The following is a 57,671-nucleotide window of genomic DNA, read 5'->3' on the forward strand; positions in this document are numbered from 1 at the left end:
AGGTAACGCCGGTTATCAGCGAGACCCCGCTGGTAATGCAGTATTCGGTGGTGCGGTAGTTCAGTCGGTTAGAATACCGGCCTGTCACGCCGGGGGTCGCGGGTTCGAGTCCCGTCCGCACCGCCACCCTTATTTAGGGGCGTAGTTCAATTGGTAGAGCACCGGTCTCCAAAACCGGGTGTTGGGGGTTCGAGTCCCTCCGCCCCTGCCAGATAAAAAGTCCTTTGCTAACGCAAAGGATTTTTTTTGCCTTTTATTAGACAGTCACCGTTCACATTGTGGCAGGATGAACGGAAAATCCCCTCACCCTTCTTCTGTTATAAATCCCAATATCTGTTTTTGAAAAAAACTATGGCTGTACCAATACCGGAAATTTCAGTAACTGACGGATATAAGTCTGCTGATCGCTGTTTTGTAACCAAACGGCATATAATGGCCTGACTGCGACAGGTGTATCAGGAATAACCGTCAGATCGGGATAGAGCTGTATCCAGTTATCCGGCAGAAAAGCACAGGCACCGGTAGTATGTAATAGCTGCCTTGTTAAATGTGCAGACGTCGTTGTAAGCACGGGAACATCATCCGCACCGGCCAGATAACTTTCATGCTGATGGAAATCCGCTCCCCATTCCAGTTTGATGTAGTCATATTTTTCCCGCTTTTCACTTTTTCGCGAGCGAAAAAGCGTAAGTGAAATATGACCGATCTGCTGGCTGGTCAACTCATCCATTTTCGGTGCTTCGGTGGTAATTAGCAGATCAAGCTGACGCTCATGCAGCTGTTTCACCAACAAATGACGCTGTGCGACGCGTGCCTCCAGGTGTAGACTTTCACGGTTTTCATACAGCGTTTGCAGCCATGGCGTTAGATAAGCCTCCCAAAGGGATGCGCTGGCCCCAATCGATAGCTCATGATGCTGCTGAGTATGCGCTACCTCCTTTTTTGCCATCATCCACGTGCTCATCAGACTTTCAGCATAGGGAAGCAGGCGCTCGCCGGCGGAAGTGAGCCGGATATTATTTCGATGGCGGGTAAAAAGATTTACGCCCAGCTGGTTTTCCAGCTGTCTGATGCGAAAACTGACTGCAGATTGCGTAAGGTAGAGGGCTTCTGCCGCGCGCCCAAAATGACGCGTTCTGCTCACTTCAAGGAAGGTCTTTAATAATTCCGTATCCACAGCCCACTCCAAAAGATTTGTTTGTCGTAATGATTTAAATGTTTTGTTTTACACTCTGTCAAGCCTAAATAATACTCCGCGCCATAAATCGCACGGCCATAGAAGAGTTAGGAGCGTGTAAAATGGCGGATAGCTTCGCAACAAATAATCGTTTTTTTGATAACAAACACTACCCGCGTGGGTTTTCGCGTCATGGTGACTTTACTATTAAAGAAGCTCAGCTTCTCGAAAGGCACGGCTACGCGTTTAATGAGCTTGATCTGTCCAGACGAGAACCTGTGACAGAAGAAGAGCGTCAGTTTATAGAAGTATGTCGTGGTTTGCGTGAACCACAAACTGAAGCTGAGCGCGTATGGAGTAAGTATATGACGCGTATCAAGCGTCCCAAGCGCTTTCATACTCTTTCAGGTGGGAAACCACAGATGGAAGGCGTTGAAGACTATAGCGATTCAGATGATTAAGCAAAATCTTCTTTAAAAGAGTTTACTGGCATCTGAAGTTAAAATGGGGCTACGGCCCCATTTCTATTCCAGGCTCTTATGCAAATGCGCCATCATGCGATCCATACCGCGGTAGCTTAAAGCTTCCAGCAGATGCGAACGGCTCAGTACTTCTTCCTCTGCTAAATCGGCTATAGTACGGGAAACTTTTAACAAGCGTTGCCATGCCCTGACGGAAAGTCCCAGCTTAACCAATACCGATTCAAGCCATTCTGCATCGGCTTTTTGCAACCCACACCATTGCTGTACTTCTGCATTACCCATTAAAGCATTTACCTTGCCCTGACGCGCCAGCTGGCGTTTACGCGCTTCCAGCACCCGTAATCGAACCTCACTACTGCTTTCCGTGGTTTTTTGCGGCTGGCTTAGCATTCCGGCTGGTAGCAGCGGTATCTCCAGAGAAAGGTCGAAGCGATCGAGAAAGGGCCCTGATAAGCGGCTGAGATAGCGCAGCGTTTGCTGTGGCGTGCTGCGATTATGATTACCCTGATAATGTCCGGTTGGGCTGGGATTCATCGCGGCAACCAGTTGAAAACGTGCAGGCCAGGTCACTTTAGCCCGGGCGCGAGAAATCGTAATCTCTCCGGATTCTAACGGCTCACGCAAAGCGTCCAGTGTTTTTCGATTGAACTCTGGTAACTCATCCAGAAATAATACCCCATTGTGCGCCAACGTAATTTCGCCCGGCTGCGGAATGCTTCCTCCGCCAATCAGCGCATAAAGCGTTGAGCTATGATGAGGGAGCCGAAACGGTCGCTTTCGCCATTGCTTATGCACATCACCGCTTTTTACGATGCTGGCAATGATGGCGCACTCCAGCGCTTCACGCTCGGTGAGAGGAGGCAACAGCCCTGTCAGGCGCATCGCCAGCATAGTTTTTCCTGTTCCCGGCGGGCCAATAAGCAGCAGGTTGTGTCCTCCGGCCGCAGCGATCTCCAGCGCTCGCTTTCCCTGCTGTTGGCCGATTATATCGCTCAGATCTTCGCTTTTCTCTTCGTTAACGCTATCCTCTGCTTGCCCGGCGCAAAGCGTATGCTGCTGTAAAAGAAAAGCACAGATCTCTGCCAGGCTGCCAGCAACCAGTGATTCTCCCTGTTGGACTAAACCCACATCTGCGGCATTTTCAGCGGGTAAAATTAACCTTCTGCCTGCTTCTTTTGCAGCCATAGCCGCAGGGATTGCACCCTGTACGCCTCTGAGCGCGCCGCTAAGCGCCAGCTCACCCAGGAATTCAAACTGAGACAGTTTCACTTCAGGAAGCTGTTCTGAAGCGGCAAGGATGGCAATAGCGATAGGAAGATCGAAACGGCCGCCTTCCTTAGGTAAATCAGCAGGAGCCAGGTTAACCGTGACACGCTTTGCCGGGAAAGCGAAGCCGCTATTAATAATGGCGCTACGTACTCTGTCACGTGCTTCTTTCACCGTTTTTTCGGGTAATCCAACCAGAGAGAGGCCGGGCAAACCGCTACTTATATGAACTTCCACCGTCACCAGCGGCGCTTCCACGCCCAGGGCCGCACGTGTAATAACGTGGGATAAAGACATACTCGCTCCTTGTATCATATCGGCAGGAGTATGCGGAGGGTTCGACAATAACGCGATGCTCTATGAATAAAGTTGCGCGTCTTCTCGAAAAATATCGGCGCGATAATCACAAAAATTGAAAAACCAGCCGGAGCGAGAAAAAGCTACGGCCTGGATAATTCATTACGAAAGGTACGTAATGAATAACTTTCAATAAGTATTACCTTATGAAATTAAAGCTATTTTTTAAAGTGAGCTAAAGCAGCTATAAAATTTAGTGATAAAAAAGGTTGTCGTTCTATGCCTGTCTGTGATACCTCTTTAGGCATTACTTCGAATAAGTGAAATTCTGAACAGCATATGAAAGCCCTTCTACGAGTGATTAGCCTAGTCGTGATTAGCGTGGTGGTGATTATTATCACACCGTGCGGGGCTGCGCTCGGAGGAAGAAAGGCTTAAAAATCAAGCCTGAATCTAAAAGAACCCCCGCACCGAAAGGTCCGGGGGTTTTTTTATAGTCAGGCATCGGGATAGTCAATGAAAGAGGAACAAACAATGTACAGTAGCATAAAATACTGTTGTTCCCCGGATGAGGCAGGGGAATCACGATGACAGGTGCTCAGTGGGTGGTTCAAGCGTTGCGTGCGCAAGGGGTTAAAACCGTATTCGGTTATCCAGGTGGCGCGATTATGCCGGTTTACGATGCGCTGTATGACGGAGGCGTTGAACACCTACTGTGCCGTCATGAACAGGGCGCCGCGATGGCTGCTATCGGATATGCCCGTGCAACCGGTAGCGTGGGCGTCTGTATCGCCACTTCCGGGCCAGGTGCCACTAATCTCATCACCGGCCTTGCCGATGCCATGATGGACTCTGTTCCCGTTGTCGCCATCACCGGCCAGGTTGCAGCCCCGCTGATTGGCACCGATGCCTTCCAGGAAATTGACGTGCTGGGTTTATCGCTGGCCTGTACTAAACACAGCTTTCTGGTGGAGTCGTTAGAGACGCTGCCTGAAGTCATGGCCGAAGCCTTTGCGATAGCGCAATCTGGCCGCCCAGGCCCGGTACTGGTTGATATTCCAAAAAATATTCAGGTAGCCAGCGGTGAATTGACGCCGCATTTGCTGCCCGTAGCCGAGACGGTTGCGCATCCATATCAACAGTTACAGCAGGCGCGTACGTTGATTGCGCAGGCGAAAAAACCCGTTTTGTATATAGGCGGCGGCGTAGGCATCGCGCAGGCCGTACCGACGCTGCGTAAGTTTGTTCAACAGACCGGTATCCCAACCGTAGCGACATTAAAAGGTCTGGGCGCGCCGGATGCCGACGATCCGTGTTACCTCGGTATGTTAGGGATGCATGGCACAAAAGCGGCGAACCTGGCCGTACAGCAGTGCGACTTGCTGATTGCCATCGGCGCCCGTTTTGACGATCGGGTTACCGGCAAGCTTGATACTTTTGCACCGCATGCCAGCGTTATCCATATGGATATCGATCCGGCCGAGCTGAATAAGCTGCGCCGGGCGCACGTTGGCTTACAAGGTGATTTTAATGTGCTGCTGCCTGAGCTGGCGCAATCATGCCAGATCGATGAATGGCGCGCCGAAGTCATCGCGCTGAAGAACGAGCATCGCTGGCGTTACGATCATCCGGGAGAGGCGATCTACGCGCCTCTTTTTTTGCGCCAGCTGTCAGATCGCAAAGCTAAAACCGCCATCGTGACGACGGATGTCGGCCAGCATCAAATGTGGGCGGCGCAGCATATATCATTCAGCGCGCCGGAGAACTTTATCACTTCAAGCGGTTTGGGAACGATGGGATTTGGTCTGCCAGCGGCGGTTGGCGCGCAGGTCGCCCGGCCTGAAGACTGTGTAATTTGCGTATCTGGCGATGGTTCTTTCATGATGAACGTGCAGGAGCTGGGCACCATCAAACGTAAAAAGCTGCCGATAAAAATCGTGCTGATGGATAACCAGCGCTTAGGCATGGTGCGCCAGTGGCAGCAGCTGTTTTTCTCTGAACGCTATAGTGAAACCAACCTGTCCGATAACCCCGATTTTCTGATGCTGGCCAGCGCTTTTGATATTCCTGGCCAGCGTATCACTCGTAAAGATCAGGTCGACGCCGCATTAGATGCGCTGCTGAACAGTGAAGGCCCTTATCTGTTGCATGTGGCTATTGATGAGCTTGAAAACGTCTGGCCTCTGGTGCCGCCTGGCGCCAGCAACGCAAATATGATGGAGAAAACCGTATGAACCAGCACCAGTTGTCTATCGAAGCGCGTTTCCGGCCTGAAGTTCTGGAGCGTATTTTGCGCGTCATTCGTCATCGCGGCTTTCAGGTCTGCGCTATGAATATGGCCAGCGTTGTTAACGCAGAGAATATTAATATCGAAATGACCGTTGCCAGCCAGCGCTCAGTCGATTTACTGTCAACACAGCTGAGCAAACTGATGGATGTCGCTTGCGTCCAGATTCAACAACAGACAACACAACAAATCCGCGCATAGTCGCGAAAGGAAATAAGAATGAGTACGAAGAAAGCAGACTTTATTTGGTTCAACGGCGAGATGGTGAAATGGGAAGAGGCGAAAGTCAGCGTCATGTCTCATGCCCTGCATTACGGCACGTCTGTTTTTGAAGGCGTCCGTTGCTACGACTCGCATAAAGGACCTGTAGTCTTCCGCCATCGTGAACATATGCAGCGCCTGCACGACTCTGCCAAAATTTATCGTTTCCCGCTGAAGCATAGCGTGGAAGAGTTGATGGAAGCCTGCCGTGAAGTTCTGCGCGTGAATAAACTGCAGAGCGCTTATATTCGTCCTTTGGCTTTTGTCGGCGATGTTGGTCTGGGCGTAAATCCCCCGGATGGCTACAGCACCGATGTCATTATTGCCGCCTTCCCGTGGGGTGCTTACCTCGGTGCGGAAGCGCTGGAGCAGGGCATTGATGCGATGGTTTCTTCATGGAATCGCGTAGCGCCAAACACCATTCCTACCGCCGCTAAAGCGGGCGGCAACTATCTTTCTTCACTGCTGGTAGGCAGCGAAGCCCGTCGTCATGGCTATCAGGAAGGTATCGCGCTGGATACCAACGGCTATATCTCCGAAGGCGCCGGCGAAAACCTGTTTGAAGTTAAAGACGGCATTCTGTTTACTCCGCCGTTTACCTCTTCTGCGCTGCCGGGCATTACCCGCGATGCGATTATTAAACTGGCGAAAGATGCTGGCATTGAAGTGCGTGAGCAGGTGCTGTCGCGTGAGTCTCTCTACCTGGCCGATGAAGTCTTTATGTCCGGTACCGCAGCTGAGATTACGCCAGTGCGTAGCGTTGACGGCATTCAGGTGGGCGAAGGTAAGCGCGGTCCGGTGACGAAGCGTATCCAGCAGGCATTCTTTGGCCTGTTCACCGGTGAAACTGAAGATAAATGGGGCTGGCTGGATCCGGTAAACCCATAACACCATGATTTTGCGGGCGCTATTAACGGCCCGCTTATTTATCCAGACTGGAGTAAACAGAGCATGCCTAAGTACCGTTCCGCCACTACCACCCACGGCCGTAATATGGCCGGTGCCCGTGCCCTGTGGCGTGCCACAGGAATGACCGACGCCGATTTTGGCAAACCGATTATCGCCGTTGTTAACTCCTTCACTCAGTTCGTGCCGGGCCACGTTCACCTGCGCGACCTTGGTAAACTGGTCGCCGAGCAGATCGAAGCTGCGGGCGGCGTGGCGAAAGAATTTAATACCATTGCGGTAGATGACGGTATTGCCATGGGTCATGGCGGTATGCTCTATTCCCTGCCGTCGCGCGAGCTGATTGCCGACTCGGTAGAATACATGGTGAATGCTCACTGCGCAGATGCGATGGTGTGCATTTCCAACTGCGATAAAATCACTCCGGGTATGATGATGGCGGCGCTGCGTCTGAACATACCGGTTATTTTTGTCTCTGGCGGGCCGATGGAAGCGGGCAAAACCAAACTGTCCGATAAAATCATCAAGCTGGACCTGGTCGACGCGATGATTCAGGGCGCGAACCCTAACGTCAGCGATGCCGAGAGCGATCAGATCGAACGCTCCGCCTGTCCTACCTGCGGCTCCTGTTCCGGGATGTTTACCGCTAATTCTATGAACTGCCTGACCGAAGCGCTGGGGCTGTCTCAGCCGGGTAATGGCTCGCTGCTGGCTACGCATGCCGATCGTAAAGAATTATTCGTTAACGCCGGTAAACGCATCGTTAGCCTGGCGAAACGCTACTACGAACAGGATGATGAAACCGCGCTGCCGCGTAATATCGCCAATAAAGCCGCTTTTGAAAACGCGATGACGCTGGATATTGCGATGGGCGGCTCTACCAATACCGTTCTGCATCTGCTGGCGGCGGCGCAGGAGGGCGAGGTCGATTTCAATATTTCCGATATCGATCGTCTGTCGCGCAAGGTGCCGCACTTATGCAAAGTGGCGCCCAGCACACCGAAATATCATATGGAAGATGTTCACCGTGCAGGCGGCGTTATCGGCATCCTGGGCGAGCTGGATCGTGCCGGGCTGCTGGATACCAACGTGTATAACGTGCTGGGCACGACGCTGCGCGATGCGCTGGATAATTACGACATCATGCTGACGCAGGATGAGGCGGTGAAGAAGATGTTCCGCGCCGGACCGGCGGGTATCCGCACCACCCAGGCATTTTCTCAGGATTGCCGTTGGGACACGCTGGATGATGACCGCCAGGAAGGCTGTATCCGTTCACGCGAATATGCTTACAGTCAGGACGGCGGACTGGCGGTGCTGTACGGCAATATGGCGGAAGATGGCTGTATCGTTAAAACCGCAGGCGTAGACAAAGAGAGCCTGGCGTTCCGTGGCCCGGCGAAAGTCTATGAAAGCCAGGAAGAGGCGGTCGAGGCGATTCTTGGCGGCAAAGTCGTGGCCGGAGACGTGGTGGTTATTCGCTACGAAGGGCCGAAAGGCGGGCCGGGTATGCAGGAAATGCTCTATCCGACCACCTACCTGAAATCGATGGGGCTGGGTAAAAGCTGCGCCCTGATCACCGACGGACGCTTTTCCGGCGGCACGTCTGGCCTCTCTATCGGTCACGTCTCGCCGGAAGCGGGAAGCGGCGGCACCATCGCGCTGGTGCGGGATGGCGATATGATTGAAATCGATATTCCGAACCGTGGCATCAAGCTTAACGTACCGGACAATGAGCTGCATGCGCGTCGTGAACAGGAAGAAGCGCGCGGGGAAGCCGCCTGGACGCCGCATTCGCGTCAGCGTCAGGTCTCCTTTGCGCTGCGCGCCTATGCCTCGCTGGCAACCAGTGCGGATAAAGGCGCGGTGCGTGATAAATCGAAGCTGGGAGGCTAAGGATGGCGGAGTCTCAACCCTTGCCAGACGCGCCCTGCGGCGCCGAATATCTGCGCGCTGTACTGCGTTCGCCCGTTTACGAAGTAGCGCAGGTTACGCCGCTGCAAAAGATGGAAAAGCTGTCTGTCCGTCTGGGCAATACGGTGTTGGTTAAGCGCGAGGATCGTCAGCCGGTACACAGCTTTAAACTGCGCGGCGCCTACGCGATGATTGCCGGGCTGGATGAGGAACAAAAGGCGCGGGGCGTGGTCACCGCTTCAGCGGGAAATCACGCTCAGGGCGTAGCGCTTTCCGCCAGCAGGCTGGGGATTAAATCGTTGATTGTGATGCCCGTCACCACGGCGGATATTAAAGTCGAGGCGGTACGTGCGTTTGGCGGTGAGGCTTACCTGTTCGGTGCAAACTTTGATGAGGCGAAAGCGAAGGCGATCGAGCTGTCTGAGCTGCAAGGCTATACCTTTGTGCCGCCATTCGATCATCCTGCGGTCATTGCCGGTCAGGGAACGCTGGCGATGGAGCTGTTGCAGCAGGATGCGCATCTCGATCGCATTTTTGTTCCGGTGGGCGGCGGTGGGCTGGCGGCGGGCGTTGCGGTGTTGATTAAGCAGCTGATGCCGCAGATTAAAGTGATAGCGGTGGAAGCCGCAGAGTCAGCCTGTTTGCAGGCCGCGCTGAAGGCGGGCGAGCCGGTCGATTTACCGCGCGTCGGGCTGTTTGCCGAAGGCGTGGCGGTAAGGCGCATCGGCAGCGAGACCTTCCGTCTGTGTCAGGCGTATCTGGATGATATTGTTACCGTTGACAGCGATGCTATCTGCGCGGCGATGAAAGATCTGTTTGAGGACGTGCGCGCCGTAGCTGAACCCTCCGGCGCCTTAGCGCTGGCCGGCATGAAAAAGTATATCCAGCAGCATAACCTACAGGGTGAGCGGCTGGCGCATATTCTTTCCGGCGCTAACGTCAACTTCCACGGGCTACGCTACGTCTCAGAGCGTTGTGAGCTTGGCGAGCAGCGCGAAGCGCTGCTCGCCGTCACGATCCCGGAACAGCAGGGCAGTTTCCTGAAATTCTGTCAAACGCTGGGTGGACGAGCGGTGACGGAATTTAACTATCGCTACGCCGATCTCAATAACGCCTGCATTTTTGTTGGCGTTCGTCTGGCGCGCGGTCGGGAAGAACGACAGGAAATCATTGATGAGTTAACGACGGGCGGCTATCAGGTGGTTGATCTGTCCGATGATGAAATGGCCAAGCTGCATGTTCGTTACATGGTTGGCGGCCGCCCATCCAAGCCGCTGCGCGAACGCCTGTTCAGCTTTGAATTCCCGGAGGCGCCCGGTGCGCTGTTGAAATTCCTGCAAACGCTGGGCACGTACTGGAATATTTCACTGTTTCACTATCGTAGCCACGGCACCGACTATGGTCGGGTGCTGGCGGCGTTCGAACTGGGTGAGAATGAGCCGCGTTTTGAGGAGCATCTCACCGCGCTGGGCTACGATTTTCATGATGAAAGCCAGAATCCAGCGTTTCGTTTTTTCCTGGCAGGCTAGTTATAACAGCTGCCAGAACGCTTTAATCAGCGGCTCGCCGAGCCGCTTTTTCTGAACGCAGACGCCCAGTTCAAGGGGCATAACAGAGTCGCTATCTTCCAGTACCAGCACCCGGTTTCGTACCGGTTCCGGGCTATTTTCCAGCACCACGTCAGGCAGCAGGGCAATACCACAGCCCAGCGCCACCATCGAAACAATCGCTTCATGACCGGAAACGGTCGCGTAAATAAGCGGATTGGCAATGCGCAGACGGCGAAACCACAGATCGATACGCCGCCGTGCCGGGCCCTGCTCCGGCAGGATAAAGGGGATCCGGGTCCAGTCCGGTTCGGGCTGTGTCGCCTGATTGCGTACCGGACAAGGCAGGGCTGGCGCAATCAATACCAGGGGAATATGGCCCAGCGGCGTGAAACCAATACTGGCAGGCAGCGTTTCAGGGCGGCCGGCAATCGCCAGATCGGCTTCCCCGGTTTGGACTTTCTCCACGGCGTCGGCGGCGTCGCCGGTGGAAAGTTTAATTTCTACCTGTGGATGTTCAGCGCGAAAGCGGTCAAGTATCGGGGGCAGATGACTATAGGCAGCGGTAACGGAGCAGAACAGTCGCAGTTCGCCGCTCAGCGAAGGGCCATGCTGGTCTATGGCATGACGCATCTGCTGGTATTGCAACAGGGTTTGCTGCGCGAACTGACGCAATTGCTCGCCTGCGTCGGTCAGCGTAACGGTACGGTTATCGCGGAGAAACAGATTCTGGCCCAAATCTTCTTCCAGCCGCTGTATTTGGCGGGAGAGCGTAGAGGGCGAAACATGCATGGCGCGGGCGGTACGGCCAAAATGACGGCTTTCCGCCAGATGTAAAAAAAGCTTCAGGTCTCGTAAATCCATGCGATTCAGGCCTCATTTCTACGTTGCAGTTATTGCAATGCGACGTTGTTAATATATCAATTTAAGCAACGGATTTCCTGTCATATGATGGGGCTATAGAAGGCGAGGCTGTAACAGGCTTCGCGCAATAAATAACGGTAAACACAACCTCAAAACGGAGTGCCCATGGCTAACTATTTCAACACTTTGAACCTGCGTCAGCAGCTGGCGCAATTAGGTAAATGTCGCTTTATGATGCGTGATGAGTTTGCTGATGAAGCAAGTTACCTGAAAGGGAAAAAAGTCGTCATTGTTGGCTGTGGCGCTCAGGGCCTTAATCAGGGCCTTAATATGCGTGATTCCGGTCTTGATGTCTCTTACGCGCTGCGTGCCGAAGCGATTGCTGAAAAGCGCGCCTCCTGGCGCAAGGCCACCGAGAACGGTTTTAAAGTCGGTACTTATGAAGAGCTGATCCCGCAGGCCGATCTGGTGGTTAACCTGACGCCGGACAAACAGCACTCGGCGGTGGTAAAGGCGGTGCAGCCGATGATGAAAGATGGCGCGGCGCTGGGATATTCCCACGGTTTTAACATCGTTGAGGTGGGTGAAGAGATCCGTAAAGATATTACCGTGGTGATGGTTGCGCCGAAATGTCCGGGTACTGAAGTCCGTGAAGAGTATAAGCGTGGCTTTGGCGTGCCGACGCTGATTGCGGTACATCCGGAAAACGATCCCAAAGGTGAAGGTATGGCGATTGCCAAAGCCTGGGCCGCGGCGACCGGCGGCCATCGCGCGGGCGTGCTGGAATCTTCCTTCGTTGCCGAAGTGAAGTCTGACCTGATGGGCGAACAGACCATTCTCTGCGGCATGCTGCAGGCGGGTTCTCTGCTGTGCTACGACAAGCTGGTGGCCGACGGTACCGATCCGGCTTACGCAGGCAAGCTGCTGCAGTACGGCTGGGAGACTATCACCGAATCGCTGAAACACGGCGGTATTACGCTGATGATGGATCGCCTCTCCAACACGGCTAAGCTGCGCGCTTTTGCGCTGTCTGAACAGCTGAAAACCATTATGGCGCCGTTGTTTCAGAAGCATATGGACGACATCATTTCCGGTGAATTCTCTTCCGGCATGATGGCTGACTGGGCGAATGACGATAAAAAACTGCTGACCTGGCGTGAAGAAACCGGCCAGACCGCGTTTGAAAACTCGCCGCAGTACGAAGGCAAGATTTCCGAGCAGGAATACTACGATCGCGGCGTAATCATGGTAGCGATGGTAAAAGCGGGCGTTGAGTTGGCGTTCGAAACTATGGTCGATTCCGGCATTATTGAGGAGTCCGCCTACTACGAATCGCTGCACGAGCTGCCGCTGATCGCCAATACCATTGCGCGTAAACGCCTGTATGAAATGAACGTGGTAATCTCTGATACCGCGGAATATGGCAACTATCTGTTTGCTAACGCCGCAGTGCCGTTACTGAAAGAGTTTATGACGACGCTGCAGACAGGCGACTTAGGGAAAGAGGTTGCATCAGCCGCGGTAGATAACGCACAGCTGCGTGACGTTAACGAAGCGGTTTGTAACCACCCGATTGAAGCGGTGGGCCGTAAGCTGCGTGGTTATATGACCGATATGAAACGTATTTCCGTTGCAGGCTGATTCCCCGTCGTCTTTCGGCTTGCCGATGTATTGGCTGCGCTCGTACATCCCAGTCACATAGTTATCTGTGCTCCTGGGGTTGTACTCACTGGCCGCCTTTCTGCAAGTCGAAACCCCTGGAGGAATCTCCTACAACGTAGACTGGATAAGCGAAGCGCCAGCAGGCAAAAACCGGTGTTGAATACACCGGTTTTTTTACTAGTTGCGGTACAGCACCTTGATGATGTGATAGCCAAACTGGGTATGCAGAGGTCCGTAAGGCGTCAGCAGAGGACAGGAAAAAACGACTTTATCGAAAGCCGGCACCATTGCCCCTTTTTTAAACTCGCCCAGATGCCCGCCTTTACGTCCGCTCGGACAGGTTGAATGTTTTTTCGCCAGCTTTTCAAAGTCTGCGCCCTTTTCCAGCTGCGCTAACAGCTCCTGAGCCAGTTTCTCTTCTTTTACAAGGATATGCATTGCTGCTGCAGTTTTTGCCATGATCGTGCCTTGAGTCGTATGGATGCTGCTGGATATACTACCACGCTGTTAGTTAACCCTTCTTCTTTTCACTGAGTACTGCTATGCGTCTGAATCCCAGCCAACAACAAGCCGTCGAATATGTCACCGGCCCGTGCCTGGTGCTGGCGGGCGCGGGTTCCGGCAAGACGCGCGTCATTACCAATAAAATTGCCCATCTGATCCGTGAGAGCGGCTATCAGGCCCGCCATATTGCGGCGGTCACCTTTACCAATAAAGCCTCACGCGAAATGAAAGAGCGTGTGGCGCAAACATTGGGCCGCAAAGAAGCGCGCGGACTGATGATTTCCACCTTCCATACGCTGGGGCTGGAAATTATCAAACGCGAATATGCCGCGCTGGGGATGAAATCTAACTTTTCCCTGTTTGACGATCAGGATCAGCTGGCGCTGCTAAAAGATTTAACCGAACAGTGGCTGGAAAATGATAAAAATCTGCTGCAGCAGCTGGTTTCTACCCTTTCTAACTGGAAAAACGATCTGGTCGATCCCGCGCATGCTCAGGAGCGGGCGCAGTCGGAGCGGGATCGTATTTTCGCCCACTGTTATGCGCTGTACGATCGTCATCTTAAATCCTGTAATGTGCTGGACTTTGATGACTTAATCCTGCTGCCAACGCTACTGTTGCAGCGCAATCAAGAGGTTCGGGAACGCTGGCAACAGCGCATTCGCTATCTGCTGGTGGATGAATATCAGGACACCAACACCAGCCAGTATGAGCTGGTAAAACTGCTGGTCGGCGCTCGGGCGCGCTTCACCGTAGTAGGCGATGACGATCAGTCGATCTATTCCTGGCGCGGCGCGCGGCCGCAAAACCTGGTGCTGTTAAAAGAGGATTTTCCGGCGCTGCAGGTCATTAAGCTGGAGCAAAACTACCGTTCGACTGAGCGTATTCTGAAGGCGGCAAATATTCTGATCGCCAATAATCCGCACGTATTTGAAAAACGTCTGTTTTCCCGGCTGGGCTATGGCGCCGAGCTAAAAGTGCTGAGCGCTAATCATGAGGATCACGAGGCGGAGCGCGTTACCGGCGAGCTTATTGCGCACCATTTTATTAATAAAACGCAGTATAAAGATTACGCCATCCTTTATCGCGGCAACCACCAGTCGCGCGTATTTGAAAAGATGCTGATGCAAAACCGCATTCCCTATCGTATTTCGGGCGGGACATCCTTCTTTTCGCGTCCAGAAATAAAAGATCTGCTGGCCTATCTGCGCGTATTAACTAATCCGGACGATGACAGCGCTTTTTTACGCATTATTAATACGCCGCGTCGTGAAATCGGCCCGGCAACGCTGCAAAAGCTGGGCGAATGGGCCAATCAGCGTAATAAGAGTCTGTTCAGCGCCAGCTTCGATTTAGGGCTGGGCCAAACGCTTACAGGCCGCAGCCTGGAAAATCTTCAGCGTTTTACCGGCTGGCTGCAGGAAGTTGCCCGGCTGGCGGAGCGGGAGCCGATTAATGCGGTACGTGATTTAATTCGCGGCATCGACTATGAAAGCTGGCTGTTTGAAACGTCCGCCAGCCCGAAAGCCGCTGAAATGCGCATGAAAAACGTCAATACGCTATTCCAGTGGATGACGGAAATGCTGGAAGGCAGCGAGCTGGACGAGCCAATGACGCTGACGCAGGTGGTTACCCGCTTTACGCTGCGCGATATGATGGAGCGCGGCGAAAACGATGAAGAATTGGATCAGGTTCAGCTGATGACGCTGCACGCGTCGAAGGGCCTGGAGTTCCCCTATGTTTATCTGGTTGGCATGGAAGAGGGGCTGCTGCCGCATCAAAGCAGCATCGACGAAGATAACATAGAGGAAGAACGGCGGCTGGCCTACGTTGGCATTACCCGCGCGCAGCAAGAACTCACGTTCACGCTGTGTCGTGAACGTCGGCAATATGGTGAACTGGTACGTCCGCAGCCGAGCCGTTTTTTACTGGAGCTGCCGCAGGATGACCTGATGTGGGAAACCGAGCGTAAGGTAGTCAGTGCGGAAGAGCGCATGAAAACCGGGCAGAGTCGAGTTGCCGGTTTGCGCGCAATGCTGGATAAAGCAAAAAAAGGGGCCTGATAAAGCTGGGCTGCGTCTGAGATTGCGCAGCCCAACGGGTTAAATTACCGTAAGCGGCCAGTGGACATAAGATTGCCAGCGGCTCTCCTGTTCCAGCATTTCCGCGCGTAGCGGGTGAGCCTGTAACCAGCCCGGCGGCAACAGCACCTGTAACGCCTCATCATCACTATGCAGGCGCACTGTCGGCAACGTATCGTCACGCCGACGGCTGGCGAAAATTACCGCCAGACGCAGCAGCCGACACATGCGTTCCGCCTCGCGGGGCGGAACGGCATTTTGCTGATTCAGCAGCGCCAGATCGATGCCGTTACTTTGATTCTGCAGCAGCGTAGCCAACAGCTTTTTCTGAGCGGGCGTGAACCCTGGCAGATCAAGATAGCGCACCAGATAAGCGGCGTGCTGAGTGGCAAGACGGAAGTCAACGCTCAGGCCAATTTCATGGATCAGGCAGGCGCTTTCCAGCAGTTCGCGACAATAAGTATCCAGCGTCCAGTGAGGGCTAACCTGTCGCACAAAGCTCACCGCCAGCTGACGTACGCGCTCCGCCTGCTCAACGTCAATAATAAAACGACGCTGAATATTGTGGATAGTCCGGCTGCGAATATCGCGATCGACCGGATAGTGCAGCATACCGTACAGCAACCCTTCACGCAGGGCGCCGCCCGCCAGCGTCATACTTTCAATATTTAATTCTTCAAAGATGGCAATCAGGATAGAGAGTCCGCTGGGGAAAACCAACGCCCGCTCCAGCGTCAGGCCTTCGATCTCCAGCTCTTCAAGCTTGCCGCACTTAATCGCCCGCTGCTTAAGCTGCTGCAGCTTATCCAGCGTAATGCGCTCGTCCATGCCCTGCGCCACCATGATTTCCTGCAGCGCTTGCACGGTACCGGAAGCGCCCACGCAAATTTGCCAGCCCTGCGCGCGTAATCGTTCGGCGACAGGCTGAATAATGGCGCGGGCGGCCTGTTCCGCCTGCTCAAAATTCGCTTTACCCAAATGTCGGTCAGCGAAATAATGCTCCAGCCAGGTGACGCAGCCCATCGACAGGCTGAACAGCGCGGTAGTTTGCGCGCCAGTGCCGGTAACCAGTTCGGTGCTGCCGCCGCCGATATCTACCACCAGGCGTTCATCAGAACCACCGGTAGTATGCGCCACGCCCTGATAAATCAGCCGCGCTTCCTCTTCTCCGCTAATAACGTTGACTAAACAGCCAAGAATCGCTTCCGCCTGGGTGAGGAAATGTTTCGCGTTTGCTGCCAGACGCAGCGTGGCCGTTGCTACCACGCGAATCTGATCGGCCGGAATATCCTGCAGCTGCTCGGAAAACAGCCTCAGGCACTGCAAGCCTCGCTCCATCGCTTCTTCAGAAAGCTCTCCGGCGCCGTTGAGGCCGGCGGCGAGGCGCACTTTACGCTTGATGCGGGCGACGGTCTGGATATTTCCCGCCACCTCGCGCACCACTAACATATGAAAGCTGTTAGAGCCTAAATCAATCGCAGCATAAAGTGACGACGCGCTGAACATGGTGTGATTAACCTGAACGTTTACGGTTATTGTTACGCGGCGCACCACTGCGGCGGTTGTTGCCCGCGGCACGGCGCGGACCGCTACCCGGACGGTTACGCGTCAGGCGTTTCGGCGGCGGAAGATCGGTCATCAACGCGTCGCTGTTATATTTACTTACCGGAATGCCGTGACCGATATATTCTTCAATTGCGGGCAGGTTCAGCGCGTACTCTTCACAGGCGAGGCTGATAGAGTGACCGCTGGCGCCGGCGCGCCCGGTACGGCCGATACGATGAACGTAATCTTCACAGTCGTCAGGCAGATCGTAGTTAAAGACGTGCGTCACCGCCGGAATATGCAGGCCGCGCGCTGCGACATCAGTCGCTACCAGAATGTCTACGTCGCCACGGGTAAAATCTTCCAGAATACGCAGGCGTTTTTTCTGCGCCACGTCACCGGTCAGCAATCCTACACGATGTCCATCGGCCGCCAGGTGGCCCCAGATATCTTCGCAACGATGCTTGGTATTGGCGAAAATAATGGCGCGATCCGGCCACTCTTCTTCAATAAGCGTTTGCAGCAGGCGCATCTTCTCTTCATTCGAAGGGTAGAACAGCTCCTCCTGAATGCGGTGGCCCGTTTTCTGGTCCGGCTCGATTTCAATATGCTCGACGTTATTCATATGCTCAAACGCCAGCTCGCGTACGCGATAAGAGAGCGTGGCGGAGAACAGCATGCTCAGGCGCTGATTGGCCGCAGGCATACGGCGGAACAGCCAGCGAATATCTTTAATGAAGCCCAGATCGAACATACGATCGGCCTCATCCAGCACCACCACCTGAATAGCGCCAAGGTTAATATGGTTCTGTTTAGCGTAATCGATCAGACGGCCCGTGGTGCCAACCAGAATATCGACGCCTTTTTCCAGCACTTTTAGCTGTTTGTCGTAGCCGTCGCCGCCGTAGGCCAGGCCGAGCTTCAGGCCGGTCGACTGCGCCAGCGGTTCAGCATCGGCATGAATCTGTACGGCCAGTTCGCGAGTCGGCGCCATGATCAGCGCGCGCGGCTGATTAATCTGATGGCCTTCGGCAACAGGGTGAGAAAGCAAATAATGGAACGTTGACGTTAAAAACGCCATCGTTTTGCCGGTTCCGGTTTGCGCCTGGCCCGCGACATCGCGCCCTTCCAGTGTAAGGGGCAATGCTAACGCCTGGATCGGCGTACAATTATGGAAGCCTTTCTTTTCAAGGGCTTCGATAACCTGTGGGTGCAGGGCGAAGTCGGAAAACTTCTGTTCGGTTAAGTGTGTTTTGCTCATAGTGTGGTAGAATATCAGCTTACTATTGCTTTACGAAAGCGTATCCGGTGAAATAAAGTCAACCTACGTTGGCAGATTTTACGCCAACCAGCCAGGCATAATCTTGTGGAGTAAGACATGAGCAGCGATAAAATCGTTCATCTAACCGACAAAAGCTTTGAAACCGACGTGCTGAAAGCCGAAGGTTTAACGCTGGTGGACTTCTGGGCAGAATGGTGTGGTCCATGCAAAATGATCGCCCCGATCCTCGACGAAGTAGCCGAAGAGTATGACGGTAAGCTGACCATTGCCAAACTGAATATCGATGAGAACCCGGAAACGGCGCCGAAATACGGTATTCGCGGCATCCCGACGCTGCTGCTGTTTAAAAATGGCGAAGTTGCAGCGACCAAAGTTGGCGCGCTGTCTAAAGGCCAGCTCAAAGAGTTCCTGAACGCGAACCTGAGCTGATTCATTGCCGGCGCTGGCGGTCAGAGTAATTTTTGCCAGACCGCTAGACGCCCGGCATGAAGCGTGCTAAGTTAAATCTACTGCATTACGAACTTACCTGTAGTTTGTTTCCCTTGTTGAACGCTGGCGTTATCTTCACAGTGCCTCAACAATCTGACAGTTAGCATCAATTTCCGGTATCTGTTTTCAACCGTCTCCTCGTTTTCAGATCGGCATTCACGCATAAGATCATCGGGCAGACACGGAAACGGAGCCATTAACGGGCATGGACCTTCTTTATTGCCATACCATTCACGACAACCTTTTCGAGATATACCCCGAGTTTAAGAACCCACCATTATGAATCTTACCGAACTAAAAAATACGCCGGTTTCAGAGCTGATTACTCTTGGCGAGAACATGGGGCTGGAAAACCTGGCGCGCATGCGCAAACAGGACATCATTTTTGCTATCCTCAAACAACACGCAAAAAGCGGTGAGGATATTTTCGGTGATGGCGTTCTGGAGATACTGCAGGATGGATTTGGTTTCCTCCGTTCCGCAGACAGCTCCTACCTCGCCGGTCCCGATGACATCTATGTTTCCCCCAGCCAAATCCGCCGCTTTAACCTTCGCACTGGTGACACCATTTCAGGCAAAATTCGTCCGCCGAAAGAGGGCGAGCGTTACTTTGCGCTGCTGAAGGTTAACGAGGTCAACTACGACAAACCGGAAAATGCGCGCAGTAAGATTCTGTTTGAAAACCTGACGCCGCTGCATGCGAACTCACGTTTACGCATGGAACGCGGTAACGGCTCAACGGAAGACCTGACCGCCCGCGTGCTGGATCTGGCTTCACCGATTGGCCGTGGCCAGCGTGGTCTGATTGTCGCTCCGCCGAAGGCGGGTAAAACGATGCTGCTGCAGAATATCGCGCAGAGCATCGCCTACAACCATCCTGACTGCGTGCTGATGGTGCTGCTGATTGACGAACGCCCGGAAGAAGTGACCGAGATGCAGCGTCTGGTAAAAGGTGAAGTTGTTGCTTCTACCTTTGATGAGCCAGCGTCTCGTCACGTTCAGGTTGCAGAGATGGTGATCGAAAAGGCCAAACGCCTGGTTGAGCATAAAAAAGACGTTATTATCCTGCTCGACTCTATCACTCGTCTGGCGCGTGCTTACAACACCGTGGTACCGGCCTCCGGTAAAGTACTGACCGGTGGTGTGGATGCGAATGCCCTGCATCGTCCGAAACGCTTCTTTGGTGCGGCGCGTAACGTGGAAGAGGGCGGCAGCCTGACCATTATCGCTACCGCGCTGGTAGATACCGGTTCGAAGATGGATGAAGTGATTTACGAAGAGTTTAAAGGCACCGGTAACATGGAGCTGCATCTCGCCCGTAAAATCGCTGAAAAACGCGTCTTCCCGGCTATCGACTATAACCGTTCGGGTACGCGTAAAGAAGAACTGCTCACTTCCCAGGAAGAGCTGCAGAAAATGTGGATCCTGCGCAAAATCATTCATCCGATGGGTGAAATCGACGCAATGGAATTCCTCATTAATAAGTTGGCGATGACCAAAACCAACGATGAATTCTTCGACATGATGAAACGTTCGTAATTTCTGAGCCGTTGGGCCAACGCTTTAGTTAAAGGCCCTTTACCACGCTAAGAAAACTCGGATAACGCCACGCTCAGACGTGGCGTTTTTTATTTTTGGGCTATAGGATAAAGCGACTGTCGGACGTCACCGGTCGCTAAGTGTAATAAAAGCAGGCACTTTTGCTTAAATAAGCAGCGGTCGTGCGGGCAAATCGCATTATCAAGACGTCAGTCAGGGTGGCAGGCATAATTATTGCTTATATTTACCCGGTGTCTTAGCTGAGAGCTGTTAATGTGAATTTACTCACCATGAGTACCGAGCTTGGTCTAATTTTTCTGTTTTCACTGGCATTCATTTTTTTTGCGCGGAAAGCAGCTAAAAAAGTCGGACTGGTTGACCGACCGAATTACCGTAAGCGACATCAGGGGCTGATACCGCTGGTCGGCGGCATCTCCGTCTATGCGGGCATCTGCTTCACTTTCGTCATCACCAATTATTATCTGCCGCACGCGGTGCTTTATCTGGTCTGTGCCGGCGTGCTGGTATTGGTTGGGGCGCTGGATGACCGTTTTGACATTAGCGTCAAAATTCGTGCGGTCGTACAGGCGGCGATCGCAATCGTGATGATGGTGGTAGGTAAACTCTACCTGCTCAGCCTTGGCTATATTATCGGGCCAATGGAGCTGGTTGTCGGGCCATTTGGCTATGTGCTGACGCTGTTTGCCGTTTGGGCGGCGATCAACGCCTTTAATATGGTGGACGGCATTGACGGTCTGCTGGGCGGTTTGTCCTGCGTTACCTTTGGCGCGATGGGCATCATCCTCTTTTTTGACGGACAACACAGTCTGGCGATGTGGTGTTTTGCCATGATTGCCGCCACGCTTCCCTATATCCTGCTTAACCTTGGCGTTTTCGGTAAACGCTACAAAGTGTTTATGGGCGATGCGGGCAGTACGCTTATCGGTTTCACCATTATCTGGATCCTGCTGGAAACCACCCAGGGCGTTACTCATCCTATTACACCGGTCACGGCGCTGTGGCTTATTGCCATTCCGCTGATGGATATGGTGGCGATTATGTATCGCCGTCTGCGTAAAGGTATGAGCCCTTTCTCTGCTGACCGTCAGCATATTCATCATTTGATCATGCGCGCCGGTTTTACTTCACGGCAGGCGTTTGTGCTGATCACTTTTGCCGCTGTGCTGCTGGCTGGCGTGGGCGTATTGGGTGAATACCTGGCTTTTATTCCTGAGTGGGCGATGCTGCTGTTGTTTTTGCTTGCTTTCATCCTCTATGGCTACTGCATTAAGCGCGCCTGGCGCGTTGCCCGCATGATCAAACGCCTCAAGCGCCGCCTGCGTCGCGCCAATAAAAATAAGCACCCGGGCTAAGCGCCCTTTGGACAAGGATACCCTGCATATGACTTCTGACTTCGTGGATAACGAATTAGATATTCGTGGCCTGTTTTGCGCGCTGTGGCGCGGTAAACGCTGGATTATCGGACTGGCGCTGCTGGGCATGCTGCTGGCCTGGATCTGGTCTTTGTTGGTTAAACAGGAATGGAGCACCACGGCGATCACCGATCGTCCCACGGTAAATATGGCTGGCGGCTACTACTCGCAGCAGCAATTTTTACGCAACCTGGATAACCATAATGGCGTCACAGAGCTGGCTGTGCCGCAGCCTTCGGCGGTGGACGATGCCTACCAGGAGTTTATTATGCAGCTTGCTTCGTGGGATACGCGACGCGAATTCTGGTTGCAAACCGATTACTATAAGCACCGCAAAAGCGGCAATGTCCATAAAGACGCCGCGCTGCTGGACGAAATGGTCAGCAATATTCAGTTCAGTCCGGCGGACAGCGCGAAAAACCTGAGCGACAGCGTCAGGCTGGTGGCGGAAACCGCAGCGGATGCCAACAATCTGCTGCGTCAGTATGTCGCCTTCGCCAGCGAACGTGCGGCGCGCCACTTAAATCAGGAGCTGAAGGCGGCTTGGGCGGCGCGCACCGTGCAGCTGAAAGCGCAGGTTAAACGGCAGGAGAAGGTAGCGAATGCCGTTTACCAGCGACAGTTACACAGCGTGGAGCAGGCGCTCAAAATTGCGCAGCAGGAAGGAATCGACCAGGCGAAAACCAGTACGCCGTCGGAGCAGCTGCCCGATTCAGAACTCTTTTTGCTTGGCAGGCCAATGCTGCAGGCCCGGCTGGAAAACCTGCAGACGAATGGGCCAACCTACGATCTGGACTATGATCAAAATCGGGCGATGCTCGATACGTTGAATGTCGGGCCCACGCTTGATCAAAATTTTCAGACCTACCGCTATTTGCGCACGCCGGAAGAGCCGGTGAAGCGTGACAGTCCACGCCGGACATTCGTCATGATAATGTGGGGCGCAATTGGCGCGTTGGTTGGTGCAGGCGTTGCCCTAATTCGCCGTCCTCGTGCCTGATACGCGCGTTGCAGGTGTCGCTGTGACTGACACGGTTAACGAACGAAGAGAAAAACAGTGAAAGTACTTACCGTTTTTGGCACGAGGCCGGAAGCTATCAAAATGGCGCCGCTGGTACATGCGCTGGCGAACGATGCCGCATTTGATGCCCGCCTATGTGTGACGGCCCAGCATCGTGAGATGCTCGATCAGGTGCTGCGTCTGTTCGCGCTAAAGCCGGACTATGACCTGGATATTATGCGCCCGGAGCAGGGGCTGACGGAAATTACCAGCCGGATACTGGAAGGGTTGAAAGGGGTATTTTCCTCTTTCCGTCCTGATGTGGTGCTGGTTCATGGCGATACCACCACGACGCTGGCAGCCAGCCTGGCCGCTTTTTATCATCGTATCCCGGTGGGACACGTTGAGGCCGGGCTGCGTACCGGCGATCTCTATTCTCCGTGGCCTGAAGAGGCGAACCGTAAGCTGACCGGGCATCTGGCTACGTGGCATTTTACCCCCACCGAATACTCCCGGCAGAACCTGCTGCGGGAAAACCTGCCGGATAAGCAGATATTTGTTACCGGCAATACGGTAATTGATGCGCTGTTCTGGGTACGCGATCGCGTTCTGTCCGATCGCCAGCACGATAAGAATCTGGCGGCGCGTTATCCTTTTCTTGATGCGGCAAAAAAGCTGATCCTGGTCACCGGACATCGCCGCGAAAGCTTTGGTGACGGCTTTGAACGCATCTGCAGCGCGCTGGCGACGCTGGCGCGTCAGCATCCTGAAATTCAGATTGTTTATCCGGTGCACCTGAACCCCAACGTCAGCGAGCCCGTTAAACGTATCCTGAGCGGCATCGACAATATTATTCTTATTGAGCCGCAGGAGTATTTGCCCTTTGTCTGGCTGATGAATCGGGCATGGTTGATCCTGACCGATTCCGGCGGCATCCAGGAAGAGGCGCCTTCGCTTGGCAAACCGGTACTGGTGATGCGCGAAACCACCGAGCGTCCTGAGGCGATTGACGCCGGAACGGTGCGCCTGGTGGGAACCAGCGAAGAGAAAATTGTTGCAGAGGTAACCCATCTGCTCACCCATGAAGAAGCCTGGCAGGCGATGAGCCATGCGCATAATCCGTATGGCGATGGTCATGCCTGCGCCCGCATTCTGCAGGCGCTAAAAAATCACAGAGTAACACTATGAGTTTTAAAACGATTTCGGTTATTGGCCTCGGTTATATCGGGCTGCCTACCGCCGCCGCGTTTGCCTCGCGCCAGCAGCATGTGGTGGGAATTGATATTAACGCGCGCGCGGTTGAGACCATTAACCGTGGCGAAATCCATATCGTCGAACCCGATCTGGATACGGTAGTAAAGCAGGCCGTACAGGACGGCTTTCTTCGTGCCGCCACGCAGCCGGTGGCGGCCGATGCGTTTCTGATCGCCGTTCCCACGCCGTTTAAAGGCGAGCATCAGCCGGATATGAGCTATGTGCAGGCGGCCGCGCTGTCGCTTGCGCCGGTATTGAAGCCGGGCGATTTAGTGATTCTGGAATCGACCTCGCCGGTTGGCGCAACGGAACAGATGGCGCATTGGCTGGCCGAAGCGCGCCCGGATCTGACCTTCCCACAGCAGCAGCCGGATAGCCCTGATATTCATATCGCCTACTGTCCTGAGCGGGTACTGCCCGGTCAGGTGATGGTTGAGCTGATTAAAAATGACCGCGTTATCGGCGGGATGACGCCAGCCTGCTCTGAGCGCGCCAGCGAACTGTACCGCATCTTTCTGGAAGGCGAATGCGTGGTCACCAATGCCCGCACTGCTGAAATGTGCAAGCTGACCGAAAACAGCTTCCGCGACGTCAATATCGCCTTTGCCAACGAACTGTCGCTCATTTGCGCGCAGCAGGGCATTAACGTATGGGAACTGATTGCGCTGGCTAACCGCCATCCGCGCGTCAATATTCTGCAACCGGGGCCGGGCGTTGGCGGCCACTGCATTGCGGTTGATCCCTGGTTCATCGTCGCGCAAAACCCTGAGCTGGCGCGACTTATCCGCACGGCGCGTGAAGTGAATGACGCCAAGCCGCACTGGGTGCTGGATCAGGTTAAAGCTGCGGTTGCCGACTGCCTGAGCGAAAGCGGCAAGCGCGCCAGTGAATTAACCATCGCCTGCTTTGGCCTGGCGTTTAAACCTAACATTGACGATTTACGTGAAAGCCCGGCGATGGAGGTGGCGCATCTGGTCGCCACCTGGCATAGCGGTACGACCTGGGTCGTGGAGCCTAACGTGCAGCAGGTTCCGGCAACGCTGGCCGATGAGGCGACGCTGGTAACATTGGATCAGGCGCTGCAGCAGGCCGATGTCCTGGTAATGTTGGTCGATCACCACGCCTTTAAAGCCGTGAGCGGCGATCGGGTCGCCCAGCGTTGGGTGGTGGATACGAAAGGAGTATGGCGATGAAGCAATTTCTGGTTACCGGCGGTGCGGGTTTTATCGGTTCAGCGGTAGTACGCCATCTTATTCAACATACGCAACACCGGGTGGTAGTGGTTGATAAACTGACCTATGCCGGCAATCTCTCCTCGCTGGCTCCGGTTGCGGATAGCGATCGCTTCGCCTTTGAAAAGGTCGATATTTGCGATCGCGCCGCGCTGGACCGCCTGATGGCGCACTATCAGCCCGATTGCATTATGCATCTGGCGGCGGAAAGCCATGTTGACCGCTCAATCGACAGCTCCTGGCCGTTTATTGAAACCAATATTGTCGGCACCTGGCAGATGCTGGAAGCAGCGCGTCATTACTGGCGCAGCCTGTCGGCCGAAAAACAGGCGGCGTTTGTTTTCCATCATATTTCCACTGACGAAGTGTTTGGCGATCTGCACGGCAGCGATGATTTCTTTACCGAAACCACGCCTTACGCGCCCAGCAGCCCTTACTCCGCCAGCAAAGCCAGCAGCGATCATCTGGTACGCGCCTGGATGCGCACCTATGGGCTGCCGGTTATCGTTACCAACTGTTCCAACAACTACGGCCCTTATCATTTCCCCGAAAAGCTTATCCCGCTGATGATTATCAACGCGCTGGCCGGCAAACCGCTGCCGGTCTATGGCGACGGCGGACAAATTCGCGACTGGCTGTATGTGGAAGATCATGCGCGGGCGCTGGTAACCGTGGTGAGCACCGGGAAAGCCGGGGAAACCTATAACATCGGCGGCCATAACGAACAGCGTAATATCGACGTGGTAGAGACGCTTTGCGATCTGCTGGAAGAGCTGGCACCGGCCAAACCGGCGGGGATCGCGCACTTTCGCGATCTGATCACGTTTGTCACCGATCGTCCTGGTCATGACCAGCGCTACGCCATTGACGCGGGTAAAATCGAGCGCGAACTGGGCTGGCGTCCGCAGGAGACGTTTGCAAGCGGCCTGCGTAAAACGGTGCAGTGGTATTTGAGTCATGAGATCTGGTGGCGCAGCATCCTGGATGGCAGCTATCAGGGCGAGCGGCTCGGACTTTCTTCCTCTCACTGAGGCGAAACATCATGAAAGGCATTATTCTGGCCGGTGGATCCGGCACGCGGCTGCATCCCATCACCCGTGGGCTATCGAAACAGCTGCTGCCCATCTATGACAAGCAGATGATCTATTATCCCCTGTCGGTATTAATGCTGGCAGGCATCCGCGAGATTCTGATTATTACAACGTCGGATGATATGTCGCATTTTCAACGCCTGCTGGGTGACGGCAGCGAATTCGGCATCCGGCTGGAGTATGCGGCCCAGCCCAGCCCGGACGGTCTGGCGCAGGCGTTTATCATTGGCGAAACGTTCCTTAACGGCGAGCCGAGCTGTCTGGCGTTGGGCGATAATATCTGGTTCGGCCAGGGCTTCAGCCCCAAACTGAAAAAAGTGGCGGCGCGCAGCCAGGGCGCTACGGTGTTTGGCTACCAGGTTATGGACCCGGAGCGCTTTGGCGTGGTGGAATTTGACGACGATTTTCGCGCGCTTTCGCTGGAGGAAAAACCGGCCAAACCCAAATCTAACTGGGCGATAACCGGGCTTTACTTTTACGATAGCCAGGTGGTGGATTTTGCGCGTCAGGTAAAGCCTTCGGCGCGCGGCGAGCTGGAAATTACCTCAATTAACCAGCGCTATCTGGAACAGGGCGAACTAAGCGTTGAGCTGCTGGGCCGTGGTTTTGCCTGGCTTGATACCGGTACGCATGACAGCCTGATTGAGGCCAGCACATTTGTGCAAACGGTTGAAAAACGGCAGGGCTTTAAAATCGCCTGTCTGGAAGAGATCGCCTGGCGCAACGGCTGGCTGGACGATGATGGCTTGCGCCGTGCGGCTCAGGCACTGCATAAAACCGGCTACGGCCAGTATCTGCTGGATATTTTACATGCGCGTCCACGCCAGTATTAAAACGCTCGACTGGGAAAATGCCTTCTTCCAACGCCACGGCGCTCAGCTGGTATGGGATGCTGCCGCCACGCTCGATCTGGCACAGCTCGATGCGTTTGACCTGGTGCAGGCAAAAGTCGACAGCCAGCAGACAGCGCTGCTGGATACGCTACAGCAGTTGGGATTTCGCCTGGTGGAAGGAGAAGCAGATCTGCAGCTGGCGGTAGCGGCCGGTGAGCGACAGTCCGGTATACGTATCGCGCGTCCTGAGCATATTCCAGCATTGCGTACCGCAGCCGGCGCTGCCTTTGCTTACAGCCGCTTTCGCGCGCCCTGGTATCAGCCGCACGACAGCGCCCGCTTTTATGCGCAATGGATCGAAAACGCGGTGCGCGGCACTTTCGATAATCAGTGTCTGGTCGCGCATGATGAACAGGGCAAGCTACAGGGGTTCGTTTCGCTACGCGAACAGGGGGCCGATGAGGCGCGTATCGGCCTGCTGGCAACGCTGCCGACGGCACAGGGCCAGGGCGTCGGCACGCGGCTGATGCTGGCGGCGCTTGACTGGTGCCGGGCGCGGCGGCGGAACAAACTGCGCGTTGCGACGCAGCTCAGCAATCTGGCCGCAATGCGGCTCTATCTTCGTTGCGGTGCCACCCTTGAGAGCACCGCCTACTGGTTATACAGGTAACGTCATGATTCCATTTAATGCGCCACCGGTGGTGGGAACCGAAGTTGAATATATGCAATCCGCCATGAGCAGCGGCAAGCTGTGCGGCGACGGCGGCTTTACGCGCCGCTGCCAGCAGTGGATGGAGCAGCGTTTCGCCAGTAAAAAGGTACTGCTGACGCCTTCCTGCACCGCGTCGCTGGAAATGGCCGCGCTGCTGATCGATATTCAGCCCGGCGATGAAGTAATTATGCCGAGCTATACCTTTGTTTCTACCGCCAATGCTTTTGTACTGCGCGGCGCGAAGATTGTCTTTGTTGACGTGCATCCTGAGACGTTGAACATTGATGAAACCCGTATCGAAGCGGCAATCACTGAAAAAACGCGGGCTATCGTGCCGGTCCACTACGCGGGCGTGGCCTGTGAAATGGACACCATCATGGCGCTGGCAAAAAAGCATCAGCTGTATGTGATTGAGGATGCGGCGCAGGGCGTAATGTCCACTTATAAAGGATGCGCGCTGGGCAGCATTGGCCACATCGGCTGCTTCAGCTTTCATGAAACGAAAAACTACACCGCAGGCGGTGAAGGCGGCGCAACGCTGATCAACGACAGCGCGCTGGTGGAACGCGCGGAAATCATCCGGGAAAAAGGCACCAACCGCAGCCAGTTTTTCCGTGGACAGGTGGATAAATATACCTGGCGCGATATTGGCTCCAGCTACCTGATGTCCGATTTGCAGGCGGCCTACCTGTGGGCGCAGCTGGAAGCGGCAACGCATATTAACCAGCAGCGGCTACGTCTCTGGCAGCGTTATTATGATGCTCTGAAGCCGGTTGCGGCCCGTGGCCGTCTTGAACTGCCCACCATCCCATCGCACTGCGAACACAATGCGCATATGTTTTACATTAAACTGCGCGACGCGGACGATCGGGCGGCGCTAATTAACTGGTTAAAAGAGGCGGAGATTCTGGCGGTATTCCATTACATTCCGCTGCATAGCTCGCCAGCGGGAGAGCAGTTTGGCCGCTTTGCGGGCGAGGATCGCTACACCACCGTTGAAAGTGAGCGTCTGCTGCGTCTGCCGCTGTTTTATAATCTGTCAGAGAACAATCAAAGCACCGTTATTAATTCTCTGCTGAGCTTCTTCTCCTGATATGTCATTAGCAAAAGCGTCGGTGTGGACGGCAGCGTCCACGCTGGTAAAAATTGCTGCCGGCCTGCTGGTAGTAAAGCTGCTTGCGGTTAGCTTTGGGCCGGAAGGGGTTGGCCAGGCGGGCAACTTCCGCCAGCTGATCACCGTGCTGGGCGTGCTGGCGGGGGCCGGTATCTTTAATGGCGTGACCAAATATGTGGCGCAGTATCAACAACAGCCGCAGCAGCTGGCCGCCGTAACCGGCACCGCCACTTCAATGATGCTTGGTTTTTCCACGCTGCTGGCGGTGGTTTTTCTGCTGGCCGCCGCGCCCATCAGCCAGCTGCTGTTTGGCCACGATCGCTATCAGCAGGTGATTCGCATAGTGGCTTTTTTGCAGATGGGGATCGCCTGGGCCAATCTGGCGCTGGCGATCATGAAAGGGTTCCGCGATGCGATGGGCAATGCGCTGTCGCTGATGGCGGGCAGCGTGATTGGCGTGATCGGCTATGTAATCTGTTACTGGCTCGGCGGCTATAGTGGTGCGCTGGTCGGGCTGGCGCTGGTGCCGGCGCTGATCGTAATCCCGGCGCTGCTGCTGCTGATAAAGCGCGACCATTTACCGCTGCGTGCGCTGTCGCCGCGCTGGCAGGGCGATCTGGCGCGTCAGCTGGCCAAATTTACGCTGATGGCGTTAATCACTTCCGCCACGCTTCCCATCGCCTGGATGATGATGCGTAACCTGCTGGCGGCGCGCTACAGCTGGGAGGAAGTCGGGCTGTGGCAGGGCGTTACCACTATTTCCGACGCCTGGCTGCAGTTTATTACCGCCACCTTTAGCGTCTGGCTGCTGCCAACGCTCTCACGCCTGAACACTAAGGCTGAAATCTCACGCGAAATTTTCCGTACGCTGCGCTTTGTGCTGCCGGCGGTGGCCGCCGTGGGCTGTTGCGTCTGGCTGCTGCGCGATGTGGCGATCTGGCTGCTGTTTTCCAGCCGGTTCGCCGGCATGCGCGATCTGTTTATCTGGCAGCTGCCTGGCGATGTGCTCAAGGTGGGGGCCTATGTTTTCGGCTATTTAGTGATTGCGAAAGCCTCGCTGCGTTTTTATATTGCCGCCGAGCTTAGCCAGTTTATTTTGCTGACCGCTTTTTCGCGCTGGTTAATTCCGCCTTATGGCGCGATCGGCGCCGCGCAGGCCTATATGGCTACCTATATTGTCTATTTCGCGCTCTGTTTATGCGCTTTTTTGATTTATCGCCGAAGAGTATGACGACATTGATTCATGTACTGGGTTCGGATATTCCGCATCATAACCAGACTATCCTGCGCTTTTTTAATGATGTAATGCGTGAAGCGCAGCCGTGCCGCACGCCGCGCACCTTTATGGTCGTTAGCCGGGATGAGACGCTCGCCGCTGCCTGGCCGGCATTACAGGTGCAAATTTTTGCCAGTAAAAAAGCGCTGGCGCAGGCGGTGCTGCAGCGTGCGCGCGATCGGCAAACTCGCTTTTTCCTGCACGGGCAGTTTAATCCCTGGCTGTGGCTGGCGTTACTGAACGGCGGCCTGCGGCGCCATCAGGTTTACTGGCATGTCTGGGGAGCGGACCTGTATGAAGAGTCACACAGCCTGAAATTCCGCCTGTTTTATCAGCTGCGTCGTCTGGCGCAGGGGCGGATAGCGCACCTTTTCGCTACCCGTGGCGATATTAGTCATTACCAGCAGCGCCATCGACACGTACCGACTTCGCTGCTCTATTTCCCAACGCGGATGCATCAGGCTATGCCAGCCCGTCAGCGGCAGGATCAAACCTTTACGCTGCTGCTGGGTAATTCCGGCGATCCCAGCAACCGCCATATTCCGGGGCTGCAGGCTATCCGGCAGCAGTTTGGCGAGCAGGTCAGGGTGGTGGTGCCGCTCGGTTATCCGCAAAATAACCAGGCCTATATCAGCCAGGTGAGCGCGGCCGCCAACGACCTGTTTCCCAACGGCCAGGTAGAACTGCTGACCGATAAAATGGCGTTTGATGACTATCTGCAGCTGATCGCCGACTGCGATTTGGGCTATTTTGTTTTTGAGCGTCAGCAGGGCATCGGGACGCTTTGCCTGCTGATACAGGCCAGTGTGCCGGTGGTGCTGAACCGGAAAAATCCGTTCTGGCAGGATATGGTAGAGCAACAGCTTCCCGTACTGTTTGATAATGATGCGCTGAGCCTGGAAATTGTCGCGCAGGCTCGTCAACAGCTTTCCGGCATTGATAAAGGCGGTATCGCCTTCTTCGATCCGGCATTTGTTACCGGCTGGCAGCAGGCGCTAACGCTGGCAGAAGGAGAATTGCCATGAGTCTCACGCAGTTTGGTGGCCTGTTGCTGGTCTGGCTGGTTTCGCTGGGCTTTATTCTGACGCTGACGTGGCGCGAATTTCGTCGGGTGCGCTTTAACTTCAACGTCTTTTTTTCGCTGCTGTTTTTGCTGACCTTCTATTTCGGCTTTCCCTTAACCTGTCTGCTGGTCTTCCGGTTTGATGTAGCGGTGGTGCCGCCGGAATTTTTGTTACAGGCGCTGCTCGCAGCCGGCAGTTTTTACGCAATTTATTATGTCAGCTACAAAACGCGCCTGCGGGCGCCGCGGCCTGATACCGGGCGCAGTCTGTTTACCGTTAACCGGGTAGAGGCGCATCTGATCTGGGGCATTCTGGCGCTGCTGGCGTTGGTTACCGTGGCGATATTCTTTATGCGTAACGGCTTTCTGCTGTTCCGTCTGCATGCGTACAGCGAGATATTTTCCAGCGAGGTTTCCGGCGTTGCGCTCAAACGCTTCTTCTATTTCTTTATTCCGGCGATGCTGGTGGTTTACTTCCTGCAGCCAGGACGACGCGCCTGGCTGTTCTTCCTTGTCAGCACCGTTGCCTTTGGCCTGCTGACCTATGCCATTGTTGGCGGCACGCGCGCCAATATTATTATCGCCTTTGCCCTGTTTCTGTTTATCGGCATTATCCGCGGCTGGATCACGCTGTGGATGCTAGCTGCCGCTGGCGCGTTTGGCATTGTCGGTATGTTCTGGCTGGCGCTGCGGCGCTATAACCTCGACGTCAGCGGTGCAGAGGCGCTGTATACTTTTCTTTATCTGACGCGCGACACCTTCTCGCCCTGGGAAAACCTGGCGTTGCTGCTGCAAAACTACGACAACATTCACTTCCAGGGGCTGGCGCCGATTGTTCGTGATTTCTACGTCTATATTCCCGGCTGGCTGTGGCCGAATCGTCCTTCGCTGGTGCTGAATAGCGCGAACTACTTCACTTGGGAAGTGCTGAATAACCACTCAGGACTGGCGATCTCCCCTACATTGCTGGGCTCGCTGATCGTAATGGGCGGCGCGGCCTTTATTCCGGTCGGCGCGGTTGCGGTGGGCCTGATTATCAAATGGTTTGACTGGCTTTATGAACGCGGTAAGCAGCATTCGAACCGCTATAAATCGGCAATCTTACAGAGCTTCTGTTTCGGTGCGGTGTTCAACATGATTGTGCTGGCGCGTGAGGGGCTGGATGCCTTTGTCAGCCGTGTGGTTTTTTTCTGTTTGATTTTTGCTGCCTGCGTCACGATCGCCAAGTTACTTTTCTGGCTGCTGGACAGCGCCGGTTTGATTCGTCCGCGTCGACGCGCTGGCGTGATGGCGGAAGCGTTACCCGCGACGCCGGAACGATGTGAGGATTACTAAAATGAATGTCACGCCGAAGGCGCCCCAATACCAAATTCGTGGCATCAGGCTACAGGGTTTTCCCGGCATGACTGAATGTCTGGACTATCTCTGCCCGGACGGAAATGCGCGTAGCGGCACCCTGGTCGCCATCAATGCGGAGAAAGTGCTGGCCTATGAGGAGAACCCGGCGCTGCATCAGCTTATTGACGCGGCGGAAATCAAATATCCTGACGGTATTAGCATTGTGCGCGCTATCCGTAAAAAGTATCCGCAGGCGCAGGTCACGCGCATCGCCGGCGCCGATTTGTGGGAGGCGCTAATGGAGCGCGCCGGTCAGCAGAACATTCCGGTATTTCTGATTGGCGGTAAGCCGCAGATAATGGAAGAGACGGTAGCGAAACTGCGCCAGCAGTGGCAGGTGAATATCGTTGGTACGCAGCACGGCTATTTCAGCGCAGACGACAGCGAAGCGCTGTTTAAGCGCGTGGCGCAGAGCAGGGCGCAGATTGTCACGGTGGCAATGGGATCGCCGAAGCAGGAACTGCTGATGCAGGCGTGCAGAAATATCTGGCCGCAGGCGCTCTATATGGGCGTCGGCGGCACCTATGATGTGTTTACCGGGCACGTTAAGCGCGCGCCGGTTATCTGGCAACGTTTAGGCCTGGAGTGGCTTTACCGCTTACTAAGCCAGCCCAGCCGCCTGCGCCGTCAGCTGCGGCTGATAAAATTCCTGCGTTATTACTATCGCGGTCAGCTATAAAGACCCGCTGTTTCAGGGCGTCAAACGGCTAAACGGCGTATTTTTATGCGCTTGCCGCCCTGAAGTGGCGTTTGTTTAGACGGAATGCACAAAGCGTAATCAAACGCGTTTTTTTCTTAAAAAAGCACTGGACAGCTTCGGTGCAAATCCGTAGTATCCCCATCCGCAACGGCGCTACGCGCCCGTAGCTCAGCTGGATAGAGCGCTGCCCTCCGGAGGCAGAGGTCTCAGGTTCGAATCCTGTCGGGCGCGCCATTAACCGGGCGCAAGAGCTGCGGTGGTAACATTTACCGCGTTAGTAGTAAGAAGTAATGGTGGCTATAGCTCAGTTGGTAGAGCCCTGGATTGTGATTCCAGTTGTCGTGGGTTCGAGTCCCATTAGCCACCCCAACTTTTGCTGGAACATGCGAAGGTGGCGGAATTGGTAGACGCGCTAGCTTCAGGTGTTAGTGTCTTAACGGACGTGAGGGTTCAAGTCCCTCTCTTCGCACCAGGCAAAAGAAAGTAAGATAAGAGCATTATGTCGGCGAGTAGCGCAGCTTGGTAGCGCAACTGGTTTGGGACCAGTGGGTCGGAGGTTCGAATCCTCTCTCGCCGACCATCTTATTAACCTGCGTTTGCAGGTTTTTTTGTATCTGATATTCTGCTTCTGCTTCTGCTTCTGCTTCTGCTTCTGCTTCTGCTTCTGCTTCTGCTTCTGCTTCTGCTTTATTTATCCTCAATATTTTTATCAAAGCCAGCCTGACGCCATTGCTTAAGTAAGCGTTGTCGGGAATGCGGCTACTAAAACCCTTTCTTTTATCTTTTTTACCTTTGGGTCGGCCAGCCAGTAGCGTTGAATGAGGGTGACGAGAGGACATTTTAAGATGCGGGAGCGATCGCGCTTTTGCTTAATATTATGCCGTTGTCGCTCTTTTTACCGCTTATGTCTCTGACTGGAGACATATAAGCCATTAATTTTACTGTTATTATTTTTGCTGGTCATGGAGTGTCTCAGAATAGCGACAAGTTATTTTCAGACTGTCGCCAGTTAATGACAAGCATAAAAAATGTGGGAGCGGCTTATCGAAATATTGCTTTCCTGTTCAAAGAGATAAGAAATTAATTGGCAGATAAGCGCAGCCTGGCACAGCTTGTGCAATAATATCAGCGTAGATGCTCATTCCACCTCTTATGTTCGCTTCGGCTTCATAAACCCAGGAATGATGCAGAGCCAAATTAGGGTACCCGTTGTCCAGCCAGCCAATATCGTTCGCCTTATTGGATTTAAGGGCACTACGTTGAGTCGGGTACCAATCCGGTTGTCTTACCGACCTGATCTTTACACCTGCCTGTTTTAGGCAGGTGTTTTTTTATCTGCGTACGGGGAATCATTCTGGCTGAACGAGCATGGCGGGGAAAGTGGTTTCGCTATCGCGTTAAGTCAGCATATGAATGTGCCCATAAAAAAGCCGGGTTTCATCCCGGCTTTTATCAGCGCTGTAATTAGCGATTGTTTTTTAACGTCAGCAATAAACCTTCACGGCGCATTTGGGCGGCCTCTTCCGGGTGATGCAGCCGATCCAGCGTATCGGCCAGCCAGGCATAATCAAAGCCGTCCGGGCGCTGCTTCAGCGCTTCCCTGAACGCCTCGCTTGCCTGCTGCCATTCACCGTGTTTCATCAACAGCTGGCCCAGGGTGCTGTACAGCAAAGGCGTGGCGCCGTGCTGTTTAATCTGCTGGCGCAGCGCTTTTTCCAGCTGTTCCGGATTGCCGGTTTTCAGGCGAGGCATCAAGAGGATCAGACGCTCATCATAGTGACGCTTCAGACCATCCAGCACGATCTGTTGAGCGGTGTCATGATCGTCGCAGGCAATGAGATGATCCGCCATCGCCACCTGCAGCGCCGTTTCGTGTCGCGTTTTGCGGCTCAGGCTTTGCCACCAGCGCTTCAGGCCTTCGCTCCCCTGATCCGCCATCGCCTGGTTCATCAGACCAAGCCAGGCCTGCTGACGCAGCGCGTTAATATGCTCTTCGTCTGCAACCTGCGTTTTTTCCATTGTCGGCAGTATATCGATCAGCGCGCTCCAGCCGCCGGTGCGTACATAGGCCTGTTCCGCCAGGCGCAGCACTTCCGGATGACGCGGTGCAACGTCCAACAAACGATCGATACCATGACGAGCGGCGTGATCTTCATTACGTGACAGCTGAAGACGAACGCGGGTAATTTCTACCGGAATAGGATCGTTATGGGCCAGCTCTGCGGCCCTTTCCAAATGCTGATTCGCTCGCATTTCGTCGCCGCGCTGCTGTGCCGCTTCCGCCGCCAACAGATAATTTACCACCGGCTGTTCAGCATGATCGGCATTGCGCGACAGCAGCTTTTCCACCTGGCGATAATCGCCTTCCGCCAGCTTAATCAGCGCTTCGTGCGTTTGACGGCGGGCGCGATTACGCTTGCGTCCCATAAACCAGCCGCGTGTTCTGGCGCCGGTACGCAACAGGCGACGCAGCAGCCATTCAACGGCAAGGATCACCAACAGTGAGACGATAAGGATGATCGTCAGGCCCGTTACGCTGGTTTCAATATTCCAGTTGTCGGTCTGGATCAGCACATAACCCTGGTGACCCGCAATCATGGGGCCAATGACAACGCCGGCGATAAGCAGGAGAAACAGTATAAAGACTTTTAGCATCATTACTCTCCCTGCTGCGGCTGCGCTGCCGGTTCAGCGGGCTGCGCCAGCAGGTTACGCACCCGCGTTTGCATTAGCTTGTCCAGCAACGGCTGGCTTTCCAACGACTCCGGGATTTCCATTGAGACATTCTGCTGGCTCAAATCATCAAGCTGCGCCAGAAAAGATTTAGTGCTGGCATCGCTGGTATCAAACCAGGCGCGTACCCAGGTCGATACGGTATCCACCGATTGCCGATAGATTTCATCCTGATGACGCGGTACTGCCTGCGCGGCGATAAGCAGACGTGAACGGATATTTTCACGCAGATAAACATCCTGATTCGGTGCCAACAGCGGCTCTGCGGTGCTGTCACGGCGGCGGATGGTAATAAAATCATCCATAAATTTGTGCCAGCTTTTAACCAGATTTTGTCGCCATTCGCGCAGTGAAGAACTCAGCTCATTGCTGTCGGCATCCATAGGCGCGTCATCGCTGTCGTTATCCGCCAGACGCAGATTATCGACGCCGTTAGAGAGCTGATTCAGCTTTAAAATAATGCCGTCGTAGTCAACCTGGCTTAGCGCCGAAAGATTGCTAATATCCTGCGTAATAGCCCGACGTACCGGAACCAGGCTGGGATCGTTCATATCAGCAAGGCTGGCATCCGCGCTTTTTAACAGCGCCGCTGCGGTGGTGACATCCTGATCGCTCCACAGCTTGCGCCCTGCCAGTTTCACCAGATAATCGGCCTGCGCCAGCAGCCAGGTTCGCGAATCGTTACCTGAAATGGTGGCCACTTTTTCTTTTAATTCAACCAGCTGTTGGCTTAAGGCTGCCTGCTGTGCGTGTGCGGTCTGCAGTTCGCTGCTCTGCGTGCTCAGCTGTTGTTTCAGCTGCGCCTTCTCGCGTTCACTTTGCTGTGACAGTGCGGCTAGCTGTTCGCTTAGCGTCTGGCTGACCTGCGCCTGTTGCTGCGCCTGATGACGCGCGTTGACCCATAGCCCAGCCCCAATTGCCAACGCAATTACAATCGCCAACGCACCCAGCGCGGTGCCGGTTTGGCCTGATTTACGCGGCGGCTTTTTGGCAGGCGTCGTGGTTTCTACCGCAGGCGTAGACTCTTCAACCATGGCGGAGGAATCTTTTTGTTCCGTCATTGTGGCACATCCCATTTTCAAGTTGTTTGTAACGCACGCACCAGCGCGTCGTTATCAGCACCATCAGCTACCTTGATATTATTCCAGCCAAGTTCCAGGGCCAGGGTAGCCAAACGTTCGCTGACGACCAGTAGCCGACAGCCCAGCAGCCATTCCTCACGATCGATTACAGGAAATAGCTGATGAAGTTGTTGCAACATCTCGCCGCTGGTAACCACCAGCGTATCAATACCGCGGTCGCTCCAGCGTTTTCCTTCACTGGGACCGTGATAAAACTTTTCACAGCGCTGATAGCATTCCAGGAAGCGGACTTCGGCACCGCGCTGCGTCAGCGTGGTGCCAAGCAGTTCGCGGCCGCCGTTGCCGCGCAGAATCAACGCTTTTTTTCCCTTCAGCCGTCGCAGCGTCGGCAATTGCAGCAGCATCTCGCTGGTTTCACGCTCTGGCGGCCAGACAACATTCAGCCCGCTCGCACAATGCAACGCCAGTGCGGTACTGCGCCCTATAGCATAATAGTCCAGCGAAGCGGGCCATGTTAAACCTGCCTGCTGCATACAGGGTTGGGCGTACTGCATAACATGCTGAGAAAGGACGAAAACCAGGTCGCCAGGCGACAGCGCGGCAAGCTGCTGGGGCAGCTGCGCCAGTTCACGGCCAGGGGAAAACTCGATTAATGGAAAGCCCCAGGCCGTATGGCCTAGCGCACACAGGCGCGTCACCAGCTCATCGCCTGCAGGAGAAGGGCGGGTGACAAGGATGTTCATGCCGGAGGATTCCCTTGATAAACATCGCGCAGAATTTCCCGTGCGCCGTTCTGAAGCAACTCATCCGCCAGCGAAATGCCCAGCTGCTCCGCCTGACCGCGCGGGCCGCGACGTTCGCCACGGATCATCGCCGTACCGTCTGGCGAACCTACCAGGCCGCGCAGCCAGATATTATCGCCTTCAAGAACGGCATAGCTACCGATAGGGACCTGGCAGCCGCCTTCCAGCCGCGTATTCATGGCGCGTTCCGCTTTTACGCGCGTTGCAGTATCGTCATCATTTAACGCCGCCAGTAGCATAATGGTCTGCTCATCATCAAGGCGACACTCAATTCCGACCGCGCCCTGGCCGACGGCGGGCAAAGAAACCTCGGCGGGAATAGCGTAACGAATGCGATCCTGCAGGCCGAGGCGTTTCAGGCCGGCGGCGGCCAGAATGATGGCGTCATATTCACCGGCGTCCAGCTTTGACAGCCGCGTACCGACATTGCCCCGCAGCGAGCGAATCGTTAGATCTGGCCGTAACTCGGCCAGCTGGCACTGACGACGCAGGCTGGATGTGCCGACAACAGCGCCCTGCGGTAATTCATCCAGCGTGGCGTACTGGTTCGAGACGAACGCATCCAGCGGATCTTCACGCTCGCAGATGGTTACCAGGCCCAAACCTTGCGGAAATTCTACCGGCACATCTTTCATTGAATGCACCGCTATATCGGCACGATTTTCAAGCATCGCCAGTTCAAGCTCTTTGACGAATAGCCCCTTACCGCCTACTTTTGCCAGCGGCGTATCGAGAATAATGTCGCCGCGCGTTACCATCGGCACCAGCTCCACCCGCAGCCCCGGATGACAGGCCATCAGACGCTGCTGAACATATTGTGCCTGCCATAACGCCAGCGGGCTTTGTCTGGTGGCAATTCTTAAAATTTTATCTAACATGCTTGATACCGTTTTGATCGTTCACTGATTATCCTATCATTGATACAGGAAGGCTGTCAGTTGCTACGATTTTTAGACGAGTAAGGGAAAGCGTAAAAAGGACAGGACAGAGCGATCGGCGGATAAAGCGTGCTAAACTGTTAAGTAGCGCAACTTTCTTTACGGTCAATCTGCCGGGTGTTAGATTGATCACGTTTCCAGCAGTAATCTGCCCGAAAATTTTTTTAATGAAGCGGCGGATCGGGGAAACAGGGTTATTTATAAGCACTGGGACAATCAGGCGAAACGTCTTGTACCTCTACATTGAGACATTGAAACAGAGACTGGATGCCATCAACCAACTGCGTGTCGATCGCGCACTGGCTGCAATGGGCCCTGCTTTCCAGCAGGTATACGGTCTGCTGCCAACCTTATTACATCATCATCATCCTCTGATGCCGGGCTACCTTGAAGGTAACGTTCCATACGGCATCAGCTTCTACACGTCTGATGAAAGCCAACTGTGCTATCTGCAGGACATTGAGCATAAGTCGAACCAGCCCGCCACCGTACCGCCTAAAGGAGAGATGCCGATTACCGGCCTCTATTCTATGGGCAGTACTTCCTCCGTTGGGCAAAACAGCACCTCCGACCTGGATATTTGGGTTTGCCATCAGTCATGGCTGGATGGCGACGAACGTCTGGCGCTGCAGAAAAAATGTCAGTTACTGCAGAAGTGGTGTGCGGCGATGGGCGTTGAGGTCAGTTTCTTTCTGATCGATGAGAATCGCTTTCGCCACAATGAAAGCGGCAGCCTGGGCGGCGAAGATTGCGGCTCAACGCAGCATATATTACTGCTGGATGAGTTTTACCGTACCGCCGTGCGTATGGCGGGCAAGCGCATCCTGTGGAATATGGTGCCGGGCGAAGAAGAAGAGCATTACGACGATTACGTTATGTCGCTCTATGCACAAGGGGTGCTGACGCCGAATGAATGGCTTGATCTGGGCGGGCTGAGCACGCTTTCCGCCGAAGAGTATTTTGGCGCCAGCCTGTGGCAGCTCTATAAAAGTATCGATTCGCCTTATAAAGCGGTATTAAAAACCCTGCTGCTGGAGGCTTACTCCTGGGAGTATCCTCAGACTCGTCTGCTGGCAATGGATATTAAACAGCGCCTGCACGATGGTGAAATCGTGTCGTTCGGTCTGGATCCCTACTGCATGATGCTGGAGCGGGTAACGCACTATCTGACCAGCATTGACGATCATGCCCGGCTCGATCTGGTGCGGCGCTGCTTTTACCTGAAGGTTTGTGAAAAGCTGTCGCAGGATGGAAGCGCGCATCGCTCCGGCTGGCGTCGCGAAATTTTGGCGCAGCTGGTCAGCGAGTGGGGCTGGGACGAGGCGCGCCTTGCGGTGCTCGACAGCCGCGCCGACTGGAAAATCGAACGCGTGCGTGAAGCGCATAATGAACTGCTGGATGCGATGATGCAAAGCTATCGCAACCTGATTCGTTTTGCGCGCCGCAACAACTTAAGCGTTAGCGCCAGCCCGCAGGATATCGGCGTGCTGACGCGTAAGCTGTATGCCGCCTTTGAAGCGCTGCCGGGCAAAGTGACGCTGGTTAACCCGCAGATTTCGCCCGATCTGTCCGAAACGCATTTAACCTTTATTCACGTGCCTGACGGGCGCGCTAACCGGTCGGGCTGGTATCTTTATAACCAGGCGCCGGATATGAATTCTATTATCAGCCATCAGCCGCTGGAATATAACCGCTACCTGAATAAGCTGGTGGCCTGGGCCTGGTTTAACGGCCTGCTGACGGAAAGAACCCGGCTGCATATTAAAGGCAACGAGACGTGCGATCTGGCGCGGCTGCAGGAGCTGGTCGCGGACGTTTCGCACCATTTCCCGCTGCGGCTGCCGGCGCCCACGGCGAAAGCGCTCTACAGCCCGTGTGAAATCCGCCATCTGGCGCTGATCGTCAACCTGGAATATGACCCGACCGCCGCCTTTCGTAATCAGGTAGTGCATTTTGATTTCCGCAAGCTGGACGTATTCAGCTTTGGTCAGCAGCAACAGTGCCTGATCGGCAGCATCGATCTCCTTTATCGCAACTCGTGGAATGAAGTGCGTACGCTGCACTTCAGCGGCGAGCAGGCGATGCTGGATGCGTTAAAAACCATTCTCGGCAAGATGCATCAGGATGCGGCGCCGCCCGATGCGGTTGAAGTATTCTGCTATAGCCAGCATCTGCGCGGCCTGATCCGTACGCGCGTACAGCAGCTGGTTTCTGAATGCATTGAGCTGCGTCTTTCCAGTACGCGTCAGGATCCGGGCCGGTTTAAGGCGCTGCGCGTGGCCGGGCAAACCTGGGGGCTGTTCTTTGAACGCCTGGGCGTTTCGGTACAGAAGCTGGAAAATGCGGTGGAGTTTTACGGCGCTATCTCCAATAACAAGCTGCACGGCCTGTCGATTAAAGTAGAGACCGAGCAGGTACAGCTGCCGCCGGTGGTCAATGGCTACGCCAGCGAGGGGATCATCCAGTTCTTTTTTGAGGACACCAATAACGACAGCGGCTTTAATATCTATATTCTGGATGAAGCTAACCGCATCGAGGTGTACCACCATTGCGAAGGCAGTAAAGAGGAGCTGGTGCGCGACGTGAGCCGCTTCTACTCTTCTTCGCACGATCGTTTTACCTACGGCTCCAGCTTCGTTAATTTCAACCTGCCGCAGTTTTACCAAATTGTTAGCGTAGACAGTCGCACCCAGGTCATTCCCTTTCGCAGTCAGACGCTGACCCAGCTGTGCGCTAACCAGCCGGAAAGCACCGACTATCCGCAGCGCTTCCAGGTTTACTAAGCCAGTAGCATCACGCCTTGCCACGCGCTTATTGCGCGGGCTCAGGCTGGCGATGATTCCTTATCCATTTCGTTTTCCCTCTGCACATTTTCGAGACAGGTCTTAAGTGCGCGGCTGCGCTTCTCCCCTATTTTGCTCATAGCGAACAGGTTGTTTTTTCGCCAGAACCTTCTTGTTAACTATGCAGGGATGGCTATGAGCAAACGTAATGATGTTATTGATCCGTGGGCACCAGGGAAAAACGATACTGGGCTGGTTTATTCAGAAGTTTTAGGCTGGATAGATTTAGGGCATGCGCGCGGAGGTGATATAGCAGATTGCCTTGCGCAAATGGAGAGGGGGGAGGTCAGCGGGCAACCCTATTACCTGGTTAAGTATCGGCAAACGATGTCGTTAGAATCATTTAGTACCGGCCGCTGTTCGCGCTGGAATATCAAACGCGGGCGAACGCTTGCCGAAAGGCACAGCATTACGCTGGCGCTGATGATGGAAACGGCGATCGCGTTTGAGAACTGGCAGTCAATGCCCTTTTTTAGCTGGTACACCGACAGCGGCTTCAGCGCAGAAGATTTGGTTTCCGATCTGTTGGGCTTTTATAAAGTTGTGCGGCCGCAAAATTACTGGCCCTGGCTGAAAATCGTCAGTAAAGAAGCGGCGCTCAGGCGTTGGGATTACTATGGCGCGCTGGGCACTTTTAAAAATAAAGGGTTTAACCCGCTGCTGTTCCCGGACCCCGCTGATACACGTATTCCTCATATTCCTTATAAAGGCAGACTGCCAAATTTTATGATGTCGATTAGGCCGTTTACCCAGTTCAAATCTGATATTGTCCGTCGTATCGATGCCGGAGCACAGGTCACCGTCGGATGGGAAGTTAAGAAAAAATGAAATGGCTTAAGTGGGCGCTGATGCTACTGCTGGCGGTGCTAGTAATTAACGTTGTTGACTTTTTTTACATCAATACCAGCCTGATAAATGAGGCAGAGCGGAATCCTGGCTTCAAACAGAGCGAGCGGAGGCTTTATCGCCTTTTCGTTGATGACGATATTAAAAATGCGCCGCGTATTACGGATGATTATTACTTTCGCTTTCGCCGGATGGACGGCCCTTCTGCTGAAATCAGCGGGATTGTCTTTAATGGCGCAACGGAAACGGCGGCATTAGAAAAGTATCTGGCGGCGTTGGGATATCAGCACGTCTCTGATGATGAGTTTGGTCAACGCTGGGAAAAGGACAACCGTCCCAATCCCAACATTTATATATGGCGCGATACAGCGGGCAAGACGATCTTTCTGACCAAATACTCATTGTGAAACAAAGCCCCGCCGGGGCTTGGTGATTTAAACCGTTCAGGATTCAGGCAGGCAATCAACGCAGCGTCTCGCCCGATTGCATGCTACAGGTTGCTACTGGCTCATTTGTCAGCCAGAAAAGGACGTCGTTCAGGATTGCCTGTCAGGCTGATACAGACAGCACAGGTAATGGCTAAGTAAGATAAATAATGAAAATGAAATGGCTAACACGTACGCTGGGGCTAACGGTGGTGATGGCTATCGCTCTGGTTTTAGCCGACTGTAAAATGCTGGGCATAGCAGACAAGAGTCCAGGTTTTAAACAGAGTGACTGGTGGCTTTATTATTCTTTTGTTGATGAAGATATCAAAAATGCGCCGCGTATTTCGGATGATTATTACTTTCTCTTTGGGATGATGGACGGCCCCTCGCCAGAAATGAGCAGGATTGTTTTTAATGGCGCAACGGATACCGCCGCGTTAGAAAACTACCTGACGGCTTTAGGATATCACTATGTCCCTGACGATGAGGGGGGCGGACGCTGGGAACGAGAAGGCCAGCGGAAAACGGAATTTTATATCTGGCAAAGTAAAGAGCAGCAGACCATCCGTTTAACAAAATATACGTTCTAAAACAAAGCCCCGCCGGGGCTTTGTCATTTAAACCGTTCAGAATTCAGGCAGGCAATCAACGCAGCGTAACCGGCTCGCCCGACTGCGCGCTGCAGGCTTCCGACAGCAGCTGCCAGAACTCTGCGCCGCTGCGGTTGCAAATCCAGCTGCCGTTTTGATAATCGAAATGGTAACCGCCGCCTTTGGTCGCCAGCCACACCTGATGCAGCGGCTCCTGTTTATTAATAATAATCTTGCTGCCGTTCTCAAAACTGAGCGTCATAATTCCGGCATGGGTTTCATAATCGATATCGCTATCGCCTTTGTACGCGTCAAGCTGTTCTTCCAGCGTTAACATCAGGTCGTCGGCTAACTGGTGAAATTCACTGTCTTGCATCGTTGTTTCCTTTAAGTTTTGGACGAGTATAACGCGCCGGGGGCCTTTGCAACATCGTCTGATAAGAGTGAGAAGCAGCACATCACGTCACCTTTTCCTGTTGCTTTTCCAAAGTCAGCTGCGATGATAAGCAACCAGGAATACGCATCAATCATAAGCAGGAATACCATGAAGAAAACCATTTGTCGGCTGGCAATGGCGCTGGCGTTAACCAGCCTGGCCGGCTGCGGACTGAAAGGGCCGCTCTATTTCCCGCCACAGGATAAGCCGAAACAGAGTTCACCGCAGCCAACTGCAGAGCAGCCCACATCTTCTTCAACGGCGACCCAGCCGGATGGTCAACAGGACACTAACCTGGCCCTCCCGGATGCGGATATGCAAGCGACGCAGTAATCATGATGGCCCAGCCGGCGGAGCAGAAAATGCAGTTCTCGAAAATGCACGGTCTTGGTAATGACTTTATGGTCGTTGATGCCGTCACGCAAAATGTCTATTTCTCACCGGAGCTGATCCGCCGCCTTGCGGATCGTCATCTGGGCGTAGGCTTCGATCAGTTGCTGATCGTAGAGCCGCCGTACGATCCCGATCTCGATTTTCACTACCGTATTTTTAACGCTGACGGCAGCGAAGTAGCGCAGTGCGGCAACGGCGCGCGCTGCTTTGCCCGTTTTGTGCGGCTGAAAGGGCTGACCAATAAAAGTGATATTCGGGTCAGCACCCAAACCGGACGGATGGTGCTGAGCGTCACCAACGACGAGCTGGTGCGCGTAAATATGGGCGAGCCCAATTTTGAGCCGCAGCAGGTGCCGTTTCGTGCCAATAAGGCGGAAAGCCTCTATCTGCTGCGCGTCGCTGAGCAGACGCTGATGTTTGGCGTAGTCTCTATGGGCAATCCGCACTGCGTGATCCAGGTCGGCAATATAAAAACGGCGGCGGTCGAAACGTTAGGGCCGGTGCTGGAAAGCCATGAGCGCTTCCCGGAGCGGGTAAACGTCGGCTTTATGGAAGTGGTTAACCCGGAACATATTCGTCTGCGCGTTTACGAGCGCGGCGCGGGAGAAACCCAGGCCTGCGGCAGCGGAGCCTGCGCGGCGGTAGCCAGCGGTATACAACAGGGATTACTGGCGGAAAAAGTGCGCGTCGATCTACCCGGCGGCACGCTGCATATCGCCTGGAAAGGGCCGGGAAATCCGCTCTATATGACCGGACCGGCCACGCATGTTTATGATGGGTTTATTCATTTATGAAAAATGTCGAAGAGACAGCCCCGGCGTTGATGCTGAACGACGAAGCGGTAGGTGACTACCTGCGGCAAAATCCAGACTTTTTTATTCGCAACGCGCGCCAGGTAGAACAAATGGCGGTGCCGCATCCGGTACGCGGTACGGTATCGCTGGTGGAATGGCATATGGCGCGCCAGCGTAATCATATTCAACAGCTGGAAGAAGAAATTACCCAGCTAATGGAACAGGCATCCGCTAACCATCAGCTATTCGACCGCCTGCTGAGCCTGCAAAGTCACCTGGCGTCCGCGCCTTCTTTACAGGATATGCTGAACCGCCTGCAACGCTGGGCGCGTGATTTGGGCCTGGCCGGGGCCGACGTACGGCTGTTCAGCGATAGCTGGCAGCTGGGCGCGCCGTCCAGCTTTACGCAGCTGGCGTTATCGCGTCAGGCGTTTGAACCGGTACGTATACAGCTGCTGGGGAAAGATCAGCATTATCTGGGCAGCCTGAACGGGCCGGAGCTGCTGCTGTTACTGCCCCAGGCGCGTTCGGTCGGTTCGGTGGCGATGTCGCTGTTTGGCGAACGCGGCGATCTGGGCGTACTGATCTTCAGCAGCCGTGATATGCATCATTATCAGCCCGGACAGGGCACGCTGTTGCTGCACTATCTGGCGTTGATGCTGCCGGAACTGCTGAACCGCTGGGTAGCGCGCGCATGAGTGACATCATGCCGCTGCAGGCTGCCGTCGAGGGATTTCTGCGTTATGTGCAGGTAGAGCGTCAGCTCAGTCCGTTAACGCATGAGAACTATGCGCGCCAGCTTGCCGTGCTGATGGAACAGGCCAGCGAGATGAAGATCAGCGACTGGGCGCAGCTGGAGCCGGCGCATGTACGCACGCTGGCGGCGAAAGGGCGCCGTGCCGGTTTACAGCCGGCGAGCCTGGCGCTGCGGCTTTCCGCGCTGCGCAGTTTTTTAGACTGGCTGGTCAGTCAGGGCGTGCTGAAGGCCAATCCGGCCAAAGGTATTGCCACGCCGCGCGCGCCGCGACATCTGCCGAAAAATATTGATGTCGATGAGGTTAATCAGCTGCTGAGCATTGACCAAAACGATCCGCTGGCGGTACGTGACCGGACCATGATGGAAGTCATGTATGGCGCGGGGCTGCGTCTTTCCGAACTGGTCGGTATCGATCTGCGCCATCTCGATCTGGAAGCGGGTGAAGTCTGGGTCACCGGCAAAGGCAGCAAAGAGCGTCGTCTGCCCATTGGCCGTACGGCGGTCGGGTGGATCGAAAAATGGCTGGCGCTGCGTGAATGTTTCGCGCCGGACAGCGATGCGCTGTTCGTGTCGAAAGAGGGCAGGCGCATCTCGGTGCGCAACGTACAGAAACGCTTCGCCGAATGGGGCGTTAAGCAGGGCGTCAGCAGCCACGTTCATCCCCATAAACTGCGCCACTCTTTTGCCACGCATATGCTGGAATCCAGCGGCGATCTACGCGCGGTACAGGAACTGCTGGGCCATGCCAGCCTCTCCACTACGCAAATTTATACTCATCTCGACTTCCAGCACCTGGCGTCGGTGTATGATGAGGCGCATCCGCGCGCCAAACGAGGAAAATCCTGATGCATTTTTACCGTCGGCTGCAGCCGATCAAAGCGATCACCTTCGATCTGGATGACACGCTGTATGACAACTATCCGGTGATCTGTAAAACCACCGCTGAATCCCACCGTTTTCTGCAGTCCTGGCATCCCGATCTGCATGATTTTTCAGTGGAAGCGTATCAGCAGCTGCGCGACCAATTATTAGCGCAGGAGCCTGATATTTACCATGACGTGACGGAATGGCGACGTCGCACCGTGGAGCTGGCGATGCTGAATATCGGTCTGACGCCCGCCGAGGCGCAGGAAGGCGCGGACAAGGTAATGGCTGTTTTTGCTCACTGGCGCAGCCAGGTTGACGTGCCGCCGGAAACGCACGTGGCGCTGGCGGCGCTGGCGGAGCGGGTTCCGCTGGTGGCGATAACCAACGGCAACGCGGAACCGCACCTGTTCGGGCTCGATCGCTATTTTCAGTTTGTTCTGCGTGCCGGCCCGCACGGGCGCGCGAAACCGTATCAGGATATGTATCATCTGGCGGCGCAGCGGTTAAATCTCGCGCCGGAAAATATCCTGCACGTTGGCGACGATCTGACTACCGACGTGGCTGGCGCGCTGCGCTGCGGTATGCAGGCCTGCTGGATTAATCTGCGTGAAGGCAACCTGATGCAGATTGACGATGCGCGGTTATTGCCGCATCTGGAAATTACGCAGTTGGCATCGCTGACCGCGCTGATATAATCTTCTGTACAAATATCCAGTGACCCGCTGGAGCGTTTTTCCTGACTGACGGTGCTTATGGACGTTTCTGACCTGCTAAACAGCCTGAATGATAAACAGCGCGAAGCCGTGGCGGCTCCGCGCAATAACCTGCTGGTGCTGGCAGGCGCGGGCAGCGGCAAGACACGCGTGCTGGTGCATCGTATCGCCTGGCTGCTAACGGTAGAGAACTGCTCGCCATACTCAATTATGGCGGTCACCTTTACCAATAAGGCCGCCGCAGAGATGCGTCACCGTATTGAGCAGCTGATCGGCACCAGTCAGGGCGGGATGTGGATCGGGACGTTCCACGGCCTGGCGCATCGTTTATTGCGCGCTCATCATCTGGATGCCCGGCTGCCGCAGGATTTTCAAATCCTCGACAGCGAAGATCAGCTGCGCCTGCTGAAACGCCTGATTAAGGCGATGAATCTGGATGAGAAACAGTGGCCGCCGCGTCAGGCGATGTGGTACATCAACGGCAAAAAAGATGAGGGCCTGCGTCCGCAGAATATTGAAAGCTACGGCAATCCGGTTGAGCAAACCTGGCTGCGTATTTACCAGGCCTATCAGGAATCCTGCGATCGCGCCGGGCTGGTTGATTTTGCCGAGCTGCTGCTGCGCGCTCATGAGCTGTGGCTAAATAAACCGCACATCCTTAACCACTACCGTGAACGTTTCACCAACATCATGGTGGATGAGTTCCAGGATACCAATAGTATCCAGTATGCCTGGATTCGGATGCTGGCTGGCGATAGCAGCCGGGTCATGATCGTTGGCGATGACGACCAGTCAATCTACGGCTGGCGCGGCGCGCAGGTGGAAAACATTCAGCGCTTCCTGAACGATTTTCGCGGCGCGGAAACCATCCGTCTGGAGCAAAACTATCGCTCCACCAATAATATCCTGAAGGCCGCCAACGCCCTGATCGCCAACAACAACGGTCGGCTGGGGAAAGAGCTGTGGACCGACGGCAGCGACGGCGAGCCGATCTCCCTCTATTGCGCCTTTAACGAGCTGGATGAGGCGCGTTTTGTGGTGAACCGCATCAAAGTGTGGCAGGAGAACGGCGGCGCGCTCAGCGACTGCGCCATTCTTTATCGCAGCAACGCCCAGTCACGCGTGCTGGAAGAGGCGCTGCTGCAGGCCAGCATGCCGTATCGTATTTACGGCGGTATGCGCTTCTTCGAGCGCCAGGAAATTAAAGATGCGTTGGCCTACCTGCGTCTGATCGCCAATCGTAATGATGACGCCGCCTTTGAGCGCGTGGTGAATACGCCGACGCGCGGCATTGGCGATCGTACGCTGGACGTAGTGCGTCAGGCTTCGCGCGATCGTCAGCTGACGTTATGGCAGGCGAGCCGCGAACTGCTGCAGGAAAAGGCGCTGGCCGGACGCGCCGCCTCGGCGCTGCAGCGTTTTACCGAACTGGTGGATTCGCTGGCGCAGGAAACTGTGGAGCTGCCTCTGCACGTACAAACCGATCGGGTGATTAAAGATTCCGGCCTGTGGCTGATGTATGAACAGGAAAAAGGCGAGAAGGGCCAGGCGCGCATCGAAAACTTAGAAGAGCTGGTGAACGCCACGCGTCAGTACAGCTATCAGGACGAAGATGAAGATTTAATGCCGCTGCAGGCGTTTCTGTCGCACGCGGCGCTGGAGGCGGGCGAAGGCCAGGCCGATAAATGGCAGGATGCGGCGCAGCTGATGACCATGCACGCGGCCAAGGGGCTGGAGTTCAGTCAGGTCTTTATTGTCGGCATGGAAGAGGGAATGTTCCCCAGCCAGATGTCGCTTGACGAGGGCGGCAGGCTGGAAGAGGAGCGCCGTCTCGCCTACGTTGGCGTTACCCGCGCCATGAAAAAGCTTACGCTGACCTATGCGGAAACGCGTCGGCTGTACGGTAAAGAAGTTTATCATCGCCCGTCGCGCTTTATCGGCGAGCTGCCGGAAGAGTGCGTGGATGAAGTGCGCCTGCGCGCCAGTATCAGCCGTCCGGTCAGCCATCAGCGGATGGGCACGCCGGTGGCGCAAAACGACAGCGGCTTTACGCTGGGTCAGCGCGTGCGCCACGCCAAATTTGGCGAAGGCACCATCATTAATCTTGAAGGCAGCGGCGATCACAGCCGCCTGCAGGTTGCGTTTCAGGGCCAGGGTATTAAATGGCTGGTGGCAGCTTACGCGCGGCTTGAAGCGGTATAACATTCGCCGCGCATTAACGTAACGCCGCCTTCTTTCGTCTGGCGAATGCGCGCCAGACGAGGATCTTCCCCGTTTATGAAAAGCCAGGGCGCGGCTGTTGGCGGCGTCCTGCTTCGCTTGACGCCTTTTTCGTCTCAGCGTAACATGCGCGCACCATCACCCTAAGAGGACTTTCGCCTTGGACACTCCCAGTCGATGCTGGCTCACCCACCTTATCAACAGGTACAACCCCTAAGGCCATCCTCTTATGCTGATAGCCTTTGTGGTTGTCAGCGATCGAATTTCCCGTCGCACGAGTTAGCGTTTACCACCGACTGAAACTCAGGTTTCTGTGTTCTGGCGTATTGTCCCGTTTGAATGACTCATTGGGAGTACTGCTATGCTGAGCGCTTTTAAACTGGATCGCAGCCGCCTTACACGCCTAGAGCTGGAAGATACGCCGGAAGATCTGGCTTCTTCGGTTTGGGTCGATTTGATCGAGCCTGAAGAGGCAGAACGCGAGCGCGTGCAAAATGAACTGGGCCAAAGCCTGGCAACCCGTCCCGAGCTGGAAGATATCGAAGCCTCCGCCCGTTTTTTTGAGGACGAAGACGGCCTGCACATCCACTCCTTCTTTTTCTATGAAGATGCCAAAGATCACGCAGGCAACGCGACCGTCGCTTTTACCATTCGCGAGGGACGCCTCTATACGCTGCGCGAGCGTGAGCTGCCGGCGTTTCGTCTCTACCGGATGCGCGCCCGCAACCAGACGCTGATTGACGGCAACGCCTATGAACTGCTGCTGGACCTGTTTGAAACCAAAATTGAACAACTGGCGGATGAGATTGAAAACATCTACAGCGATCTGGAAAAGCTGAGCCGGGTGATTATGGAAGGGCAGCAGGGCGATGAGTTCGATCAGGCGCTTTCAACCCTGGCGGAGCTGGAAGATATTGGCTGGAAAGTACGCCTGTGTCTGATGGATACCCAGCGCGCGCTGAACTTCCTGGTGCGTAAGGCGCGTCTGCCAAATAACCAACTGGAGCAGGCGCGGGAAATCCTGCGCGATATTGAATCCCTGCTGCCGCACAATGAATCTCTGTTTCAGAAAGTTAACTTCCTGATGCAGGCGGCGATGGGCTTTATCAATATTGAGCAGAACCGCATTATTAAAATCTTCTCGGTAGTATCGGTCGTGTTTCTGCCGCCGACGCTGGTAGCCTCCAGCTACGGGATGAACTTTGAGTTTATGCCGGAGCTGAAATGGAGCTTCGGTTATCCTGGGGCTATCGGCCTGATGATCCTCGCCGGGCTGGCGCCTTATCTCTACTTCAAGCGTAAAAACTGGCTTTAACGCTGCCGGGCCGGACATACGTCCGGCCTGTTACCGCTGGTATTCCCGGCGGGTTGAACGTAACCTTAAGCTTTTCAAGTCTCTGTGATCGTTCCCTTCTATGGAAAAGCTCTCGCGCAAACAGCAGTGGATGACGCTTATCGGCGTTTCGCTGCTGCTGGGTTTCATACTGCAATATTTTCATGTACCGGCTGCGCTGCTGCTGGGCCCGATGGTCGTTGGCGTAGTCATGGGGCTGCTGGGCGCGACGCTGCGCATTGATAAACGGCTATTTATTCTTTGCCAGGCGGTGCTGGGCTGCATGATTGCTCAAAGCCTGTCGCCCTCGGTTATCAATCCGCTGATTACCAACTGGCCGATAGTGCTGACGATACTGCTGCTGACGCTGGCGGCCAGCGGGCTGTCCGGCTTTTTGCTGGTACGCTACAGTGATTTGCCTGGGCCGACCGGCGCATGGGGCTCGTCGCCTGGCGGGGCGTCGGCAATGGTGGCGATGGCCGCCGATTACGGGGCCGATGCGCGGCTGGTGGCGTTTATGCAGTATCTGCGCGTGCTGTTTGTCGCTACCGCCGCGGCGATAGTCGCGCGTATCGGCCTGGGCGATGAGGCGCAGCACGCCGCGCCGCAGATCTGGTTTCCGCCGCTGGATATGCGCTTTGTCATTACGCTGGGGATTATGCTGCTGGGCGCGTTTCTGGGGCAGCGCTTTCGTATTCCTTCTGGCGCGCTGCTGCTGCCTGCGCTGGCGGGTGCGGCTTTGCAAAGCAGCGGAACGGTAGAGCTACAGGTGCCGGAATGGCTGCTGGCTACCGCCTACGCATTAATTGGCTGGACGGTGGGGCTACGCTTTACGCGCCCGATATTTCGGCTGGCGTTGCGCACGTTACCGCAGATGCTTGCCTCGATTATCGGGCTGATGCTGTTGTGTGGCGCGATGGCCTGGATGCTGACGAAGCTGCTGCATATCGATCTGCTGACCGCCTATCTGGCAACCAGCCCAGGCGGGCTGGATACCGTGGCGATTATTGCGGCGGGGAGCCGCGTCGATATCGCTTTTGTTATGGCGCTGCAAACCCTGAGGCTATTCACCATCTTACTTACCGGTCCGGCGCTGGCGCGTTTTATTTCACGCTTTGCTCGTTCTTGACCGACGCAGCGTGTAGAGCGCATCGATAATAAACAGCGCCAACGCCAGCCAGATAAAGCCAAAGGTCACCGCTTTATCTGGCGTCATGTTTTCGCCATAAAACAGCACCGCCAGCAGGAACATCAGGGTCGGGCCCAGATACTGAAAAAAGCCCAGCGTTGACAGCCGCAGGCGCGTGGCGGCGGCGGTAAATAACATCAGCGGAATGGTGGTGACTATCCCGGCGGCGATCAGCAGCAGATTTAACGAGGCGGTATTGTTGCCGAGATGGCTGGTCGCACTGTCAGCAATGCCAAACAGATAAATCGACGCCAGCGGAAACAGCCACAGCGTTTCAATCAGCATTCCGCTCTGGGCATCCACCGCAACCTTCTTGCGCACCAGGCCGTACAGGGAAAAGCTTAACGCCAGCCCCAGCGCGATAAGCGGCAGTGAACCAAATTTCCACAGCTGCACCAGCACGCCGCAGGTCGCCATCAGCACTGCTACCCACTGCATCCGCCGAAAACGTTCGCCAAGAAACAGCATGCCAATTATTACGTTAAGCAGCGGATTAATAAAATATCCCAGGCTGGCTTCCAGCATATGATGATTATTTACCGCCCAGATAAAGAGCAGCCAGTTGCCGCCGACCAGCGTGGCGGAGAGCGCCAGCAGCAGCACCTTTTTGGGCTGCTGTATTACCGTTTTCACGCGTCGCCAGCTGCGGGTCATTGAAATGAGCCCCAGCATAAACAGCGCCGACCAGATAACGCGATGCGTCATAATTTCGCTGGGGGCAACCTGCTGAATCAGTTTGAAATAGGCGGGCGCCACGCCCCAGATAAAATAAGCGCACAGCGCGCAGAGAATGCCCTGGCGCGTTTGTTGTGTATCCATCACGGTGTGTTCTCAGAGGTAAAGGCGCCAGTGTAAAGTAAAAGCTGGCGCAGCGGTGAATATTAGCCGACCAGGTAAGTTGCGGTGGCGCTGGCGATGTGAACGCCCGCATCGTTATGCAGCTCGACACGCGCCACGGAAATTTTATTGCCGGCGCGTAGCAGGCTGCTGGCGGCAATAAAATGCTCGCCGCGTCCGGGCCGTAGATAATCCACGCGCAGATCGATGGTTCCCATACGCGCCAGACGCTGGCGCAACTCCTGCTCGGTAATGCTCTCCTGACGCGTCAGCGAACTGGAGACGCATACCAGCCCGGCAGCGACATCCAGCACCGAGGCGATAACGCCGCCGTGCAAAATCTGCTGGGCCGCATTGCCGACCAGCATGGTTTTATTGGCAAAACGAAGTTCAGCATAATCGGCATCAAGGCGTTTTAGTTCCAGGCCCAGCGCCTGATTAAAGGGCATATGGTAAACAAAAATCTCACCAATAAGCTGACGTGCCGCCGCCGAATTTAACTGAGTCTCTGACATAAAAGGATTTTCCTGAAGCCCGATCGTAAAGTGCGCTTATGTTAACAAGTTGTGTATTCTATGCTGTCAGCAACGTGCTTTCTACTCTCAGAAAACAGCGCTGATTTCATATGGGAATTGCGTGTAGAATGGCCTGCTTTTTTTATTTAATGGCCCTTTGAATGGCACCCAGCGCTTCACCGGAGAATACTATGCGGTTACTAAGAGGATTAGTTGCGGCGGCTTTATTACTGCCCGTATTGGCGCAGGCTGAAGAAGCCACCGTCAAGGATGTACATGATACACCAGCGGTACGCGGCAGTATTATCGCTAACCTGCTGGAACAACATGATAATCCCTTTGTGCTTTATCCTTATGAACGCAACTACCTGCTTTATACATGGACCAGCGACCTCAATAAGGAGGCGATTGAATCCTATGACTGGGCTGACAATGCGAAAAAGGATGAGGTAGAATTCCAGCTCAGCCTGGCGTTTCCTTTATGGCGCGGTATTCTGGGCGATAATTCGGTGCTGGCCGCTTCTTATACTCAACGCTCCTGGTGGCAGCTCTCTAACCATAGCGAGTCATCGCCGTTCCGTGAAACTAACTACGAACCACAAATTTTTCTCGGATGGGCGACGGATTACTCGTTCGCGGGCTGGACGCTGCGCGATGTGGAATTTGGCTTTAATCACCAGTCGAACGGGCGCTCCGATCCCACTTCTCGCAGCTGGAACCGCGTTTATGCGCGTTTGATGGCGCAAAACGGCAACTTTCTGGCGGAAATTAAGCCCTGGTATCGCCTGTCGGAAGACACCAGTAGCGACGATAACCCTGACATTACTAAATACATGGGCTATTATCGCGCCAAATTAGGTTACCGTCTGGGCGACAGCATTTTCAGCATTCAGGGCAACTATAACTGGAATAGCGGTTATGGCGGCGCGGAGCTGGGCTGGAGCTATCCGATTAGCGAACATGTGCGTTTTTATACGCAGGTATTTAGTGGCTATGGCGAATCGTTAATCGATTATAATCACCGCCAGACTCGCGTTGGCGTTGGCGTAACCTTAAACGATCTGTTCTGATCCAGGCCCGCCCGACGGGTCTGTCACACAGCAACTCTCTCTTCGGGCGGCATGCCGCCCGTCAAGTCATCATTATGCAGTGCAATACGGGGAAGACGTGTCTACGGCGGCAGTAATTAATCATGAAGCGCTGGCTGAACAGGTATTACGCGATACCTTCGGCTATCAGCAGTTTCGCCCCGGGCAGCAAACCATCATTCAGGCATCGCTGAACGGCCGGGATTGTCTGGTGGTGATGCCCACCGGCGGCGGAAAATCGCTCTGTTATCAAATTCCGGCCTTGCTGCGCGACGGCCTGACGCTGGTTGTCTCACCGCTTATCTCGCTGATGAAAGATCAGGTCGATCAGCTGCTGGCGAACGGCGTGGCGGCGGCGTGTCTTAACTCGTCGCAAACGCGGGAAGAGCAGCAGACGGTGATGGCGGGATGCCGTAGCGGCGAGGTGCGCCTGCTTTATATCGCGCCGGAACGCCTGATGATGGATAACTTCCTCGACAGCCTGACGCACTGGAATCCAGCGATGCTGGCGGTGGACGAAGCGCACTGTATTTCCCAGTGGGGCCACGACTTCCGTCCTGAATATGGCGCGCTGGGTCAGCTGCGTCAGCGTTTTCCGGCGCTGCCGGTGATGGCATTGACGGCAACCGCAGACGAAACCACCCGTAACGATATTGTTCGGCTGCTGCAGCTGGACGATCCGCTGATTCAAATCAGCAGTTTCGACCGGCCCAATATCCGCTACATGCTGGTGGAAAAATTTAAGCCAACCGAACAGCTGCTGCGTTACGTACAGGATCAGCGTGGCAAAAGCGGCATTATTTACTGTAACAGTCGGGCAAAGGTGGAAGACACCGCCGCCCGCCTGCAAAGCCGCGGCCTGAGCGTTGGGGCCTACCATGCCGGAATGGACAACGCGCATCGTGCCCAGGTACAGGAAGCTTTCCAGCGCGACGATTTGCAAATCGTGGTGGCGACCGTCGCCTTCGGCATGGGGATCAACAAGCCCAACGTACGGTTTGTGGTGCATTTCGATATTCCACGCAATATCGAATCCTATTATCAGGAAACCGGACGCGCCGGACGTGACGGTCTGCCTGCCGAAGCGATGCTGCTTTACGATCCGGCGGATATGGCCTGGCTGCGTCGCTGTCTGGAAGAGAAAGCGCCCGGCCCGCTGCAGGATATTGAACGCCATAAGCTCAATGCGATGGGCGCTTTCGCCGAAGCGCAAACCTGTCGTCGGCTGGTGCTGCTGAACTACTTTGGCGAAGGGCGCCAGCAGCCGTGCGGCAACTGCGATATTTGTCTCGATCCGCCACGGCGCTACGATGGCCTGGTTGAAGCGCAAAAGGCGCTCTCCACTATTTACCGCGTCGGTCAGCGTTTCGGCATGGGCTACGTGGTTGAAGTGCTGCGCGGCGCCAGCAATCAGCGCATTCGCGACCAGGGACACGATAAGCTGCCGGTGTATGGTATCGGCCGCGAACAAAGCCATGAGCACTGGGTCAGCGTGCTGCGTCAGCTTATTCATTTGGGGCTGGTCGCGCAGAATATTACGCTACATTCGGCGCTGCAGCTTACCGAGGCGGCGAGGCCGGTTTTACGTGGTGAAACGCCGCTGATGCTGGCCGTGCCGCGTCTGGTTACCGTTAAGCCGAAATATAACAACCAGAAAAGCTACGGCGGCAACTACGATCGCAAGCTGTTCGCGAAATTGCGCAAGCTGCGTAAAGCGATTGCCGATGAAGAGAATATCCCGCCTTACGTGGTGTTTAACGATGCGACGCTGATTGAGATGGCGGAGCAGATGCCGGTTACCGCGTCGGAAATGCTCAGCGTCAACGGCGTCGGCCACCGTAAGCTGGAACGTTTTGGTAAGCCTTTCCTGGTGATGATCCGCGAGCATATGACCGGCGAAGAGTAAAATAGCGCCGCAATAATCATGCGCGAAACGGCTATCATAGATAACAGATGAACAGAACAGGTTTTGGCGTGATAATCATGCGTACCCCGGAATAGCCAGATGGCTTTCCCGTTTCATTTATCGGCAAGGAAACTGTTATGCTCGCGCTTTTTCTTACCGTTGCCGCAGTGCATTTAGTCGCACTGATGAGCCCCGGACCAGATTTCTTTTTTGTTTCGCAAACCGCCGCCAGTCGCTCCCGTAAAGAAGCGATGATGGGCGTGCTGGGCATTACGCTGGGTATTGTTATCTGGGCTGGCGTCGCGTTGATGGGTTTACATCTTATCCTGCAAAAAATGGCCTGGCTGCACGAAGTAATTATGGTGTGCGGCGGAATTTATTTGACCTGGCTGGGCTGGCAGCTGATGCGCGCGGCGCGTCGGCAGCATCTTCAACCGGTTGCGGAAGATGCGGAAGTGCAGGTTGAGCTGGCAAAAAAAGGGCACAGTTTTCTGAAAGGCTTTCTGACTAACCTCTCAAATCCCAAAGCGGTTATCTATTTCGGCAGCGTCTTTTCACTGTTTGTTGGCGATGATGTTGCCGCTGACGCGCGTTGGGGGCTGTTTGTACTGATTATTAGCGAAACGTTCGCCTGGTTTACGCTGGTCGCTGCGGTCTTTGCGCTTCCCTGGATGCGCCGCCAGTATCAGCGCATGGCGAAATGGATCGACGGTATGGCGGGCGTGCTGTTTGCCGGGTTCGGCATCCATCTGATCCTCTCCCGCTAGGTGAGACCTGGTTTACTTGCCATTTGCTGTCCGGGCAGTACTCGCTTCCTCACGTATTATACGCTTGGATCGCTGCGTGCTGTCCTGGACGGCCTGGTTTACTTGCTATTTGCTGTCCGGGCAGTACTCGCTTCCTCACGTATTATTTATACGCTCGGATCGCTGCGTGCTGGCCGTCCAGCAACTGGCTGCGACACCGACGGCCGTCTACCTGGGGAGTAAAGGGTAAGGGCTGAGAGCAGGGCAGCTGTAAAAACAAAAGCCAGGGAAGCGGCAAGCACTGAAGCCAGGGAAGCGGGGGCAGGCAGCGGAGTAAAGCCTCCGCGTCATGGATGACGCGGCGGAGCCTCCAGGGATGGATTCACGGCGTCTTTACGTAGCTGC

At 54.8% G+C, this 57,671-nt stretch carries 52 protein-coding genes and 6 tRNA genes; 45 read left to right on the top strand and 13 right to left on the bottom strand.

What is annotated here, in order from left to right; genetic code table 11:
• Positions 1-49: 49 nt before the first annotated feature.
• A tRNA-Asp gene (locus tag COO59_RS16525) sits at positions 50-126 on the top strand.
• Between the two features lie 9 nt (positions 127-135).
• Positions 136-211: transfer RNA gene (locus COO59_RS16530), tRNA-Trp, on the top strand.
• Positions 212-349: 138 nt separating this feature from the next.
• Here COO59_RS16530 and hdfR read toward each other — a convergent pair.
• Positions 350-1,177, bottom strand: a complete 828-nt coding sequence (gene hdfR / locus COO59_RS16535) for an HTH-type transcriptional regulator HdfR (protein WP_103060849.1) — start codon at positions 1,175-1,177, stop codon at positions 350-352.
• A gap of 122 nt (positions 1,178-1,299) precedes the next feature.
• On the opposite strand from hdfR, the gene COO59_RS16540 reads away from it, so the two are divergent.
• On the top strand, positions 1,300-1,638 hold the full coding sequence (locus COO59_RS16540; RefSeq protein WP_103060850.1) for a MaoP family protein: 339 nt from the start codon (positions 1,300-1,302) through the stop codon (positions 1,636-1,638).
• A 63-nt stretch (positions 1,639-1,701) separates the two neighbouring features.
• Here COO59_RS16540 and COO59_RS16545 read toward each other — a convergent pair whose 3' ends face one another.
• Positions 1,702-3,222, bottom strand: a complete 1,521-nt coding sequence (locus tag COO59_RS16545) for a YifB family Mg chelatase-like AAA ATPase (RefSeq protein ID WP_103060851.1) — start codon at positions 3,220-3,222, stop codon at positions 1,702-1,704.
• Between the two features lie 339 nt (positions 3,223-3,561).
• Here COO59_RS16545 and ilvL point away from each other — a divergent pair, with 339 nt between their 5' ends.
• The 6 genes from ilvL to ilvA all read left to right on the top strand — a co-directional run bounded on the left by ilvL (position 3,562) and on the right by ilvA (position 10,119).
• A complete protein-coding gene (gene ilvL / locus COO59_RS16550; RefSeq protein WP_071883719.1) occupies positions 3,562-3,660 on the top strand; it encodes an ilv operon leader peptide in 99 nt (32 codons plus the stop codon).
• A 149-nt stretch (positions 3,661-3,809) separates the two neighbouring features.
• Positions 3,810-5,456 carry an acetolactate synthase 2 catalytic subunit gene (gene ilvG / locus COO59_RS16555; protein WP_103060852.1) on the top strand — a complete coding sequence of 549 codons (1,647 nt, stop codon included), beginning with the start codon at positions 3,810-3,812 and terminating at the stop codon, positions 5,454-5,456.
• Entirely contained in the window at positions 5,453-5,710 is a 258-nt protein-coding gene (gene ilvM, locus COO59_RS16560) for an acetolactate synthase 2 small subunit (protein WP_103060853.1), read from the top strand. Before ilvG ends, ilvM begins: the two co-directional genes overlap by 4 nt.
• Positions 5,711-5,728: 18 nt before the next feature.
• Entirely contained in the window at positions 5,729-6,658 is a 930-nt protein-coding gene (gene ilvE, locus COO59_RS16565) for a branched-chain-amino-acid transaminase (RefSeq protein ID WP_103060854.1), read from the top strand.
• A 63-nt stretch (positions 6,659-6,721) separates the two neighbouring features.
• Entirely contained in the window at positions 6,722-8,572 is a 1,851-nt protein-coding gene (gene ilvD / locus COO59_RS16570; RefSeq protein ID WP_103060855.1) for a dihydroxy-acid dehydratase, read from the top strand.
• Between the two features lie 2 nt (positions 8,573-8,574).
• A complete protein-coding gene (gene ilvA / locus COO59_RS16575; RefSeq protein WP_103060856.1) occupies positions 8,575-10,119 on the top strand; it encodes a threonine ammonia-lyase, biosynthetic in 1,545 nt (514 codons plus the stop codon).
• Here ilvA and ilvY read toward each other — a convergent pair whose 3' ends face one another.
• The gene (ilvY, locus tag COO59_RS16580; RefSeq protein ID WP_103060857.1) at positions 10,120-11,001 is read right to left on the bottom strand and encodes an HTH-type transcriptional activator IlvY; all 882 of its coding nucleotides are present in this window, start codon (positions 10,999-11,001) and stop codon (positions 10,120-10,122) included.
• A 165-nt stretch (positions 11,002-11,166) separates the two neighbouring features.
• On the opposite strand from ilvY, the gene ilvC reads away from it, so the two are divergent.
• Positions 11,167-12,642 (top strand): ketol-acid reductoisomerase, encoded by a 1,476-nt coding sequence (gene ilvC, locus COO59_RS16585; RefSeq protein ID WP_103060858.1) that lies wholly within the window; start codon positions 11,167-11,169, stop codon positions 12,640-12,642.
• Between the two features lie 198 nt (positions 12,643-12,840).
• Here ilvC and ppiC read toward each other — a convergent pair whose 3' ends face one another.
• Positions 12,841-13,122, bottom strand: coding sequence for a peptidylprolyl isomerase PpiC (ppiC, locus tag COO59_RS16590; RefSeq protein ID WP_038628993.1), 282 nt, complete (start codon positions 13,120-13,122; stop codon positions 12,841-12,843).
• Positions 13,123-13,205: 83 nt separating this feature from the next.
• Here ppiC and rep point away from each other — a divergent pair, with 83 nt between their 5' ends.
• Positions 13,206-15,230 carry a DNA helicase Rep gene (gene rep / locus COO59_RS16595; protein ID WP_103060859.1) on the top strand — a complete coding sequence of 675 codons (2,025 nt, stop codon included), beginning with the start codon at positions 13,206-13,208 and terminating at the stop codon, positions 15,228-15,230.
• Positions 15,231-15,269: 39 nt separating this feature from the next.
• On the opposite strand, the gene gppA is transcribed toward rep, so the two are convergent.
• Positions 15,270-16,754 (bottom strand): guanosine-5'-triphosphate,3'-diphosphate diphosphatase, encoded by a 1,485-nt coding sequence (gene gppA / locus COO59_RS16600; RefSeq protein WP_103060860.1) that lies wholly within the window; start codon positions 16,752-16,754, stop codon positions 15,270-15,272.
• Between the two features lie 7 nt (positions 16,755-16,761).
• Entirely contained in the window at positions 16,762-18,054 is a 1,293-nt protein-coding gene (gene rhlB, locus COO59_RS16605; protein WP_103060861.1) for an ATP-dependent RNA helicase RhlB, read from the bottom strand.
• A 117-nt stretch (positions 18,055-18,171) separates the two neighbouring features.
• Here rhlB and trxA point away from each other — a divergent pair, with 117 nt between their 5' ends.
• The 18 genes from trxA (at position 18,172) to COO59_RS16695 (ending at position 33,789) form a co-directional block, all read left to right on the top strand.
• Entirely contained in the window at positions 18,172-18,504 is a 333-nt protein-coding gene (trxA, locus tag COO59_RS16610) for a thioredoxin TrxA (protein WP_038628985.1), read from the top strand.
• Positions 18,505-18,843: 339 nt separating this feature from the next.
• Complete coding sequence (gene rho, locus COO59_RS16615) at positions 18,844-20,103, top strand: transcription termination factor Rho (protein WP_038628983.1); 1,260 nt, start codon at positions 18,844-18,846, stop codon at positions 20,101-20,103.
• A gap of 290 nt (positions 20,104-20,393) precedes the next feature.
• Entirely contained in the window at positions 20,394-21,476 is a 1,083-nt protein-coding gene (gene wecA, locus COO59_RS16620; protein WP_103060862.1) for a UDP-N-acetylglucosamine--undecaprenyl-phosphate N-acetylglucosaminephosphotransferase, read from the top strand.
• 28 nt (positions 21,477-21,504) lie between these two features.
• Complete coding sequence (wzzE, locus tag COO59_RS16625) at positions 21,505-22,536, top strand: ECA polysaccharide chain length modulation protein (protein WP_103060863.1); 1,032 nt, start codon at positions 21,505-21,507, stop codon at positions 22,534-22,536.
• A gap of 57 nt (positions 22,537-22,593) precedes the next feature.
• Positions 22,594-23,724: a non-hydrolyzing UDP-N-acetylglucosamine 2-epimerase gene (wecB, locus tag COO59_RS16630; RefSeq protein WP_103060864.1), complete on the top strand. Its 1,131-nt coding sequence runs from the start codon at positions 22,594-22,596 to the stop codon at positions 23,722-23,724.
• Entirely contained in the window at positions 23,721-24,983 is a 1,263-nt protein-coding gene (gene wecC, locus COO59_RS16635) for a UDP-N-acetyl-D-mannosamine dehydrogenase (protein ID WP_103060865.1), read from the top strand. Before wecB ends, wecC begins: the two co-directional genes overlap by 4 nt.
• Positions 24,974-26,053: a dTDP-glucose 4,6-dehydratase gene (gene rffG / locus COO59_RS16640; RefSeq protein ID WP_103060866.1), complete on the top strand. Its 1,080-nt coding sequence runs from the start codon at positions 24,974-24,976 to the stop codon at positions 26,051-26,053. Before wecC ends, rffG begins: the two co-directional genes overlap by 10 nt.
• An 11-nt stretch (positions 26,054-26,064) precedes the next feature.
• Positions 26,065-26,946: a glucose-1-phosphate thymidylyltransferase RfbA gene (gene rfbA, locus COO59_RS16645; protein ID WP_103060867.1), complete on the top strand. Its 882-nt coding sequence runs from the start codon at positions 26,065-26,067 to the stop codon at positions 26,944-26,946.
• Entirely contained in the window at positions 26,924-27,616 is a 693-nt protein-coding gene (gene rffC, locus COO59_RS16650; protein WP_103060868.1) for a dTDP-4-amino-4,6-dideoxy-D-galactose acyltransferase, read from the top strand. The genes rfbA and rffC overlap by 23 nt, the downstream gene beginning before the upstream one ends.
• A 4-nt stretch (positions 27,617-27,620) precedes the next feature.
• Entirely contained in the window at positions 27,621-28,751 is a 1,131-nt protein-coding gene (gene rffA, locus COO59_RS16655; protein ID WP_103060869.1) for a dTDP-4-amino-4,6-dideoxygalactose transaminase, read from the top strand.
• A 1-nt stretch (position 28,752) separates the two neighbouring features.
• Positions 28,753-30,003 carry a lipid III flippase WzxE gene (gene wzxE / locus COO59_RS16660; protein WP_103060870.1) on the top strand — a complete coding sequence of 417 codons (1,251 nt, stop codon included), beginning with the start codon at positions 28,753-28,755 and terminating at the stop codon, positions 30,001-30,003.
• The gene (wecF, locus tag COO59_RS16665; RefSeq protein WP_103060871.1) at positions 30,000-31,073 is read left to right on the top strand and encodes a TDP-N-acetylfucosamine:lipid II N-acetylfucosaminyltransferase; all 1,074 of its coding nucleotides are present in this window, start codon (positions 30,000-30,002) and stop codon (positions 31,071-31,073) included. Before wzxE ends, wecF begins: the two co-directional genes overlap by 4 nt.
• Positions 31,070-32,446: an ECA oligosaccharide polymerase gene (wzyE, locus tag COO59_RS16670; RefSeq protein ID WP_103060872.1), complete on the top strand. Its 1,377-nt coding sequence runs from the start codon at positions 31,070-31,072 to the stop codon at positions 32,444-32,446. Before wecF ends, wzyE begins: the two co-directional genes overlap by 4 nt.
• Position 32,447: 1 nt before the next feature.
• Positions 32,448-33,188, top strand: coding sequence for a lipopolysaccharide N-acetylmannosaminouronosyltransferase (wecG, locus tag COO59_RS16675; RefSeq protein WP_103060873.1), 741 nt, complete (start codon positions 32,448-32,450; stop codon positions 33,186-33,188).
• A gap of 178 nt (positions 33,189-33,366) precedes the next feature.
• A tRNA-Arg gene (locus COO59_RS16680) sits at positions 33,367-33,443 on the top strand.
• 59 nt (positions 33,444-33,502) lie between these two features.
• Positions 33,503-33,578, top strand: a tRNA-His gene (locus COO59_RS16685).
• Positions 33,579-33,594: 16 nt separating this feature from the next.
• Positions 33,595-33,681 (top strand) — tRNA-Leu (locus tag COO59_RS16690).
• 31 nt (positions 33,682-33,712) lie between these two features.
• Positions 33,713-33,789: transfer RNA gene (locus tag COO59_RS16695), tRNA-Pro, on the top strand.
• A gap of 884 nt (positions 33,790-34,673) precedes the next feature.
• Here the strand turns inward: COO59_RS16695 and hemY are convergent.
• From hemY to hemC, 4 genes are read right to left on the bottom strand one after another with little or no spacing between them, the layout of a single operon-like run.
• Entirely contained in the window at positions 34,674-35,864 is a 1,191-nt protein-coding gene (gene hemY, locus COO59_RS16700; protein WP_103060919.1) for a protoheme IX biogenesis protein HemY, read from the bottom strand.
• A 2-nt stretch (positions 35,865-35,866) separates the two neighbouring features.
• The gene (hemX, locus tag COO59_RS16705) at positions 35,867-37,003 is read right to left on the bottom strand and encodes a uroporphyrinogen-III C-methyltransferase (protein WP_103060874.1); all 1,137 of its coding nucleotides are present in this window, start codon (positions 37,001-37,003) and stop codon (positions 35,867-35,869) included.
• 17 nt (positions 37,004-37,020) lie between these two features.
• Positions 37,021-37,767 (bottom strand): uroporphyrinogen-III synthase, encoded by a 747-nt coding sequence (gene hemD / locus COO59_RS16710; RefSeq protein ID WP_103060875.1) that lies wholly within the window; start codon positions 37,765-37,767, stop codon positions 37,021-37,023.
• Positions 37,764-38,705 (bottom strand): hydroxymethylbilane synthase, encoded by a 942-nt coding sequence (gene hemC / locus COO59_RS16715; protein WP_103060876.1) that lies wholly within the window; start codon positions 38,703-38,705, stop codon positions 37,764-37,766. The genes hemD and hemC overlap by 4 nt, the downstream gene beginning before the upstream one ends.
• A 290-nt stretch (positions 38,706-38,995) precedes the next feature.
• On the opposite strand from hemC, the gene COO59_RS16720 reads away from it, so the two are divergent.
• The 4 genes from COO59_RS16720 to COO59_RS16735 all read left to right on the top strand — a co-directional run bounded on the left by COO59_RS16720 (position 38,996) and on the right by COO59_RS16735 (position 43,472).
• A complete protein-coding gene (locus COO59_RS16720) occupies positions 38,996-41,548 on the top strand; it encodes a class I adenylate cyclase (RefSeq protein WP_103060877.1) in 2,553 nt (850 codons plus the stop codon).
• A gap of 195 nt (positions 41,549-41,743) precedes the next feature.
• On the top strand, positions 41,744-42,436 hold the full coding sequence (locus COO59_RS16725; RefSeq protein ID WP_103060878.1) for a hypothetical protein: 693 nt from the start codon (positions 41,744-41,746) through the stop codon (positions 42,434-42,436).
• 20 nt (positions 42,437-42,456) lie between these two features.
• Positions 42,457-42,861, top strand: coding sequence for a hypothetical protein (locus COO59_RS16730; RefSeq protein ID WP_133158617.1), 405 nt, complete (start codon positions 42,457-42,459; stop codon positions 42,859-42,861).
• Between the two features lie 188 nt (positions 42,862-43,049).
• Positions 43,050-43,472, top strand: a complete 423-nt coding sequence (locus COO59_RS16735; protein ID WP_103060880.1) for a hypothetical protein — start codon at positions 43,050-43,052, stop codon at positions 43,470-43,472.
• Positions 43,473-43,527: 55 nt separating this feature from the next.
• Here the strand turns inward: COO59_RS16735 and cyaY are convergent, their stop codons facing one another.
• Complete coding sequence (gene cyaY / locus COO59_RS16740; RefSeq protein ID WP_103060881.1) at positions 43,528-43,848, bottom strand: iron donor protein CyaY; 321 nt, start codon at positions 43,846-43,848, stop codon at positions 43,528-43,530.
• A gap of 168 nt (positions 43,849-44,016) precedes the next feature.
• On the opposite strand from cyaY, the gene lptM reads away from it, so the two are divergent.
• The 9 genes from lptM to COO59_RS16780 all read left to right on the top strand — a co-directional run bounded on the left by lptM (position 44,017) and on the right by COO59_RS16780 (position 52,114).
• Complete coding sequence (lptM, locus tag COO59_RS16745) at positions 44,017-44,241, top strand: LPS translocon maturation chaperone LptM (RefSeq protein ID WP_103060882.1); 225 nt, start codon at positions 44,017-44,019, stop codon at positions 44,239-44,241.
• Positions 44,242-44,270: 29 nt separating this feature from the next.
• On the top strand, positions 44,271-45,095 hold the full coding sequence (gene dapF, locus COO59_RS16750; RefSeq protein WP_103060920.1) for a diaminopimelate epimerase: 825 nt from the start codon (positions 44,271-44,273) through the stop codon (positions 45,093-45,095).
• Positions 45,092-45,793 carry a DUF484 domain-containing protein gene (locus COO59_RS16755; protein ID WP_103060883.1) on the top strand — a complete coding sequence of 234 codons (702 nt, stop codon included), beginning with the start codon at positions 45,092-45,094 and terminating at the stop codon, positions 45,791-45,793. The genes dapF and COO59_RS16755 overlap by 4 nt, the downstream gene beginning before the upstream one ends.
• Positions 45,790-46,698, top strand: a complete 909-nt coding sequence (gene xerC / locus COO59_RS16760; RefSeq protein ID WP_103060884.1) for a tyrosine recombinase XerC — start codon at positions 45,790-45,792, stop codon at positions 46,696-46,698. Before COO59_RS16755 ends, xerC begins: the two co-directional genes overlap by 4 nt.
• The gene (gene yigB / locus COO59_RS16765; RefSeq protein WP_103060885.1) at positions 46,698-47,414 is read left to right on the top strand and encodes a 5-amino-6-(5-phospho-D-ribitylamino)uracil phosphatase YigB; all 717 of its coding nucleotides are present in this window, start codon (positions 46,698-46,700) and stop codon (positions 47,412-47,414) included. Before xerC ends, yigB begins: the two co-directional genes overlap by 1 nt.
• A 57-nt stretch (positions 47,415-47,471) precedes the next feature.
• A complete protein-coding gene (gene uvrD, locus COO59_RS16770; protein WP_103060886.1) occupies positions 47,472-49,634 on the top strand; it encodes a DNA helicase II in 2,163 nt (720 codons plus the stop codon).
• 178 nt (positions 49,635-49,812) lie between these two features.
• A complete protein-coding gene (ysgD, locus tag COO59_RS21675) occupies positions 49,813-49,869 on the top strand; it encodes a YsgD/CorL family protein (RefSeq protein WP_350355818.1) in 57 nt (18 codons plus the stop codon).
• Between the two features lie 144 nt (positions 49,870-50,013).
• Positions 50,014-50,967, top strand: coding sequence for a magnesium/cobalt transporter CorA (gene corA, locus COO59_RS16775; protein WP_103060887.1), 954 nt, complete (start codon positions 50,014-50,016; stop codon positions 50,965-50,967).
• 100 nt (positions 50,968-51,067) lie between these two features.
• A complete protein-coding gene (locus COO59_RS16780) occupies positions 51,068-52,114 on the top strand; it encodes an AbrB family transcriptional regulator (RefSeq protein ID WP_103060888.1) in 1,047 nt (348 codons plus the stop codon).
• On the opposite strand, the gene rarD is transcribed toward COO59_RS16780, so the two are convergent.
• Positions 52,094-52,993, bottom strand: a complete 900-nt coding sequence (rarD, locus tag COO59_RS16785) for an EamA family transporter RarD (protein WP_103060889.1) — start codon at positions 52,991-52,993, stop codon at positions 52,094-52,096. The two genes, COO59_RS16780 and rarD, sit on opposite strands and share 21 nt — an antisense overlap.
• 62 nt (positions 52,994-53,055) lie before the next feature.
• Positions 53,056-53,526 carry a thioesterase family protein gene (locus COO59_RS16790; protein WP_103060890.1) on the bottom strand — a complete coding sequence of 157 codons (471 nt, stop codon included), beginning with the start codon at positions 53,524-53,526 and terminating at the stop codon, positions 53,056-53,058.
• A 191-nt stretch (positions 53,527-53,717) separates the two neighbouring features.
• On the opposite strand from COO59_RS16790, the gene pldA reads away from it, so the two are divergent.
• The 3 genes from pldA to rhtC all read left to right on the top strand — a co-directional run bounded on the left by pldA (position 53,718) and on the right by rhtC (position 57,287).
• The gene (gene pldA, locus COO59_RS16795) at positions 53,718-54,596 is read left to right on the top strand and encodes a phospholipase A (RefSeq protein ID WP_103060891.1); all 879 of its coding nucleotides are present in this window, start codon (positions 53,718-53,720) and stop codon (positions 54,594-54,596) included.
• A 97-nt stretch (positions 54,597-54,693) separates the two neighbouring features.
• Entirely contained in the window at positions 54,694-56,520 is a 1,827-nt protein-coding gene (recQ, locus tag COO59_RS16800) for an ATP-dependent DNA helicase RecQ (RefSeq protein WP_103060892.1), read from the top strand.
• Between the two features lie 137 nt (positions 56,521-56,657).
• Positions 56,658-57,287, top strand: a complete 630-nt coding sequence (gene rhtC / locus COO59_RS16805; protein ID WP_103060893.1) for a threonine export protein RhtC — start codon at positions 56,658-56,660, stop codon at positions 57,285-57,287.
• The last annotated feature ends 384 nt before the right edge of the window (positions 57,288-57,671 follow it).

The sequence above is a fragment of the Mixta theicola genome, assembly GCF_002895925.1.
Lineage (GTDB): Bacteria > Pseudomonadota > Gammaproteobacteria > Enterobacterales > Enterobacteriaceae > Mixta > Mixta theicola.

Coding starts and splice junctions, on each gene's coding strand:
- COO59_RS16730 (WP_133158617.1), top strand. CDS start 42,457: ATGCTACTGCTGGCGGTGCTAGTAATTAACGTTGTTGACTTTTTTTAC.
- rffA (WP_103060869.1), top strand. CDS start 27,621: ATGATTCCATTTAATGCGCCACCGGTGGTGGGAACCGAAGTTGAATAT.
- uvrD (WP_103060886.1), top strand. CDS start 47,472: ATGGACGTTTCTGACCTGCTAAACAGCCTGAATGATAAACAGCGCGAA.
- COO59_RS16725 (WP_103060878.1), top strand. CDS start 41,744: ATGAGCAAACGTAATGATGTTATTGATCCGTGGGCACCAGGGAAAAAC.
- ilvD (WP_103060855.1), top strand. CDS start 6,722: ATGCCTAAGTACCGTTCCGCCACTACCACCCACGGCCGTAATATGGCC.
- ilvC (WP_103060858.1), top strand. CDS start 11,167: ATGGCTAACTATTTCAACACTTTGAACCTGCGTCAGCAGCTGGCGCAA.
- trxA (WP_038628985.1), top strand. CDS start 18,172: ATGAGCAGCGATAAAATCGTTCATCTAACCGACAAAAGCTTTGAAACC.
- rep (WP_103060859.1), top strand. CDS start 13,206: ATGCGTCTGAATCCCAGCCAACAACAAGCCGTCGAATATGTCACCGGC.
- corA (WP_103060887.1), top strand. CDS start 50,014: ATGCTGAGCGCTTTTAAACTGGATCGCAGCCGCCTTACACGCCTAGAG.
- rffC (WP_103060868.1), top strand. CDS start 26,924: ATGCGCGTCCACGCCAGTATTAAAACGCTCGACTGGGAAAATGCCTTC.
- wecG (WP_103060873.1), top strand. CDS start 32,448: ATGAATGTCACGCCGAAGGCGCCCCAATACCAAATTCGTGGCATCAGG.
- rhlB (WP_103060861.1), bottom strand. CDS start 18,054: ATGAGCAAAACACACTTAACCGAACAGAAGTTTTCCGACTTCGCCCTG.
- rarD (WP_103060889.1), bottom strand. CDS start 52,993: ATGGATACACAACAAACGCGCCAGGGCATTCTCTGCGCGCTGTGCGCT.
- dapF (WP_103060920.1), top strand. CDS start 44,271: ATGCAGTTCTCGAAAATGCACGGTCTTGGTAATGACTTTATGGTCGTT.
- COO59_RS16735 (WP_103060880.1), top strand. CDS start 43,050: ATGAAAATGAAATGGCTAACACGTACGCTGGGGCTAACGGTGGTGATG.
- COO59_RS16540 (WP_103060850.1), top strand. CDS start 1,300: ATGGCGGATAGCTTCGCAACAAATAATCGTTTTTTTGATAACAAACAC.
- ilvY (WP_103060857.1), bottom strand. CDS start 11,001: ATGGATTTACGAGACCTGAAGCTTTTTTTACATCTGGCGGAAAGCCGT.
- ilvE (WP_103060854.1), top strand. CDS start 5,729: ATGAGTACGAAGAAAGCAGACTTTATTTGGTTCAACGGCGAGATGGTG.
- wzzE (WP_103060863.1), top strand. CDS start 21,505: ATGACTTCTGACTTCGTGGATAACGAATTAGATATTCGTGGCCTGTTT.
- hemY (WP_103060919.1), bottom strand. CDS start 35,864: ATGCTAAAAGTCTTTATACTGTTTCTCCTGCTTATCGCCGGCGTTGTC.
- pldA (WP_103060891.1), top strand. CDS start 53,718: ATGCGGTTACTAAGAGGATTAGTTGCGGCGGCTTTATTACTGCCCGTA.
- hemC (WP_103060876.1), bottom strand. CDS start 38,705: ATGTTAGATAAAATTTTAAGAATTGCCACCAGACAAAGCCCGCTGGCG.
- rffG (WP_103060866.1), top strand. CDS start 24,974: ATGGCGATGAAGCAATTTCTGGTTACCGGCGGTGCGGGTTTTATCGGT.
- ilvM (WP_103060853.1), top strand. CDS start 5,453: ATGAACCAGCACCAGTTGTCTATCGAAGCGCGTTTCCGGCCTGAAGTT.
- gppA (WP_103060860.1), bottom strand. CDS start 16,754: ATGTTCAGCGCGTCGTCACTTTATGCTGCGATTGATTTAGGCTCTAAC.
- hemD (WP_103060875.1), bottom strand. CDS start 37,767: ATGAACATCCTTGTCACCCGCCCTTCTCCTGCAGGCGATGAGCTGGTG.
- ilvG (WP_103060852.1), top strand. CDS start 3,810: ATGACAGGTGCTCAGTGGGTGGTTCAAGCGTTGCGTGCGCAAGGGGTT.
- COO59_RS16780 (WP_103060888.1), top strand. CDS start 51,068: ATGGAAAAGCTCTCGCGCAAACAGCAGTGGATGACGCTTATCGGCGTT.
- wecA (WP_103060862.1), top strand. CDS start 20,394: ATGAGTACCGAGCTTGGTCTAATTTTTCTGTTTTCACTGGCATTCATT.
- rfbA (WP_103060867.1), top strand. CDS start 26,065: ATGAAAGGCATTATTCTGGCCGGTGGATCCGGCACGCGGCTGCATCCC.
- ppiC (WP_038628993.1), bottom strand. CDS start 13,122: ATGGCAAAAACTGCAGCAGCAATGCATATCCTTGTAAAAGAAGAGAAA.
- rho (WP_038628983.1), top strand. CDS start 18,844: ATGAATCTTACCGAACTAAAAAATACGCCGGTTTCAGAGCTGATTACT.
- xerC (WP_103060884.1), top strand. CDS start 45,790: ATGAGTGACATCATGCCGCTGCAGGCTGCCGTCGAGGGATTTCTGCGT.
- ilvA (WP_103060856.1), top strand. CDS start 8,575: ATGGCGGAGTCTCAACCCTTGCCAGACGCGCCCTGCGGCGCCGAATAT.
- wzyE (WP_103060872.1), top strand. CDS start 31,070: ATGAGTCTCACGCAGTTTGGTGGCCTGTTGCTGGTCTGGCTGGTTTCG.
- rhtC (WP_103060893.1), top strand. CDS start 56,658: ATGCTCGCGCTTTTTCTTACCGTTGCCGCAGTGCATTTAGTCGCACTG.
- wecF (WP_103060871.1), top strand. CDS start 30,000: ATGACGACATTGATTCATGTACTGGGTTCGGATATTCCGCATCATAAC.
- COO59_RS16755 (WP_103060883.1), top strand. CDS start 45,092: ATGAAAAATGTCGAAGAGACAGCCCCGGCGTTGATGCTGAACGACGAA.
- yigB (WP_103060885.1), top strand. CDS start 46,698: ATGCATTTTTACCGTCGGCTGCAGCCGATCAAAGCGATCACCTTCGAT.
- lptM (WP_103060882.1), top strand. CDS start 44,017: ATGAAGAAAACCATTTGTCGGCTGGCAATGGCGCTGGCGTTAACCAGC.
- wecC (WP_103060865.1), top strand. CDS start 23,721: ATGAGTTTTAAAACGATTTCGGTTATTGGCCTCGGTTATATCGGGCTG.
- cyaY (WP_103060881.1), bottom strand. CDS start 43,848: ATGCAAGACAGTGAATTTCACCAGTTAGCCGACGACCTGATGTTAACG.
- hemX (WP_103060874.1), bottom strand. CDS start 37,003: ATGACGGAACAAAAAGATTCCTCCGCCATGGTTGAAGAGTCTACGCCT.
- ilvL (WP_071883719.1), top strand. CDS start 3,562: ATGAAAGCCCTTCTACGAGTGATTAGCCTAGTCGTGATTAGCGTGGTG.
- COO59_RS16545 (WP_103060851.1), bottom strand. CDS start 3,222: ATGTCTTTATCCCACGTTATTACACGTGCGGCCCTGGGCGTGGAAGCG.
- wzxE (WP_103060870.1), top strand. CDS start 28,753: ATGTCATTAGCAAAAGCGTCGGTGTGGACGGCAGCGTCCACGCTGGTA.
- COO59_RS16790 (WP_103060890.1), bottom strand. CDS start 53,526: ATGTCAGAGACTCAGTTAAATTCGGCGGCGGCACGTCAGCTTATTGGT.